Origin of the sequence: Dyella sp. (assembly GCF_035508675.1) — a bacterium.
Taxonomy (GTDB): Bacteria; Pseudomonadota; Gammaproteobacteria; order Xanthomonadales; family Rhodanobacteraceae; genus Dyella_B.
The window spans coordinates 1-57,671 of sequence record NZ_DATJMN010000148.1 but is presented as its reverse complement, the minus strand read 5'-3'; the positions used below and the strand labels follow the sequence as shown (position 1 = coordinate 57,671).

41 protein-coding genes (1 of these 41 running past the window's edge) are annotated in these 57,671 nt (G+C 63.6%); 19 read left to right on the top strand and 22 right to left on the bottom strand.

Annotated elements, in window-relative coordinates:
- The 4 genes from VMA74_RS08405 to VMA74_RS08390 all read left to right on the top strand — a co-directional run.
- Positions 1-335, top strand: the 3' end of a protein-coding gene (locus tag VMA74_RS08405) for a cyclase family protein (RefSeq protein WP_325366186.1). The gene continues 499 nt to the left of window position 1, outside the view; only the last 335 of its 834 coding nucleotides appear in the window; the start codon falls outside the window, past its left edge; the stop codon is at positions 333-335.
- Positions 336-442: 107 nt separating this feature from the next.
- On the top strand, positions 443-1,489 hold the full coding sequence (locus VMA74_RS08400; protein WP_325366185.1) for a sulfotransferase: 1,047 nt from the start codon (positions 443-445) through the stop codon (positions 1,487-1,489).
- A 257-nt stretch (positions 1,490-1,746) separates the two neighbouring features.
- Positions 1,747-3,462, top strand: a complete 1,716-nt coding sequence (locus VMA74_RS08395) for a S53 family peptidase (protein WP_325366184.1) — start codon at positions 1,747-1,749, stop codon at positions 3,460-3,462.
- Between the two features lie 124 nt (positions 3,463-3,586).
- Positions 3,587-6,358, top strand: coding sequence for a TIM-barrel domain-containing protein (locus VMA74_RS08390; protein ID WP_325366183.1), 2,772 nt, complete (start codon positions 3,587-3,589; stop codon positions 6,356-6,358).
- 121 nt (positions 6,359-6,479) lie between these two features.
- Here the strand turns inward: VMA74_RS08390 and VMA74_RS08385 are convergent, their stop codons facing one another.
- From VMA74_RS08385 to VMA74_RS08355, 7 genes are all read right to left on the bottom strand, one after another.
- Entirely contained in the window at positions 6,480-7,718 is a 1,239-nt protein-coding gene (locus VMA74_RS08385) for an MFS transporter (RefSeq protein WP_325366182.1), read from the bottom strand.
- A gap of 2 nt (positions 7,719-7,720) precedes the next feature.
- Positions 7,721-8,038: a hypothetical protein gene (locus VMA74_RS08380; RefSeq protein ID WP_325366181.1), complete on the bottom strand. Its 318-nt coding sequence runs from the start codon at positions 8,036-8,038 to the stop codon at positions 7,721-7,723.
- 70 nt (positions 8,039-8,108) lie between these two features.
- A complete protein-coding gene (locus VMA74_RS08375; protein WP_325366180.1) occupies positions 8,109-8,549 on the bottom strand; it encodes a MarR family winged helix-turn-helix transcriptional regulator in 441 nt (146 codons plus the stop codon).
- 171 nt (positions 8,550-8,720) lie between these two features.
- Positions 8,721-10,559, bottom strand: coding sequence for an aspartyl protease family protein (locus VMA74_RS08370; RefSeq protein ID WP_325366179.1), 1,839 nt, complete (start codon positions 10,557-10,559; stop codon positions 8,721-8,723).
- Between the two features lie 187 nt (positions 10,560-10,746).
- A complete protein-coding gene (locus tag VMA74_RS08365) occupies positions 10,747-11,433 on the bottom strand; it encodes an AraC family transcriptional regulator (RefSeq protein ID WP_325366178.1) in 687 nt (228 codons plus the stop codon).
- Positions 11,434-11,568: 135 nt separating this feature from the next.
- Entirely contained in the window at positions 11,569-12,876 is a 1,308-nt protein-coding gene (locus VMA74_RS08360) for a diguanylate cyclase (RefSeq protein WP_325366177.1), read from the bottom strand.
- Positions 12,877-13,207: 331 nt separating this feature from the next.
- On the bottom strand, positions 13,208-13,873 hold the full coding sequence (locus VMA74_RS08355; protein WP_325366176.1) for a response regulator transcription factor: 666 nt from the start codon (positions 13,871-13,873) through the stop codon (positions 13,208-13,210).
- A gap of 163 nt (positions 13,874-14,036) precedes the next feature.
- Between VMA74_RS08355 and VMA74_RS08350 the strand changes: the two genes are divergently transcribed.
- The 4 genes from VMA74_RS08350 to VMA74_RS08335 all read left to right on the top strand — a co-directional run bounded on the left by VMA74_RS08350 (position 14,037) and on the right by VMA74_RS08335 (position 20,487).
- Entirely contained in the window at positions 14,037-16,550 is a 2,514-nt protein-coding gene (locus tag VMA74_RS08350) for an ATP-binding protein (protein ID WP_325366175.1), read from the top strand.
- Positions 16,551-16,831: 281 nt separating this feature from the next.
- Positions 16,832-18,415 (top strand): FecR family protein, encoded by a 1,584-nt coding sequence (locus VMA74_RS08345; RefSeq protein ID WP_325366174.1) that lies wholly within the window; start codon positions 16,832-16,834, stop codon positions 18,413-18,415.
- A gap of 154 nt (positions 18,416-18,569) precedes the next feature.
- Positions 18,570-19,718, top strand: a complete 1,149-nt coding sequence (locus VMA74_RS08340) for a CHASE2 domain-containing protein (protein WP_325366173.1) — start codon at positions 18,570-18,572, stop codon at positions 19,716-19,718.
- Between the two features lie 136 nt (positions 19,719-19,854).
- A complete protein-coding gene (locus tag VMA74_RS08335; protein WP_325366172.1) occupies positions 19,855-20,487 on the top strand; it encodes a DUF4142 domain-containing protein in 633 nt (210 codons plus the stop codon).
- Positions 20,488-20,548: 61 nt separating this feature from the next.
- On the opposite strand, the gene VMA74_RS08330 is transcribed toward VMA74_RS08335, so the two are convergent.
- Genes VMA74_RS08330 through VMA74_RS08320 form a run of 3 tightly spaced genes read right to left on the bottom strand, consistent with a single transcriptional unit; the run spans position 20,549 to position 23,493 of the window.
- Entirely contained in the window at positions 20,549-21,979 is a 1,431-nt protein-coding gene (locus tag VMA74_RS08330) for a HAMP domain-containing sensor histidine kinase (protein ID WP_325366171.1), read from the bottom strand.
- Positions 21,979-22,665, bottom strand: coding sequence for a response regulator transcription factor (locus tag VMA74_RS08325; protein WP_325366170.1), 687 nt, complete (start codon positions 22,663-22,665; stop codon positions 21,979-21,981). The genes VMA74_RS08330 and VMA74_RS08325 overlap by 1 nt, the downstream gene beginning before the upstream one ends.
- Before the next feature lie 9 nt (positions 22,666-22,674).
- Positions 22,675-23,493: a MipA/OmpV family protein gene (locus tag VMA74_RS08320; protein ID WP_325366169.1), complete on the bottom strand. Its 819-nt coding sequence runs from the start codon at positions 23,491-23,493 to the stop codon at positions 22,675-22,677.
- A gap of 439 nt (positions 23,494-23,932) precedes the next feature.
- On the opposite strand from VMA74_RS08320, the gene VMA74_RS08315 reads away from it, so the two are divergent.
- Positions 23,933-26,290 carry an isoamylase gene (locus tag VMA74_RS08315; protein WP_325366168.1) on the top strand — a complete coding sequence of 786 codons (2,358 nt, stop codon included), beginning with the start codon at positions 23,933-23,935 and terminating at the stop codon, positions 26,288-26,290.
- Between the two features lie 86 nt (positions 26,291-26,376).
- On the opposite strand, the gene VMA74_RS08310 is transcribed toward VMA74_RS08315, so the two are convergent.
- Both VMA74_RS08310 and VMA74_RS08305 read right to left on the bottom strand, forming a co-directional pair.
- A complete protein-coding gene (locus VMA74_RS08310; protein WP_325366167.1) occupies positions 26,377-26,991 on the bottom strand; it encodes an OmpH family outer membrane protein in 615 nt (204 codons plus the stop codon).
- Positions 26,992-27,234: 243 nt separating this feature from the next.
- Positions 27,235-27,438 carry a hypothetical protein gene (locus tag VMA74_RS08305; RefSeq protein ID WP_325366166.1) on the bottom strand — a complete coding sequence of 68 codons (204 nt, stop codon included), beginning with the start codon at positions 27,436-27,438 and terminating at the stop codon, positions 27,235-27,237.
- A gap of 215 nt (positions 27,439-27,653) precedes the next feature.
- Between VMA74_RS08305 and VMA74_RS08300 the strand changes: the two genes are divergently transcribed.
- Positions 27,654-28,232, top strand: coding sequence for an RNA polymerase sigma factor (locus tag VMA74_RS08300; RefSeq protein ID WP_325366165.1), 579 nt, complete (start codon positions 27,654-27,656; stop codon positions 28,230-28,232).
- The gene (locus VMA74_RS08295) at positions 28,232-29,239 is read left to right on the top strand and encodes a FecR family protein (RefSeq protein WP_325366164.1); all 1,008 of its coding nucleotides are present in this window, start codon (positions 28,232-28,234) and stop codon (positions 29,237-29,239) included. The genes VMA74_RS08300 and VMA74_RS08295 overlap by 1 nt, the downstream gene beginning before the upstream one ends.
- 14 nt (positions 29,240-29,253) lie before the next feature.
- On the opposite strand, the gene VMA74_RS08290 is transcribed toward VMA74_RS08295, so the two are convergent.
- Complete coding sequence (locus tag VMA74_RS08290; RefSeq protein WP_325366188.1) at positions 29,254-30,681, bottom strand: acyltransferase; 1,428 nt, start codon at positions 30,679-30,681, stop codon at positions 29,254-29,256.
- Between the two features lie 248 nt (positions 30,682-30,929).
- On the opposite strand from VMA74_RS08290, the gene VMA74_RS08285 reads away from it, so the two are divergent.
- From VMA74_RS08285 to VMA74_RS08275, 3 genes are all read left to right on the top strand, one after another.
- Positions 30,930-33,407 (top strand): protease pro-enzyme activation domain-containing protein, encoded by a 2,478-nt coding sequence (locus tag VMA74_RS08285; protein WP_325366163.1) that lies wholly within the window; start codon positions 30,930-30,932, stop codon positions 33,405-33,407.
- Positions 33,408-33,660: 253 nt separating this feature from the next.
- Entirely contained in the window at positions 33,661-36,759 is a 3,099-nt protein-coding gene (locus VMA74_RS08280) for a TonB-dependent receptor (protein WP_325366162.1), read from the top strand.
- 311 nt (positions 36,760-37,070) lie between these two features.
- Positions 37,071-37,841 (top strand): polysaccharide deacetylase family protein, encoded by a 771-nt coding sequence (locus tag VMA74_RS08275; RefSeq protein ID WP_325366161.1) that lies wholly within the window; start codon positions 37,071-37,073, stop codon positions 37,839-37,841.
- 29 nt (positions 37,842-37,870) lie between these two features.
- On the opposite strand, the gene VMA74_RS08270 is transcribed toward VMA74_RS08275, so the two are convergent.
- The 4 genes from VMA74_RS08270 to VMA74_RS08255 form a co-directional block, all read right to left on the bottom strand.
- Positions 37,871-38,053, bottom strand: coding sequence for a hypothetical protein (locus tag VMA74_RS08270; protein ID WP_325366160.1), 183 nt, complete (start codon positions 38,051-38,053; stop codon positions 37,871-37,873).
- Between the two features lie 147 nt (positions 38,054-38,200).
- The gene (locus VMA74_RS08265) at positions 38,201-39,628 is read right to left on the bottom strand and encodes an efflux transporter outer membrane subunit (protein WP_325366159.1); all 1,428 of its coding nucleotides are present in this window, start codon (positions 39,626-39,628) and stop codon (positions 38,201-38,203) included.
- A complete protein-coding gene (locus VMA74_RS08260) occupies positions 39,615-40,826 on the bottom strand; it encodes an efflux RND transporter periplasmic adaptor subunit (protein WP_325366158.1) in 1,212 nt (403 codons plus the stop codon). Before VMA74_RS08260 ends, VMA74_RS08265 begins: the two co-directional genes overlap by 14 nt.
- Positions 40,816-44,013: an efflux RND transporter permease subunit gene (locus tag VMA74_RS08255; protein ID WP_325366157.1), complete on the bottom strand. Its 3,198-nt coding sequence runs from the start codon at positions 44,011-44,013 to the stop codon at positions 40,816-40,818. The genes VMA74_RS08260 and VMA74_RS08255 overlap by 11 nt, the downstream gene beginning before the upstream one ends.
- Before the next feature lie 209 nt (positions 44,014-44,222).
- Between VMA74_RS08255 and VMA74_RS08250 the strand changes: the two genes are divergently transcribed.
- Both VMA74_RS08250 and VMA74_RS08245 read left to right on the top strand, forming a co-directional pair.
- Entirely contained in the window at positions 44,223-45,140 is a 918-nt protein-coding gene (locus tag VMA74_RS08250) for a LysR substrate-binding domain-containing protein (protein ID WP_325366156.1), read from the top strand.
- A gap of 293 nt (positions 45,141-45,433) precedes the next feature.
- Complete coding sequence (locus VMA74_RS08245; RefSeq protein WP_325366155.1) at positions 45,434-45,955, top strand: acyloxyacyl hydrolase; 522 nt, start codon at positions 45,434-45,436, stop codon at positions 45,953-45,955.
- A gap of 163 nt (positions 45,956-46,118) precedes the next feature.
- Here the strand turns inward: VMA74_RS08245 and VMA74_RS08240 are convergent, their stop codons facing one another.
- The 5 genes from VMA74_RS08240 to VMA74_RS08220 form a co-directional block, all read right to left on the bottom strand.
- The gene (locus tag VMA74_RS08240; protein ID WP_325366154.1) at positions 46,119-47,639 is read right to left on the bottom strand and encodes a DHA2 family efflux MFS transporter permease subunit; all 1,521 of its coding nucleotides are present in this window, start codon (positions 47,637-47,639) and stop codon (positions 46,119-46,121) included.
- 142 nt (positions 47,640-47,781) lie between these two features.
- Positions 47,782-49,011: an efflux RND transporter periplasmic adaptor subunit gene (locus tag VMA74_RS08235; protein ID WP_325366153.1), complete on the bottom strand. Its 1,230-nt coding sequence runs from the start codon at positions 49,009-49,011 to the stop codon at positions 47,782-47,784.
- A 23-nt stretch (positions 49,012-49,034) separates the two neighbouring features.
- A complete protein-coding gene (locus VMA74_RS08230; protein ID WP_325366152.1) occupies positions 49,035-50,474 on the bottom strand; it encodes an efflux transporter outer membrane subunit in 1,440 nt (479 codons plus the stop codon).
- Positions 50,475-50,627: 153 nt separating this feature from the next.
- On the bottom strand, positions 50,628-51,092 hold the full coding sequence (locus VMA74_RS08225; protein WP_325366151.1) for a MarR family transcriptional regulator: 465 nt from the start codon (positions 51,090-51,092) through the stop codon (positions 50,628-50,630).
- Positions 51,093-51,178: 86 nt separating this feature from the next.
- The gene (locus tag VMA74_RS08220; RefSeq protein ID WP_325366150.1) at positions 51,179-51,430 is read right to left on the bottom strand and encodes a hypothetical protein; all 252 of its coding nucleotides are present in this window, start codon (positions 51,428-51,430) and stop codon (positions 51,179-51,181) included.
- A gap of 255 nt (positions 51,431-51,685) precedes the next feature.
- Between VMA74_RS08220 and VMA74_RS08215 the strand changes: the two genes are divergently transcribed.
- From VMA74_RS08215 to VMA74_RS08205, 3 genes are all read left to right on the top strand, one after another.
- Positions 51,686-52,498 carry a helix-turn-helix transcriptional regulator gene (locus VMA74_RS08215; protein WP_325366149.1) on the top strand — a complete coding sequence of 271 codons (813 nt, stop codon included), beginning with the start codon at positions 51,686-51,688 and terminating at the stop codon, positions 52,496-52,498.
- 119 nt (positions 52,499-52,617) lie between these two features.
- Positions 52,618-57,201 (top strand): DEAD/DEAH box helicase, encoded by a 4,584-nt coding sequence (locus VMA74_RS08210; RefSeq protein WP_325366148.1) that lies wholly within the window; start codon positions 52,618-52,620, stop codon positions 57,199-57,201.
- 34 nt (positions 57,202-57,235) lie between these two features.
- Positions 57,236-57,619, top strand: coding sequence for a VOC family protein (locus VMA74_RS08205; RefSeq protein WP_325366147.1), 384 nt, complete (start codon positions 57,236-57,238; stop codon positions 57,617-57,619).
- The last annotated feature ends 52 nt before the right edge of the window (positions 57,620-57,671 follow it).

Sequence of the window (57,671 nt, the reverse complement as noted above, 5' to 3'; positions counted from 1 at the left end):
CCGACATGTCCAAGGATTGGGATAGCAATCCTGCGCGCTTCAAGCGTTCGCCCTTCCCGGCCTGGTCGCTGGCGGCGGTGAAATTTTTGATCGAGCAACGCGGCGTGGTGGCGATCGGTCATGAGTCGCTCGATACCGACACCACGCCCGGCATGGATTCGGAAACCTGGTTGCTACGGCACGGCCATTACCAGATTGAAGCGATGGCCCATCTCGACCAGGTGCCCGCGACGGGTGCGGTACTTATCGCAATGTGGCCCAAGGTAAAAGACGGCGATGGCTTTCCTGCCCGCGTGATGGCCGTGATGCCGGCGGCGATTGCACAAGCGCATTGAAACCATGCAAGCAGGCCGGGAGGCAAGCCTGCCTGCGACCGGCGGCCGGCCCACCGCCATGTTCGGCTACGCTGCGCCCATCCAAACCTACGGATAGCCACCACGCCATGGCAACGTCGCCGCAAACGCCTCTGTTCATCGTCAGCACAGGACGCTCCGGCTCGACGATGCTGTCTGATCTGCTTTCGCTGCACCCAGACGTTCTGAGTCTCTCCGAGTTGTTCAACGCGCTGCATCCGCTTGGCTTCCAGAAAGATCCCGTTGACGGTCCTGCGTTCTGGTCCGTGTTGAGCCAGCCGCGTCCCCGTCATACGGCGTGGCTGCGCCTGCTGGAGCGCGGCCTGGTGATCGACGAGTTTCGCTATCCCGTCGCCGCCGCGCTGCGTTTTCGTGACACAGGCATACCACCGCTGTTGGCCATGACGCTGCCGACACTCACCCAAGATCCTGACGCTTTGCATGAAGCCTTGGGCGTATTCGTGCAATCCTTGCCGGAAGATCGCGTTCATCAGCAGTACTTGCGGGTTTTCCAGTGGCTGTGCACACGCCTTGGCCGTCGAATCTGGTGCGAGCGCTCCGGCGCTTCGCTTGGCCTGGTCCAACCGTTGTCGCACTTCTTTGCTGGTGCGAAGTTCATCCACGTTTTTCGGGACGGTCGCGAGTTTGCCGTGTCGGCACACCGTTTCCCGCTGATGCGGATGGGCATGATCAGCGCTATGTTCAAGCGCAGGTTCGGTTCGGCTCCCTATCTCACCCCTACGTACGAGGCGCCCGAAGACCTGCCGCCGACATGGCGCGGGCTTGTCCCCGAGAGCTTCGACATCGACGTATTTCAAAACTTTGCGCTGCCGCTTGAACCCATTGGTACGGCCTGGTCCGAGATGATCGCCGTCGGCCTGGGCATGCTGGAAAAACTGCCCGCCGGAAAGGTCCTGCACGTACGCTACGAATCGATCCTTGATGCGCCGCACGCCCAACTGCAGCGCATTGTCCGGTTCATGGACCCAGGCTTGGATGATCCGCAATGGCTTGCCCAAGCGGCGGCCCGGGTGCGCAAGAATCCACCGAACTGGGTGAACTTGCCCATCGATGAGCGCAGGCGTCTTGAATCAGCCTGCGCGCCCGGCATGGCACTGCTTCGCGGCCTTCCGTGAACCATCGGCTGCCGCCACATATTGTGCATGCCGCACGCTCTGTGATCTGCGGCACAAATCCACGTCAGACCGCTGCCTCCTACGTATAGAAGTGTAAAGAGGCCGCATCGTTCACCTGAAAACGACAAATACCGCCCTAACCTCCGCCGGCCATTCGGCACCCCTGGGGAGGGGAGTACAGGGAACCGTACGTCTTCTAGCATTCCTCGATTCTTTCTTTCGCTGTCACTGACTACTTAACTTTGAGGAGTAGATTCATGACCAGACAAGATTCGATTGGAACACGCAGAACCAAAGGACTTTTTTCTGCACGCAAGACCTGCGCACTGGCGCTGGCCATTGCCATGGCATTCGGTGCGAGTGCGGCGGCGAATGCCGGCCAGGTGTACACGCATCACGTGCGCGATGTCGTAAGCAGCAATACGGCGCAGCTGGTGGGCAGTCTTCCCGCCAGCAAGCTCATGAGCCTGGATGTGGTGCTGCCGGTACGTGATCAGGCAGGCCTGGATAACTTCCTGGCGCAAGTTTCCAATCCGATGAGCCTGAACTATCACAACTACCTGACGCCGACGGAATTCACCGCGCGCTTCGGCCCGACGCAAAACGACTACGACACCGTCGTGCAATACCTCAAGCAGCATGGACTGGTGGTAGCGGGTGGCAGCCGCGATCGCATGGACATCCAGGTGATCGGCCCGGTGTCGGCGGTCGAATCGGCCTTCAACGTGAAGATGCGCACGTATCGGCATCCCACCGAGAACCGCATTTTCTACAGCCCGGATCGCGAGCCGACCACGTCGCTGGCGATCCCGCTGTGGCACGTTTCGGGCCTGGACAATTACTCGCTGCCGCATCCGCTGTTCGTCAAGAAGAGTGACTATGCAGCTGCCCATGGCATCAGCCCGGACGCGGTCGTGAGCCATGCCACCACCGGTTCCGGCCCCAGTGCTTCGTTCCTGGGCAGCGATATGCGCGCAGCCTACTATCACGGCGGCACGCTGACGGGTACCGGGGAGAGCGTCGGCCTGTGGGAGTTCTACGGCATCAACACGTCTGATGTCGCGTTGTACTACTCGACGGCAAAGCAGACCAATCCCAACAACCTGCGCGTACTCTCCACCGACGGCAGCTCGACCGGATGCAGCGGCAGCTGCTCGGACATCGAGCAGACGCTGGACGTGACGCAAGCGCAAGGCATGGCGCCGGGCCTGAGCAATGTACTGATGTACGTCGGTTCCACCGATACGGCCATCATCAGCGCCATGACCGTGACCACGGACGGCTATGCGCCACCTGCCACGATCGGTTGCTCATGGGGCTGGACGCCGGCCGATCCGTCCACGCTCAATCCCTATTGGGAGAAGATGGCCGCGCAGGGACAGAGCTTCTTTGCCGCATCCGGCGACAGCTCGACCTGGTCGTCGCGCAATGAAGCATGGCCGGCCGATGCGGCGTATGTGATCGGCGTCGGTGGCACCGACCTGACCACTAGCGGCGCAGCGGGTCCATGGGCAACCGAGACGGCGTGGGTGGATAGCGGAGGCGGCATTTCGCCCGACAAGATCGCCATCCCTTCGTGGCAGACGCCCGCGATCAATTCCAGCAACAAGGGCTCCACCAAGTACCGCAACGGGCCCGACGTTTCGGCCAACGCCAACTTCACCTTCATGGCGTGCGGCAACGGCAGCTGCACGTATAACGAGTACGGCGGCACCAGCTTTGCAGCGCCAATGTGGGCAGGCTTCGTTGCCCTGGTCGACCAGTCGTTGGCCAGCCACAGCGCATCGAACCTGGGCTTCTTCCTACCCACCATCTACAGCAACAACATCAACAGCAGCAGCATCTACGCGGCGACGTTCCATGACATCACCAGTGGCAAGTCCGGCAGCTATTCGGCTGTGAAGGGCTATGACCTGGTGACGGGTTGGGGCAGTCCGGTCGGCTCGGGCTTCATGTCGCAATACGGTCAATAAGCAGCTCGTAGGCAAGCAACGGAACGGAGGTCATGCGTGGCCTCCGTTCTTTTTATCGCGCAGCAGGCTCCAAGCTCCACCACAAGGCGAGTATAAATGCGAGGTCTTCCCCCAGAGACCCCGCATGAACGTGTTCCGCCGCATGCTCTTCATCGCGTTGGCCGGCTTGGTATCGGCCCCGCTCATTTCTCATGCACGGACGCCGGACACCACCACGATCGTGGCTGGCAACGCGCGTTTCGAGTTTCTCACGCCTTCGCTGGTGCGCATGGAATATGCGGCTGACGGCCATTTTGTGGATGTGCCGACCGCGGTAGTGCAAAGGCGCGATTGGCCGGCGGTGAACGTCCAATCTTCCAAGGAGAACGGCTGGCTGGTGGTGCGCACCAGCAGCATGAGCTTGCGCTATCGGATGGATGGCGGCGCTTTCACCGCAGATGACTTGCAGGTGACCTGGGCCAATCCCAAGGGCGCACCGCATACCTGGCATCCCGGCCAGGTGGACACGCAGAACCTCGGCGGCCTCACCTACTCGCTCGATCACGTCAGTGGCAGCAACCTGACCAAGGACGACACCCAAAGTCCGGTCAACGACATCATTCCTGGCATCGACATTCCGTTGCAACCGGCCAAGCCGGGCTTGCTCAGCCGCAGCGGCTACGCCTTCATCGACGACAGCCAGACGCCGCTGTGGGACGAAAAAACGGCGTGGATCACGCCGCGCCCCACGCCTTACGGGCAGGACTGGTATCTGTTCACGTACAACCAGGACTACCAGCACGTGTTGCAGGCCTATGCCCAGCTTTGCGGCGGTATTCCGATGATTCCTCGTTACGTGCTGGGCAACTGGGTCACCAATTTCAACTTCGAGTATTTCCCGGATACGGCCGATGCGCACACGCCGGAGTTCGAGCGGTACAACCAGCAGTATCTGGAAGAGGAACTGTCGCGCCTGCGCGAGAACCACATCCCGTTCGACACGCTGGTACTGGACTTTGCCTGGCACAACTATGGCTGGCAGGGCGGCTATGACTGGAGCCCGCTGATCTCGCAGCCCACGCAGTTCCTGCAATGGCTGCACGATCGCGGCATCAAGCTCAGCCTCAACGATCATCCCGGTTACGCAGGCACCAAGGAAAACATTCTTTCCTATCGCGACAGCCACACCCCCGAGGTACTGAAGGATTTGCACCGGCCGCTGCCGCCGAAGCCCTCGTTCGACCTGGATGTTTCGCACGGCTGGACCTTCGCACCGGATCCGCACGACCAAGGCTTGAACCAGCATTGGTTTGCCGCCGACTACAACGACCACGCGTGGAAGCCGATCCGCACCGATCAAGCGTGGAACAGGCAAGGCTATCCGGATGACCAGGGCATCGGCTGGTATCGCACATCGGTGTCGTTACCGGCCAGGCTGCCGGATGCCTTGTACTTGTATCTGGGCGAAGTGGGGCAGACATATCGCCTCTTCGTCAACGGCAAGGAGGTGGATCACAGCCATGTGCAGTGGCCGCGGCGTCTTACGTATGCGGACATCAGGCCGTACGTCCACCCTGGTCGGCCCAATGCGATCGCCTTGCGCGTGGTGGCCGGTGAACAGGGCGGCGGCATCTTTCGCGGGCCGGTTGCGATTCGGGACGTCACGCCACCGCCACGTATCGCTTTCGATCTTTCCAACCAGCGGCAGGCGGACGTGTTCATGCGCGACCTGCATGGGCCGCTGATGCAGGCGGGCGTAAGTTCGTGGTGGGTGGATGGCGGCGGCGGCGCCACCGATATGCCAGGGCTCAACCCGCAGTTGTGGACCAACAAGGTGTTCTACGACTTTGCGCAACAATTCACCGGCCAGCGCGCGTTTATGCTTGGCCGTTACGGTGATTGGGGCAGCGAGCGTTATCCCGGCTTCTTTACCGGCGATACGTATTCGGAGTGGCCGGTGCTGGCCTATGAAGTGGCCTTTACCGCACGCGGCGGCAACGTGCTGGTGCCGTACATCAGCCACGACATCGGCGGCTTCCATGGCGCGAAGATCGATTTCGACCTTTATGCGCGCTGGATCGAGTTCGGCGCATTCAGCCCGATCCTGCGCATGCACAGCGCGCACGCCAACCCGCACGAAGGCAACGTGCGCATGCCGTGGGTCTATGGCGACAAGGGCATTGCGCTGATGCGCAAATTCTTCACCCTGCGCACCCAGCTGATTCCCTACATCTACACGTACACCTGGCAGGCGCATACATTGTCGCTGCCCCTGCTGCGTCCCTTGTACCTGCAATACCCACAGCTGGACGAAGCCTATCGGCACTCCAAGGAATATTTCTTCGGCGACGAAATGCTGGTGGCGCCGGTGCTCGATGCCAGCGGCAATCGCACGGTCTACCTGCCGCCCGGCGAATGGATCGATTTCTTCAGCGGCAAACATTACGACGGCGGCAAATCGTTTACCGCGCACTACGATGTCGACCAGATACCAGTGTTCGTACGTGACGGCTCGATCGTTCCCGAACAGGAGCCCAGTGATTATTCGGATGCCAAGGCGCTGGATACGCTGATCGTCAACGTATACGGCTCAGGCGGAGGACGTTTCGACCTGTACGAGGATGATGGCGTGTCGCTCGACTATGCGAAAGGCCGTTATGCCGTCACGCCGATGCGCTATGACAGCAAATCGGATGGATCGCATGAACTGACCGTGGCACCGGCAAAAGGGACGTACAACGGCCAGCCAGCGGAGCGCGCGTATGAAGTGCGGATTCATGCGATCGGCAAGCCGCAATCGGTGCGCGTGGATGGCAAGGCGACGACGGCGTGGCGTTGGGATGACAAGGATGCGATGGCCATTGTTACGGTACCGCGGGAGACTATTCGTGAAGCGGTGAGCGTCACTTGGCGGTAGGTATCGTGGGGTTGGGGCAAATCATTCTGAGCAGCATCGACGTGCCCTTAAGTTCAATGGCACTAACTAAGAACCTTGGTGTGTACCGTGATCTGCCCCCTCGAACAGAAGAGGAAACAGATCACCGCATGCTTACGCGCAACCGCCCCGCATCGATTCGCACGCGCAAGGCATGATGTTTCACCAGATAACGCGTTCCCACCAACGCCGCCGCCAAACCTGCCGCCGCGCCTACGCCCAGCGACCAGCGCGGCCCGAACGTATCCGCCACCCAGCCGACGATCGGCGCACCCAGCGGCGTACCTCCTAACGCAATCGCGAGCAGGATCGCCACCACGCGGCCGCGCATGGCCGGTTCGGTGGCCAACTGCACCAGGCTGTTGGTGGAGGTGGTGAAGGTTTGGGCGGCGACGCCGATCGCCACCAACATCACGGCGAACAGCCAATCGTTGGGCGATAGCGCCGCCAGCAACAGCCCGGTGCCGAACAGTGCTGCCGCCGCGATCAGCAGCGGCACGCTCGGTCTTGCCCGCCGCGCCGCCAGCAGCGCACCTATCACGGTGCCGACCGCCATGCTGGAGGTGAGCAGGCCATAACGGCTGGCGCCAGCATGGAACACCTTCACCGACATGGTGGAAATGAAGATCGGAAAATTAAGCCCGAAGGTGCCGAACAAAAACAGCATCAACAGCACCGCGCGCAGGTCCGGCCGATGCCATACGTAGCGAAAGCCGCCGGTAAGACTGCCGCGCGTGCGCTGCGCCCAATCCTTCACGTGCAATGCCTCGCGCCGCAGCAGGCTCAACGAGCACAGCACGGCCACAAAAGATGCCGCGTTCAGCACGAATACCCAGCCGGTGCCCACCGCGGCAATCAACAGACCAGCCACGGCTGGCCCGATCATGCGCCCGGCATTGAACGAGGTGGAATTGAGCGCCACGGCGTTGGCAAGATCGTCCTCGGTCACCAGCTCCGAGATGAAGGTCTGCCGCGCCGGCGCATCGAAGGCCGTGACGCAGCCCAGCGCCAGTGCGAAGGCGTATACCTGCCACAGCTTGACCACGCCAGTCACCGTGAGCAGACCCAGTCCCAGCGCCAACAAACCCATCAGGCCCTGCGTCGCAAACAGCAGCTTGCGGCGGTTGAGGTGGTCGGCGGCATAACCGGTCAGCGGCAAAAACAGGATTTGCGGGCCGAACTGCAGCGCCATCACCACGCCGACCGCCGAGGCGGCGTGGTGCGTGAGTTGCGTCAGCACCAGCCAGTCCTGGCCGATGCGCTGCATCCACGTGCCCACGTTGGATACCAGCGCGCCGGCCGACCACACGCGGTAGTTATAGCCGCGCAGGGAGCGGAACATGCTCACACGTTGCCACCGTTGAAGCGCCCGAAAAGACGGGCATTCAGCAACGTCAGCATGAGTGCACCCAAACCGGCCACGCTGATGTCCGGCGCATGCCGTAGCTCGAAGTCGCCAACCTGGCAGATCAGCAGGTAGCCGATCACTGCATTGAAGAAGCCCCACAGCACGTTGACGGTGGCCGATGAAAGCCCCTGCCCCGGCGGCTTGGCGAAGGGACTTTGGAAAGCCCGGCCCATGCCGCCGCTGACGATATGCGGCACGGCGTTGAGCAGGAACGCGCCACCGAAGAAGTAAGCCACATGGTGAAGCCATTGCATGACGGGTGCTCCGTGACGTGGGACAACCAACGCACGCGCCAGCATGCCGCCGGCGTGCACGGAAAAATCATCAAGGCTCGACCAGCCGCTGCAGCAACTCGACCGCTGCGGCGAGCCTTTTCTGTTCGGCCGGCGAAAGCCGTATCTGGATGGTGTGGAACAACCAGTCTTCCCGCGCCGCGCGGCTGGCCTTGATCCAGGCGCGCGCTTTCGGCGTCAGCGAAAGAATGGTGCGGCGGCCATCGGTGGGATGCGGTGCCCCCTTTAGCAAGCCGGCCGTTTCCAGCGACGCCACGGTGGCGCCCATGGATTGCTGGCGCACGCCTTCGAGTTCAGCCAGCTCGGTGACGGTTTTGGAGCCTTCGCGCTCCAGGTGACCCAGCACTGCCACTTGCGACCCGCTGAGCCCGCGCGAACCGGTTTCCTCCCGCAAGCGGCGCTTCAGCTTGCCCAGCACCACGCGCAGCGCGGCGGCGGTGGCCATGACGGTATCGGAGGCGGATGGTGGCATGGCGCGCAGTCTAGATAATAGGAAGGTAAACTGCAAAGGTTATCTTCCTATTTTCCCCGGCCGCGAGACGCTGCCCTTAGGCAGCAACGAAATACCAGCCTCGATCCGCACCATGGCGGTACGGGGCTTGCATTGCAGCCTACGGCGACGCCAATCCAGCTGGCGCGGCGATCAGATCAGGTCGCGCAAGATCAGCTTCACCGTCTTGGCAACGCCTGCGCGACGGATGGCCAAGGTCACCGTGGTGCCGGGCGGATCATTGCGCAAGCGCTCGCGCAGCTCGTACAGCCGCAACGACTGCACCGGCGTGTTATCTACGGCGGTGATGACATCGCCCACGTGCAGTCCCGCGAGATCTGCCGGCGTGCCTTTGCTGATATCGACGATCTGGAATCCCTGGGCGGACTGGTTGATCCACATGCCGGAGCGGTCGAAGGTGTCCAGATCGGCAACCTTGCCTTCGATCGGCTTCAAATAGATCAGCTGATGCGCATAGTCGAGCGTTACCACGAAGCGCTTCAGCAGCCCGCCGCCTACGTTGTTCGGGAACGCATCCACGCCACCGGCGCCGCCTTTGTCGATGCTGAATTCCGTCAAGGGTGAGGCGATTTTTACGCCATCCAGCACCAGTTCCTTGCCGTGGAAAACATAACCATGCGAAGGGCCGCCGACACCCCAGCCGGTCAGTGCCTCGATGCCGTGTGGTTCGCGTTCGCGCAAATGGTTTTGCGTGGCGAACGGTCGCGTCAGCGATAGTGTGTCGCGCGCGCCGGTATCGATGCCGAATCGCCCCGCTATGCCGTCGTAGGAGCCCAGCACTTCGGGGAATTGGCCAAAGAAGCGAAAGTGTACCGGCGTGCCGGCATCTTTCGGATCGAAGTAGCGCTTGTCGATAAAGGTAAGCAGATGTTTGCCGTAGTCGATGCGCGTGACGAAGCGGGCGAAGAACTCGTAGCCGATCATGCCTTGTTCGTCGACGCCTTCGGAGGCGGTGGAGAACTGTAATACGGTAACCGGTTGCCGGCTGAGCGTGGCAGCACCGACGCGTATCGTCTCCACTCGGGCCAGTCCGCTTTGCGCCGTTTTGTCGCCGTCGCCGGTGGCGGTCTGGCTGCCTACTGCCTTGATGCCCAGCAACTTGGCGGTAGCCGGCGTAAGAATGTCGTGGCCGCCGGTATCGAAGATGAAGTTCAGCGGCTTGCTGCCGTTGATCGACACCGGCGCGTAGATGTGGTTGTTGATCAGCTGGAACGGCACCGTGGTTTCGTGCGCGCCGCCAGCCAATGAATAGTCGTGCAGTTCGACCTTCGGCTTGGCATAGGCGGCCGCATCGCGGGGCGGCAGGAAGCGGGCCGAGCGCAACGTGTAACGCTGTTGATTGGCAGCGCCGCTGCCATCGTCCACCACCCATTGGTGCGCAAGCTGTACACCATCGACGGCCGCATAGTCCTGGTAGTCGGTGGTCACCGTCAGCGTGACTTGTTGCTCCACCGTGCGCGCGAGCAGATGCGTGCGTGCGTCGAACCAGGCTTCGAACGGTTTGCCGCCAGGCGGTGTCACGGTGAGCACTTCGTAATCGCGCTGGCCGACATGTCTGGCTTGTGGCGCCGAGATGCGCGCGCCACCGCGGTCGGCGCGCCACCACAGGTTTCGATCACGGTATGACTCGTTGACGGCCAATTGCCGGGTATCGCCGCCGCCTTGCCAAGCGACCGTGCCGGATGGTTCGCGCACCCAGGCCTGTTTGCCGTCATGGCCGTTGGCGCCACTGACGGGGCCGGTCTGGTAGCTATCGACGAAAGCGCCGCTGCGCAGATCCTGCAGCGACGAGGCGCTGCCGGTGAGACCTTGTCCAACGTATGCGTAGTCGCTTTGCAGTGTGGCCTTGTTGTTCCAGGCGTCGCCACCGCTGGCCAAGCGGTTGGCAGCAAGGACGTCTGCGGCGGAATCGGTGGCGTGAAGAGGGGCGAACGCAGCCACAACGGCAAGAGCGATAGCGAGACGGCGCATGCAGACTCCATAAGCAGGACGTGAAGCGGATCGGCGCGATGCGCTTTCCGGCAGGAGTCAGCTTAGGGCGTGTCCTCTGCGCTGTCTTGAATCCAGTTGATGCAGGTTGCGTAGGTTGGTCGCGGGCCCAACCCCAACGGCGTGATGTGGATGGCAATGTTGGGGTTCGCTTGCGCTCACCGCCAACCTACGACACGCGCAAGGTGCGCGGCATGTGTCCGGTCAGTGCTTTCACGGCGCGGCTCATATGTGCCTGGTCCGCATAACCGAGCGTTGCCGCAATATCCGCCAGTGGCTGCCGCGATTCGCGTATGCGTGTGAATGCCGCGCGGGCGCGTACCGCGGCACGGAACGCCTTGGGTGAGCTGCCATAGGCCAACTGGAAGCCGCGGCTCACCGTTTCCGGGCGCAGCCCATGCACATCCGCCCAATGCTGCAGTGAAAGTCCCGGATCGTTGCGCAAGTCTTCCGCGAGCAGGTCGGGCCAATCCAGGTGCCGCTGTTCGCAGGCCTGCATGTCGCCGGCCAGGGCAAACCAGGCATCGCGCGGCGAGTGTCGCGCCATGCGAACCAATGCGTCGGGGTCGGTGACGCGGCCAAACAGCGGTACCGCGAAGTCGGAGGCAATCGGCAAGATCAGCACCTGCGCCCCGCGGCTGCAGAAGCAATCCAGATGCGATTCGTAGGCATGATGCACCAGCACGTCGCCCGGACCGACCGTGCGCCGCCCTTCGTCGCCCGCCTCCAGATAACCGCCTTCCAGTACGACGGTGGCAAATGCGCTGTCATGGCAATGCCGCGCCAACCGCTGGTTGGCGCCGTGCTGCTGGCGGCCGAGCGGGGCTTGGGCAAAGGTGTTGCAGCAGGCAAGCATGGGCGAAGGGTTTCCGTACCGGCGAAGCAGGGCCGGATCGGATCAGCCTAGCCTGGATGCCGTCGCCGATCCTGTGCAGCTCGTCATTCCCCCATCAGCTCGCAGGGATGAAACCAATGCGTGGCACCAAGCGAATCAGGGCATCCCTAGCTCGGCGGTCGACATGCCGTACACGGTATTGCGGCCGGAGAGCTTGGCGGTATACAGCGCGCGATCAGCCGCCTGCAGCAAGCTGTCGCTGATTTCTTCCACGCCATGGCCATGGCCATGCGGCACGTGCTCCAGGTTGGCCGCGCCGATACTCAGGGTGAGCTTGCCGTAACGGCTTTGCGCGTGCGGCATGTCCAGCGCGCCGATTGCATGCAGGATCGTACCGGCCACTTTCAACGCGCCGATCGCGTCGGTGCCGGGCAGAACCGCAATGAATTCCTCGCCGCCGTAGCGGCCCACCACGTCGCCATAGCGATGCAATGCCTTGCGCAATTCCGCCGCAACGATGCGCAGGCAATCGTCACCGCGCAGATGGCCGTAGTGATCGTTGTACTTCTTGAAGTAATCCACGTCGATCATCAGCACCGACAACGGATGCTCGCTGCGCATGGCGCGCCGTACTTCGTCGGCCAGCACCTCGTCGACGCGGCGGCGATTGGGCAGGCCGGTGAGGTGGTCGTTGTTGGCGTAGTACTCGAGCTGGCGGTTGATGTCGGCCAGCTTCTGCTCGGCCAGCTTGCGGTCGGTGATGTCGGTGAGCGCGGCGGTGATGCCGATCACCTGGCCCATCAGGTTGCGCACGGGATTGGCCAGCACCTGGTAGTGCTTGCCGTGGTGCTCGATTTCTTGCGCCGGCACATCCTGGCCGGCCTCCAGCAACTTGAGGCTGCGGCGTATCTGCTGGCCGGCGCCGGGCAGCAGTTCGGCCACTTTGCGCCCGACCAGCGTATCGGCCGGCACGCCATGGATCGCGGCATAGGCGGCGTTGGCGGCCAGGTAGCGGCCGTCGCGGCCGATCAGGCACAGTGCGCTGGGCGCGGTGTCGTAGATGGCCATCATGCGGTACACGTTTTCGGCGTGCGTAAGATCCATCACGCCATGCGCGATGCCGCGATAACCTGAGAAATCGCCGTGTTCGTCCTTGAGCGCCAGCGCATCGGATTCGAGCGCCACGGTGCTGCCGTCCGCATGCAGGTGGCGGCTGATGGCGCAGGAGAAGGCCTTGGGGCGGGAGGCGAAAAAGCGCCGCACGCGAATCGCCTCGGTCGGCGCCATGAAGGCGTTCACCGGCGCGCCGAGCACGTCCTGCCGTTCGCGGCCGAGCAGTTCGAGCAAACCCTCGGCCACTTTGGTGACGCGGTGGCTTTCGTCGATCTCCCACTGCCACTGCGGGTGCGAGTGGATCACTGCGTGCAGCCGGTCGAGCGCTGCCCCTTGCATATCCTTGAACATGGCCGATACCTCACGCCGTTCCTGTGGAACAGGAAATCCCGGCAGGCAGTACTCACAGGGGGTAATGCATGCCTGCCGCCGGCGTTAACTCGCCGACACACACCCATCCATGAACGTGCGGGAAATCTTGAACGCCATCTCGATGGCGTTGCTTTACAGGCGGAAAGGATGCTCGGCGGGGGTGGGGTGGCTGTATCGGACGATTCCTAAAATGCTGCCGTCGGCATGGCATGGCCTGGATGCCGAGGTTTCATCCGGCTCTATGCGCTTTCGGGATGCTTCCCCTCCCCTGCGAAGTAGGGGAGGGAGCAGTTCCTGCGTGGATCAGGCGCTAAAGCAAGCCATACGTGCGCGCGTATTCGAACAACTGCGTATTGCTGGTGATGCCCAGCTTGCGCATGGCGTCATTCTTCTGCTGGCTGACCGTCTTCACGCTGCGGTGCAATTGCTCGGCGATCTGCGTGACCGACAAGCCTTGGGCATAGAGCCGCACCACTTCGGCTTCGCGCTGGGACAGCACGGCCGGGTCGGCAGCGTGCTCGGAGCGTTCCGCGGGCGACCAGTCGAGCACGTGCTCGCGCATGGACTCGCATATGTAAGTGCGCCCATTCATCACGGCGCCGATCGCCAATTGCAGCTCTTTCATCATCGCGACCTTGGCCACCAGCCCGTTCACCTCGGCCGCGAGCATGCCGCGCGTAAGGGCGGCATTGTGGACCATGGTCAACACGATGATCGGCAGCCTGGGATGCTCGCGGCGCAGGCGCTTGAGCAAGGGCAGGCCGTCGCCGGAGCCTTCCTCGTAGGGCATCGAGAAATCGGTGATCAGCAGGTCGCAGGGTTCGCTCGCCAGCAAGGCCAGCAGCTCGCGGCCATTGCTCGCCTCACCGACCACTCGCATGCCGCTGCGCTCATTCAGCAGCGCGCGGATGCCAAGCGTCACGACGGGGTGATCGTCGGCAACGACGATCCGGGTTATCTCACCATTCGGGGGCATAGCCAGGGATGCTCTGATTCCCACATCGACGGCATGTCCAGCCGCCATAAGTAGGATTCTACCGAAGAATGCGCAATCCCTTCCCCATCCGACATGGCATGATGCGCCAAGCCGCTATCCGGACCGGCTATCCCAGGGACCCGATCTTTCTCAGCACGCCGCCGTGACCCTAGCCCTATTCCTCAGCGACGCGGCCACCGGCTGGTTCGATACCGGCCCGATTGGCATGGCGGTGGTGGTGCTCGCCGCCCTGCTCAGCCTGACCGCCCTGCTCGCGCTGGCGGTGTTGCGCATGCTGTTTCTGCAACGGGAAAAACTGGCCGAAGCGGAGCGCACGCTCAAACAACAGGCCGCGATGGTCGACGAGTACCGCCTGATCGAACAGCGCGCACGCGCCACCGAACAAAGCCTGCGCGACATCACCCAGCGCATCCCGGTGGTGGTGTTCGCCGTACGCCGCGGCGACGATCACCGGCAGCGACTGGCCTTTATCGCCGGCAACCTGCGCGCGCTGTTCGGGCTGGAACAAGCCGATCTGCTGGAACAGGACGACATCCTGCGCGACTGGCCGTTCCACGACAGCATCCACCCGGAAGATGCACCAGCAATGCGCCGCCTGCTGCAGCGCGCGACGCGCCATCGCGGCACCGTCACCCTGGATTTCCGAGCCTACGGCGCGGAAGGCTTGCGCTGGATTCATCTAGTGATGGGCACGCGCCAGCTGTCCGATCACCCGTTGGAATGGATCGGCTACTTCATCGACACCACCAGCATCAACGCGCACAACCAGACCTTGCTGGCCGCGCGCGACGCCGCCGAGCGCGCGTCCAAGGCCAAGGCCGACTTCCTCGCCACCATGAGCCACGAGATCCGCACGCCGATGAACGGCGTGATCGGCATGCTCGAACTGCTCGGCCGCACGCCCTTGAATGACGAACAGCACGAACTGGTGCATGCCGTGGAAGATTCCGCCGGCGTGCTGCTGCAGGTGCTCAACGACGTGCTGGATTTCTCGAAGCTGGAAGCCGGCAACGTGCGCCTGGACGATGCGCCGTTCGACCTGCGCACGCTGATCGACAACGTGGCCGGCATGATGACCGGCGCCGCGCATAAAAAAGGCCTGGCCATCGAGGTCGGCACGGATGCCTCGCTGGCCGGCAAACTGCTGGGCGACAGCGTGCGCATCCGGCAAGTGCTGATGAACCTGCTGAACAACGCAGTGAAGTTCACCGAGCGCGGCAGCGTCGCCGTGGGCCTGCGCGTGGTGGGCGACGATGGCCACGCGCAGCGCGTGCGCATCAGCGTCAGCGATACCGGCATCGGCATCGCCGCGGACAAGCAGGCCAACCTGTTCACGCCGTTCTCGCAGGCCGAATCATGGACCACGCGCCGTTACGGCGGCACCGGGCTGGGCCTGGCGATCTGCCGGCACCTGCTGCAGCTGATGGGCGGCAGCATCGAACTCAGCAGCCGGCTGGGCGAAGGCACCAAGGTGACGCTGGAGCTGCGCCTGCCGGTGGCACAGCGCGAGGTGGAGCGCCCGGCCGAACTGGCGGGCCGGCATGCGATCGTGCGGCTCGCCTCGGCCGACACCGCCAATGCGCTCGCCGCCCATCTCACCGCGCTCGGCCTGACGGTGGAGCAGATACCGCCAACGCAACCGATGCGCCGCGGGGCCGCGGCCAACCTGCTCTTTATCGACCACTACGACCAGCAAAGCGCCGCGCTGATCGCCGCACAAGCGATCCTGGTCGACGCCCATGCGAACGGCACCAGCGGTCCACGCGACGAACGCCTATGGCTCAACGCCAATCCGCTGAAATGGCAGTCGGTGGCGCGCGTTTGCATGCAGACGTTGAAGCCGCCGTCTTCGCGCGAGATGGCAGGGCCCGTAACGCCGGTGGTGGATGCGCCACCGGCGGCCGGCCGCATTCTGGTGGCGGAAGACCACCCGATCAGCCAGTCGCTGATCCGCCGCCAGCTTGGCCTGCTGGGTTGGCATTGCGACGTGGTGGGCGACGGCCACGCCGCGCTGGATGCCTTGCGCCGGCACGACTACGCCATGCTGCTCACCGACTGCCAGATGCCGCTGATGAACGGCTACGAGCTGGCCATGGCGTGGCGCCAGCACGAAGCATCCGGCCAACGCGCCCGCCTGCCGGTGATCGCCATGACCGCCAACGCGCTCGACGGCGAAATCGAGCGCTGCCGCGAAGCAGGCATGGATGATTACCTGAGCAAGCCCGTGCAATTGCGCCCGCTGGAAGAAAAACTGCGCAGGTGGGCGCCGCGCGCCGCGGCGGTGACGCCAGCCACGGAGGGCGCGTCGTTCGACGACGTCTTCAACGAACCGGGCATGGAAGACCTGCGCGCGGAAATGCTGCAGGCGATGCTGCGCACCAGCGGCCCGGATCTCGCCAAACTGGAACAGGCCATCGCCACCGGCGACAGCGCGCAGGCGCAACGCAGCCTGCATCGGATGCTGGGAGCGCTGCAGCTTTTTACGAATGGGCCGGTGATTGCGCAAGGACGCGCGCTGATGGCGTCGCTCGACGGCGATGTATCCGGCCAGGCGTTGCAGCAATTGCCGAGTTATCTCGAAAGCTTGCGAGTGGCCCTATCAGGACTGGCGGCAAACACCCATGCCGCCGATGACCTCGCCCTTCCGCGGTCTTGAACAAAGCACGTTGGTGGTGAGCGCAAGCGGTGCAAGTAATCGCAAGTATCGTTCCTACACGCAGCAGCGTGCCTCGAAGAACTGGCACCCCGCCCCCACATCCCTCACAATTCCCCCACCATTCGGCGCTACGGCAAGCTTAGGACCAAGCTTGCACGCGGTTGTCGGCCCATGACGAACAGGGGGCGTCTTGATGGTTCTCAGGGGGAACGATGCATCCTTCCCGTAACAACTGGTTGGCGCGGTTAGCCGCGCTGCTTTTGCTTGTCTCGATCACACCCATGCTTTGCGCTGCCGACTGGACCTATCGGGTCCGGCCGCAGGACAACATCTGGGATCTTGCCAGCCGTTATCTCAAACCCGACGTGCGCTGGCAGACCTTGCAGGCCTACAACAAGGTGGCCGATCCGTATCACTTGCCGCCGGGCATGACGCTGCGCGTGCCGATCGCCTGGCTGCGCGTGCAGCCAGCGGATGCAACGGTGGTGGCGGTGATGGGCAGTGCGCACGTGCAACGGCCCGGCGAGGCGCAGCCGGAGAACGTGGCGCCGGGCATGACGCTCGGCTACGGCACGCACTTGAGCACCGATGCCAACGCCAGCCTTACCCTGCAGTTTGCCGACGGCTCGCGCGTACTGATGGAAGAAAACAGCGCACTGGACCTGGATCAGATGAGCGCTTACGGCCGCACCGGCATGGTCGATACGCGCCTGCGCCTGCAGCACGGCCGCGTCACCAACGCGGTGACACCGATGACCGGCGTGGGCGCGCATTTCAGCGTGGAAACGCCGGGAACGATTTCCAGCGTACGCGGCACGCATTTCCGCGTGACGGCCGACCAAGGCCAATCGCGTACCGAAGTGCTGACCGGCCGCGTGGATGTGGGTGGCGATCATGCGCACGTGCTGGTGCCGAAGGAACACGGCGTGGCCGTGAGCGATGGCGCCAAGCCTACGCAGGCACAACCGCTGCTGCCGGCGCCGGCGCTGCAGTGCCCCGCGCAGGCCATCCGCAAACTGCCGTTCGCGCTGGCCTGGACACCGCTCGCTGGCGCCGCTCGCTATCGCGTGCAACTGGCGGCGAACGACAAGTTCGAGGCGTTGCTGCTCGATCACGTCACCCGCTCCGCCCAGCTCAGCCTGCCCGACGTGCCGGACGGCGATTACGCCGTGCGCGTGCGCGGCATCGAGGCGCAACAACTGGAAGGCGAAGACGCGGTGTGCACGTTGCACCTCAACGCCCATCCGCAGCCGCCGCTGGTGATCGATCCACTACCCGGCAGCAAGGTGCGCGACACCCGCCCACGCTTCCACTGGTCGGAAAGCCTGGAAGCCGCGTCGTACATATGGCAGCTCGCCAACGATGCGTCCTTCGCGCAACCGCTGGCCAGCGAAACGCAGCTCACCGGCGACAACGTCCGCGCCCCCAACGCATTGCCGTATGGACGCTATTACTGGCGCATCGCCACCCGCGACAAACACGGCAAGACCGGCCCCTTCACCGACGCCATGCCGTTCGACCTGGTGCCGCAGCCGCCGGCGCCGGAAGTGGGCAAGCCCACCTCATCGAAGAACGCCGTGAGCCTCGGCTGGCCAGCCGGCACGCCGGGACAGCGTTATCACATCCAGCTCGACCGCCATCCCGACTTTGCCCATCCGCAGATCGACCAGACAGTCGATCAGCCTGTGCTGCAGGCCAAGAAGCCCGGTTCGGGCACGTGGTACGTGCGCGTGCAGACGATCGATACTGACGGTTATGCCGGGCCATGGGGCGCGGTGCAGAAGATTCGGCTGGGCGGTTGCCTGGCGTGCCGGATTGGTGCGATTGCCGTCGGTGGCGGGGTGGTGTTGTGGTTGTTGCTGTAGGAGCACTCAAGCGCGAAGCAGGCATCTATGTCATCGCGATAAACGGTTCCCTCCCCCACTGACGCAGGGGAGGGAGTCCGATCACCGCGGACGTCACGCTTGTCAGCTTGACACTCTAGAAATCTGTCTAAAGGCATATCTCCGAAGCACGTGAATGCCCGCATCTAACAACACCACCGCCTTCAGCTGGCTCGTCCGCGGCATGCTCTGGATGGCCGGCGCCGGCCTGCTCATGCTGCTGATCATCAGCGGCGTCACCGTGCCGCTGGACAACGCGCTTTACGATCTCAACGCACGTTACTGGCGCTACACGCCGGACGACCACGTCGTGATCGTGGCGATCGATCCCAAGAGCCTGGATGAAATCGGCCGCTTCCCCTGGCCACGCTCCGTGTATGCGCCACTGATCGATCGCCTCACCGCCGACGGCGTGCGCGGCATCGGCATGGACGTCACCATGTCCACGCCATCCAACGATCCGAGCAACGACGAACAGGTTGCCGCCGCCATTCGCCGCAGCGGCAAGGTGGTGCTGCCGGTGTTCGCCGAAGCCGTCTCGCTGGGGGGCCAGCTGCAGGAAGCGTTGCCGGTCAGCAACATCGCGCAGAGCGTGGCCGCGCTGGGCCATGTGGATGCCGCCAAAGACAATGACGAACGGGTGCGCGGCGCGTACCTGAAAGCCGGACTGGGCAGCCCTTACTGGCCTTCGCTAGCGTTGGCGCTGCTGCAGGTGAGCCACGCCGCGCCCCGCGGCGACCTGCCCGGCCTGCACGATCCCATGCGCAACGACAGTTCGCCTTATGTATGGATGCGCGACGACTACGTGCTGCTGCGTTACGCCGGGCCCCGCGGCACCTTCGGGTACTGGTCGTACGTCGACGTGCTCGACAATCGCGTGCCGGCGAACCTGCTCAAGGATCGCTGGGTGCTGATCGGCGCCACCGCCGAAGGCCTGGGCGACTTTCTGCAAACCCCCGACTCGACCATGCCGGGCGTGGAATACCAGGCAAACGTGTTGGAATCGCTGGAGCGCGGCATGCTGGTCACGCCGCTCGATTTTCTGCGCCAGTTCGCCTTGGCCGCCGCCCTGCTGACGGTTCCTTTGCTGCTCTACGGATTGCCGGGCATCGGGCGGAACTGGCCGCTGCTGCTGATCAGCATGACGCTGGTGCTGGCGGCAAGCATCATCCTGCTGCGCGGGTACTACCTGTGGTGGCCGCCAGTGAGCTGCCTGCTGGTGATCGCGGTGGCGTTCATCGCCTGGCAGTTGTTAATGCGTCATCGCCGTGCGGTACACGCGTAAAGCAACTTGCTGAAGAAAACCGCGCTCGTTAGTGCGATCACCGATTCGTCTGACAAATTCTAAACACCTTTTGAACTAACCGAAGTCCACATTAGGAACCGTAAGGGGCACAGCTCGACCATAAAGGCGATACGTCATGCGCGTTGCAGGTTTCTCCCGGTTCGTTCCCGTTTCCTTCGTGCTGCTATGCCTGACACTGGGAGCGGGACTCGCGCAGGCCGCCGATACCACCCAGCCGTTGACTGCCGACGAGCAGGCCTTTCTCAACCGCGCCGTGAACGAGAACGCTACCCAGATCGCCATGGCGAAAATGGCGCTGGCCAAATCCGCCAACCCGCGCGTGATCGAACTGGCCAACACCATCATTCAGGAACGCACCTCGCTGGATGCACGCATGGCGCAACTGCTGCCGGGCGCCGATGCCAAGCCAGCGGCCGGCGACAACCCGGCCATCGACCGCATGCAGGCGCTCGACGGCGATGCGTTCGACAAGACCTTCGCCAGTTCGGTCGTGCGCAGCCATTGCCGCGCCATCTCCGCCTACGAGGCGATGAAAGTCACCTCCACCAATCCCGCACTGAAAGATTTTGCGCACGACGCCATCCCAGCGTTGCGCGGGAACCTGACGGTCGCAATGGCCGTACTGCGTTCCTCCGGCTCCGGTTGGGCTCCGCATCATCAGCACGCAGTGGCGGTCGCCGATACGCACGGCGGCTCGAAAGCACCGCTGTTCTGGGAGCCGATTTCCCTGGTGGCGGCGCCATGGTAAGCCACCGCTGATTAGCCTGACATTGAAACCGCCGCATGGAAACATCGCGGCGGTTTTGTCTTCATGCCTTGGAAAACCGGATGGTGAAGAGCGTCCCGGGCGTGGTGCGTTCCGCCACCAACTGCCATCCGTGCGCCAGCACGATCTCCTTGCAGATGGCCAGGCCCAGCCCGCAGCCTTCGGCCCTGTTGTCCGGCGCGCGCCAGAACCGGCTGAAGATGAAAGGCAGATGCGCTTCATCGATCCCAGGGCCTTCGTCGCGCACCGAGATCGAGGATGCGTCGGCCATGATCGCCACGGTGGAACCACGCGGCGCAAACGCCAGCGCATTCTCGAGCAGGTTCTTCAGCAGGATGAACAAGCCGCCTTCGTCCGCCCGGATCTGCTTGCCGGGGGCGCGCAGGCTGGTTTCTATCGTCACGCGTCGCGCCGCGGCACTGCGTGCCAGGTGAGTGGCGACGTCGCGCACTACATGCTCCAGATCGATCTGCGAAAACTCGTAGCTTTGCAGCACGCTCACTTCCATCAGATGCAGCAGCTGGCGCACCTGCCGCGACATCCTGTCGACGTCGTGCAGGATCTGATGGGTGGCCGGCGACGCCGGCTGCAGTTCGACCTCGCCGCGGATCAGGGTCAACGGTGTCTGCAATTCATGCGCAGCGGCGGCAAGAAAGGTCTGCTGCGCAAGATAACCCTCTTCCAACCGGGCCAATGCATCGTTGAACGAGGCAACCAGCGGTCGCATCTCGCTGGGGATGCTTTGCAATGACAGCCGCGTCGTCAGGTTTTGCGGCGTGATGCCGGCCGCCGCCTGCGAGACTGCGCGGATCGGTTTCACCAACCGCCGCAGCGTCACCAGCATGGTGGCGCCGAAGACCAGCGCGGCAACCAGGAAACTGATCCCGACGGCTTTCGGCATCGTCCCGCGCTTGATCCGGATCAGCGCCGTGTCAAACGCCTCACTGGTGACTACCTGAAGGAAATAAGGCTTGCGAGCGCCGGGAATCGGCACGGTTTCCACATAAAAGATCCGGCCGCCGCTTTCGAACCGGCAGCGCGGCGTGTTCATCCAGTCGCCCTCATGCGGCACGGAAACGATCATCGGCATCGACGACAGCAGGGCGTTACCGAATTCGTCGTCGACCTGGTACCCCGTATCCTGCGCAAACGCCGAGCGAAACTTTTGGATGTCCGGCGTTATCGTCAGCGACATGGGACGTCCCTGGACGTCGAATTGCACGGACTTGGCCAGACGGTGTGCTACGCCTTCGATGTCCTCGCTCGCAAACACCTCGGCGGGATAATGCGCGAAAACATAGCCGATGCCCGTCAGCACGACGGCGAGACTCAGCGCCAGGGCCAGCAGGCACGTCGCCAGCAACCGCGAGGAAAGGCTATCGAACAAAGCGCGGCGGACTGGCGCCGCCGTTTCGTTCGCGTAGGCTTGTTGCGCATCGGGCGGCATCGTCATGGCGTTGGCGGTTTGGTTCATCAGGATTCCACCGATGTCTTCTGCAGTTGATAACCGATGCCGCGCACATTCACGATCCTGATGCCGGCGTCGATGGCGAACAGTTTCTTGCGCAAGCGATGCAATGCGACGTCGAGTGCGTTGGGCGTGACCTCGTCATGCAGCCCCCAGGCGGCGTGCTCCAGCTGCGCGTGCCGCACGACTTTTCCGCCCGCCGATACCATGCGCAGCATGATCTGCAGCTCCGAGGGCGACAGCGATACCCATTCGCCCTTGCACTGCATGTGGGCGCGTTCCGGATCGACCGACAGCCCGGAAAAATCCGGCGTAAGTGTCGCCATCGCGGAAGGACGCCGCATCAGGGATCGGACCCGCGCCACCAGCTCCTCCATGGAAAAGGGTTTGGTCAAATAGTCGTCGGCCCCACTTTCGAGCCCTTCAACGCGATCGTGGATAGCGTCCCTGGCGGTGAGCATCAGGCACGGCATGGTTGAGCCGCTGGCGCGCAGCCGGCGCAATAATTTGATGCCATCGCCGTCCGGCAAACCGCGATCCAGCAACAGCAGCGCAAATTCGTATCGCTCCAGCGCAAACAGCGCGGCCGCGGCAGCGGGGAAGATGTCTGTCTCGATGCCGCTACGCGAAAGCGCCGCCTTGATCATGCCGGCAAGGCGTTCATGGTCTTCCACTAGCGCTACGCGGTGCATGCCATCACGTCACTTGAATCGGTAAACATAGCCAAGCATGACACTGGGTGCCGTTTTCTTGCCAACCAGCGGACTATCGGTAATGCCCGAGCCGAATTTCGTGATGCCTACATCGCCGCGAATGGACTGGCGCGCATCCAGGCGCCATGTCGCGCTGACGCCGGCGGTCGCGTTGACCGTTGACTTGCCATCGTAGACCGGGCGCGTGAGCGTGGCTTCGCTTGGCCGCACGCCGTAATAGTAATCGACGTATTTGCGATTCATATACTGAAAACCGACATGCGGTACGACGCGCCAGCGCCCAACATTGAAACCACGCTCGAACGATAGCTCACCCTTCTGTCCGCGGCTGCTGAACAGATACTCGCTCGAAACGCTGAATGGCCCATAGTGCCAACCCACGTGCGGTCCATACCATAGCGCACCGTTGCGGTCGGCCATGCCATGAAAGATGGCGGCATCGGAATGGCTATAGCCATCGAACAACGAGAACTTGCTGCGCAAGGAAAACGTAAAGCCGTCGCCTTGCCATGCCTTGAAGTCGAACGTGGTGCCGACAAAGCTGATCCAGCGACTGTCGTAGAACGCGTACGGCGCCGGCGAAACGCGGGTGCCGAAACCTTTGTATGGCAAACCCCGCGCGCCGATGCCTGCGCCCAGTCCCCAGTGGGAACCGCCGTCCTGTCCATCAAAACCCGTGGCGCCGGGGAGGATCTGCTCGTTATCGGGCGACGTCCCTTCCGCCGTGCTTTGTGCGTGCACGATCGACAGCCAGGGCAGAGCGCCGAGCAAGACGAGGTACTGCGTGCGGTTGCGCGGGAATCGCATGGGATGAGGATCCGGATCGAGGGCGGCAGGCTGCACTCTCGGGTCGCGTGACTTACCGGATACTTACCGCTGTGCGTCGAAGCAGCCTGCGCAGGTTGGCGATCAGCGCATGCGAACCCCAACGTCACCCTGCAGACCGCGATGCTGGGGTTCGGCGTTGCCTCACCGCCAACCTACGAGCGCCCCGCTTACGTATGCAACGCGTGAAAGCTTCACAACTATTCTCAATGAATACGTATGCATCCCCTGGTTGTTGCACCGCGATGCTTCCTACCATCCAGCGCACCAGCTTTCCATATAGCCACGCAACGCGTCAGCCATCTACGCAATCGATGGGGAGATCGATTCGGCGTACGGCAAGCTGCGGCCACGCAGGTCGATACCTGTGTGCACTTCAGGGAATACGCAAGAAAACCTGTTCAACCAGGAGGCACCCCGTATGAAGTGTCCGAAGATGCTTGCCGTGTTGCTGGCCTGCGCCAGCCTCGCGGCGATTCCCGCCATGCCTGTGCATGCGTCGATCAACAGCATGAGCCTTGGCGCAAGTTACAACACGCAGCAAACGCAGATCACCTTCCGCGTCTATTCCTCGCAAGCCACGCGCATCGTGCTGTACTTGTACAGCGCCGGCTATGGCGTGCAGGAATCGGCGACGTATGCCCTGACCAACGAAGGCGGCGGCGTGTGGCAAGTGGTGGTGCCGGTATCGTCGATCCAGAACGCCGGCATTACCGGCGCCGTGTACTACGGCTACCGCGCGTGGGGCCCCAACTGGCCCTACAACGCCAGCTGGACCAAGGGCTCTTCCGCCGGTTTCATCTCGGACGTCGACAGCAGCGGCAATCGCTTCAATCCCAACAAGCTGCTGCTCGATCCGTACGCGAGGGAAATCAGCCAGGATCCGCTCAACCCCAGCAACCAGAACCCCGATATCTTCGCCACCGGCGGCACCGTCGACTCCGCCTTCGGCGAGGCGTATCGCCTGATCGATAGCGGCCCATATGCACCCAAGGGCATCGTGCTCGCAGCCAGCACGCAGAGCACCGGCACCAAGCCGACACGCGCGCAGAAAGACGACGTGATCTATGAAGTGAACGTGCGCGGCTTCACCAAGCAGGATTCCAGCATTCCTTCGCAATACCAGGGCACCTATTACGGCGCAGGATTGAAGGCCAGCTACCTCGCCAGCCTGGGTGTTACCGCAGTGGAATTCCTGCCGCTGCAGGAAACGCAGAACGACGCCAACGACGTGGTGCCCAATTCGGATGCCAACCAGAACTATTGGGGCTACATGACCGAAGACTTCTTCGCGCCCGATCGCCGTTACGCATACAACAAATCGGCCGGCGGCCCCACCGCGGAATTCCAGCAGATGGTGCAGGCATTCCACAACGCCGGCATCAAGGTGTACATGGACGTGGTCTACAACCACACCGCCGAAGGCGGCAGCTGGAGCAGCACCGATCCCACCACGGCAACCGAATATTCCTGGCGCGGCCTCGACAACACCACGTATTACGAACTCACCGCAGGCAACCAGTACTTCTACGACAACACCGGCATCGGCGCCAACTACAACACCTATAACACCGTCGCGCAGAACCTGATCGTCGACTCGCTCGCCTATTGGAGCAATACGATGGGCGTCGATGGCTTCCGCTTCGACGAAGGCCCGATCCTGGGCAATGCCTGCCTCAACGGCGCGGCAGAATCCGGCGCGCCGAACTGTCCCAACGGTGGATTCTATTTCGATGCCTCCGATCCGAATGTCGCCATCAACCGCATCCTGAAGGAATTCACCGTGCGCCCTGCAACCGGCGGCAGCGGACTGGACCTGTATGCCGAGCCGTGGGCGGCCAGCGGCAGCAACGAATACCAGCTCGGCGGCTTCCCGAAAGGCTGGTCGGAGTGGAACGGCCTGTTCCGCGACAGCGTGCGCCAGGCGCAGAACGAGCTCGGCAACATGACGATCTACATCACGCAGGATGCGAACGACTTCTCCGGCTCGTCCAACCTGTTCCAGGCCAGTGGCCGCGCGCCATGGAACTCCACCAACTTCATCGACATCCATGACGGGATGACGCTGAAGGACGTGTATTCCTGCAACGGCGCCAACAACAACCAGGCCTGGCCCTACGGCCCGTCCGATGGCGGCATCGCCAACAACTACAGCTGGGACCAGGGCATGTCTGCCGGCACCGGCACCGCGGTCGACCAGCGCCGCGCCGCCCGCACCGGCCTCGCCTTCGTGATGCTGTCAGCCGGCACGCCGATGATGCAGGGCGGCGACGAATACCTGCGCAGCCTGCAATGCAACAACAACGCCTACAACCTCGACTCCACCGCCAACTGGCTCAACTACAGCTGGAGCACCGATCAATCCAACTTCTACAACTTCGCGCAACGCCTCATCGCCTTCCGCAAAGCCCACCCGGCCTTGCGTCCGGTCACCTGGTACACCTCCAGCCAGGTGGTGTGGTACGAGCCCAACGGCGCGGTGGCCGATAGCAGCTACTGGAACAACACCAGCAACTACGCGATTGCGTACACGGTGAACGGATCATCGTTCGGCGACAGCAACTCCATGTACATCGCCTACAACGGCTGGTCCGGCAGCGTCACCTTCACCCTTCCGCCGCCGCCTACCGGCACCAACTGGTATCGCGTAACGGATACCTGTGATTGGAACGATGGCCCCAATACCTTCGTGACCCCAGGCAATGAAACATTGATCGGCGGTGGCGGCACCACCTATGGCCAGTGCGGGCAATCGCTGCTGTTGCTGATTGCCAAATAGCCGTCCAGCAATAAAAAAAGGGAGGAGCTGCATCTCCTCCCTTTCTTCTTTCTGCAGAAACATGCATGCGCGTGGCCCGTCACCGGCTACTTTTGAGCCCCATCACTGCTGGCAGGAAGCTGCTCCAGGTTGAAGGAAATGGTGGTGATCTTGGCGTCAAGCCCTTGTACGACGAGTGGCGTCAGGTCGTTGGCCATGTTACCGCCGAGCACCGCATTGCGATCCAGCAGCAGGCCGCAGTTCTTGCTGCGATATGCGTCGGCAATCACCGGTTGCGCATACTGCGCGATCTGGCCCAGCGCCTTGACGCGCGTGGCTTCCAGTTCACGGCTGCGCTGATTCTGGTCTTCCTGCACTTTCTGCATGCGTTGCCCCAGTACCTGTTCGCGCGACTGGCGCTGATCGGCGGACAGCGAGGCGGCCTGCGAGCGATAGGTCTGCACATCGGCATCGATCGGCTTGCGCTCCGCCTCGATCGCGCTCTGCGCCTGCTCGGCCAGTTGTCTCAAGCGCTCGGAAGCGGCCTTGCCGACCTTGGCGTTGGCGAAAATCGCCTCGCGCGAGAGATAGCAGACACCGGATATCGCCGGGCCGCCGAGTGGCGGGCTGCTTTGGCCGCTGGATTGGGCTTGTACGGCGGCCGCCGGCACGGCGGCGAGCAGAATGGCGGCAAGGGCTGGAAGCGCTCGAACAATGTGCATGATTGGTCCTTCAGTTGAGAACAGGCGGTTGAAAAGACGTCAACGTACGCCAAATGCGCTTCGATTGCAGCTGCACCGTTGCCTCGAAGACCCAGATAAGGAGCCATATAAATGCGAGGCCGAGGAGCAGGCGCCCCTTCCCCCACGGTCGCAGGGGGCGCAACCCGTAAGCTGTGCGTAATGGCCCGGCGGGACGTATCGGGAACGATATCGGGCGTGCAATTACCCCCTGGTCGAACTGTCTTACTGATCGCTGGAGCGAATAAAGGACAAGCCCTTGGGCGTGAGTTGCAGCGTCATGCCGCGCCCTGCTTCGCTCAATGGCTGCACCAGGCCCATGGCGAGCAGCCGCGAGGCGATCGGTTCGGGGACGGCCGAGGCGCGCCCTTCGGCCACCTTTTCCAGGCCGGATACTTCATGTTTTTCAAGCTGGATCGCCACGTTCACAGGTGCTTCGTCTCGCAGGCTGGGGATGGCTCAAGCTTGCATCGGCCTGTGTGACAAAATCCTGCCCGATGCGTGAAGCCAGGGTGGTACATGCACGCATGCCGTGACGAAAACCAAACGTTTGAAGCGACACGCGCACCCATCCAGGGATTTGCATGCCACCCCGTTTTGCGCCACATTCCTGTCATGCTGGGCGGGTAGGTGCGAAAGCGGGGATGAAGAACAAGCAGGAAGGTGCGCCGCTGGGGGGGCCGGGCATTCCGGCCATCGGGGCACATGACAATGCGCATGGTTTCGAGACGTTCCTGCGTGGCCAGTTCCGTGGCCTGCTGCAGTTTCTGCGTGCACGCACCGCCAGCGAACAGGATGCCGAAGATGCGGCGCAGGAGAGCATGGCCAAGCTGATGCGGTATCGGGAATCGGAGCCGCCGTCAGCCTGGAAACAGCTTCTGTACCGCATTGCAGTGAACGTGGCGCACGACCAGTACCGGGTCGCGCTGAGCCACCACAACAAGGACCATGTCGCCCTGGATGGCCTGGACATCGCCACCGGCGAGCACACGCCGGAACAGCGGGCGCTGTACGACCAGCAGGTGGCGCGGCTGTCCAAGGCGATCCTGGAGCTGCCGCCCAAATGCCAGCGCGTGTACCTGCTCAAGCGCGTACACGACCTGAGCCATGCAGAGATCGCCAGCCGGTGCGCTATCTCGGTGAAGATGGTCGAGAAACACCTCGCCACCGCGCTTGCCCAATTGCGGCGCAAGGTAGGTGATTCGTCGGCGGAAACGTTGTGATGAGCATGGACAGGGAAAACATCCACGATCGGATGCAAGCCGGCTCGCCGAGCGAGGCCGAATACTGGTTTGCGCGCCTGCTCGACCGGCACTGCCCGGCCGAGGAGCGCGCGGCGTTCGAGCGCTGGCGCAGTGCCGATCCGGCGCATGCGTCGGCGTACCGCGAACTGGAACTGCTGTGGAAGCGCAGTGAGGAAGCGACCAAGGATCCGGCCGTGATGGCGGCGGCGTGGCGCGCCCTGCGCCGCGAGCCGGAACCGCGCGCACCGCGGCGCTGGCTGCTCCCCGCCATGGCCGCCGGCCTGGCGGTGCTGGTGGCAGTGATCGCCTTGCCACGCTGGCTTGCGCCGCCGGCCGACGTGGCCACCACGCACTACACCACGGCCGCGGGCCAGCAGCGCACGGTGCAACTGGCAGACGGCTCGATGATTCTGCTCGACACCGACAGCGAAGTGGCGGTGCGTTATAGCCCGCGCACGCGGCGCGTGGACCTGTTGCACGGGCAGGCGCAATTCAGCGTGCAAGGCAATCATGCGTGGCCGTTCGTGGTGCATGCCGGCAGCGGCACCGTGACTGCCGTAGGCACTCAGTTCCAGGTGCGCCTCGACGACGGCGCCACCGACGTAGCGCTGCTGAAAGGCAAGCTGGCGATTGCCACCCAGACGCCGGATGGCACGATGCAAAGCGCTTCGCTGATCGGCGGACAAGGCCTGGCATTCGACGCAAGCGGCCACATCACGCCGGTGCATCCGCTCGATCTGCAGCAGGCGCAAGGCTGGACGCAGGGCAAGCTGTTCGTGCACGACTGGCGGCTACCGCAACTGTTGCTGGAGATGAACCGCTACAGCAACACCAAGCTTTCGATCGGCGACCCGTCGTTGCAGAACATCCACATCAGCGGCGTGTTTCGTACCAACGACCAGCAGACGTTCTTGCAACTGCTGCAGCAGGGTTGGGCGATTCGCGCAAAGCGTGTAAGCGATACGCGGATTGTGTTGTTGCGTTGAGGCAAAAAAGTTGTTCAGGACGTCGGCATGCTTGCATATTGACGTCCCCGCTGTGCCCACATCCGGCGAGCCGGCTCACGCAGCCGCAAGCATGGACGTTCCACCAGATAATGAAGCGCTGCGCCAACAGCGAGCACCGCTGCCACATAGATCAGCGCCGTCCAGATACCGTGCCCATCCACCCATGCGGCGAAACGTCCGTGGAGTTGTCCGTAAACCATCTTGTGACTCAGATAGAGACTGTACGACGTGGCTGCAAACCATCCTGAACCAGGGATTCGAATGCCGGCCATCATGCCACGCCCACTCGCTGCCCCCGCCACCAGTGCCGTCATCGCCAGGGCGAGCACCGGGTAGCCGAACACATTGGCAGCCAGGCCAAAACGCTGCTGTCCATTGAAACCCCACATGCACAAACCGGTGAGCAGTGCGCCGATTAGCGCTGCCGCATTGGCATTGCATTCGATCCACGCCCACCCTCGCGTGCGATAGCAACGTGCGGCAGCTAGCGCAACGCCGCCGAGCAGATCGTCCAGGCGCGCATACGATGGGTAATACAGGAACCGCAGGTAAGCATCGCCAGCGTCACCGCCACTGGCGCGGACGGGTTGAACCACGTGTATCCAGAGCCAAGCGCGCAGCAATATTCCGCCTATAACGAATGCCGCAATGACGGTTGCTCCACACCACCGTCGACGTGTGCGTACCAGCAGGAGTGCTAGCAGCGGGAACACCAGATAGAACTGCTCTTCCACGCACAGTGACCATGCGTGCGAAAGAGCACCACGACTTGGATCAATGAACAGATTGAGCGAGTAGGTGAGAAACTGCCACAACGGCATCATGCCGGGTTCTTCGCGCATCGAAGGCCACGCGACATAGATACCCAGAACCACGAAGTAGGCGGGCAAGGTTCGAAAGCCCCGCCGAAGATAGAAATCGACAAAATCCATGCCGCCGCGGGAAACGAGGGCGTTGAAGACCTGTGATCCGATCAGGAAGCCCGACAGCGCAAAGAACAAGTCCACGCCCATCCAGCCACTCCAGCGCAGGACACCGCCCCCCATGTATCCCGCTATATAGCTGTGAAATGGCATCACCCACAGTATGGCGATCGCTCGTAGCAGATCCAGCTCAGGCTTTCGTTCCATGATTTCCCCGTTGACCGATCTGACGGCCGGTGGTGTCCGTGCAATGCGGCGCTCGTTACGCGGCAGCGCCCACGCACTCCGCGGTCGCCATAGCGTGTTCGGTATTTGTGGCATTGCTCTGGCGCAGAGGCGGCCGATAGATGGAGAGTCTTGTCCAATGGGTTCGCAGGCTGGGATGGAATCCCAGTATTTACTTGCACGGCGATGCTGGGATTTCATTCCACTACCGGCATGGCGACAAATCATTTTCGTGATGTGGTCTTGCGCTTCATGCTCATCCATCCACGACATATGACGCAAGCTTCGCGCCAGCTTGCATCTGTCGGGTAGGGTTGTCTTCTCCGCCCCCGTCTTAACCATCGGCGACGCTGCAATACGGCTTGCGTGGAGGGATCGAGGGGACGCAGCCGTTGGGAACATCATCCAGCGCGCCGGGCATTGCTGTGAATCAACCTGCCGCACGTGCGGCGCACTATCGCATGGGGCCTGCGAGCCGCATCGGGTTCGTTTGTCCTTAAAAAATTCGAGGGAGTTCATACATGTCGAACCGTTCCGGGCTTTTGGGGATACGTCCATTGCTGTTGCCGGCGGCCTTGTCGCTGGCTTTGCTGTCCAGCGCACATGCTGCCGACGCGCGCGTGGGCACGCGCACGCATGCCGGCATACAAAACACCGGCAGCCAATTTTCCACGCTGGTGATGACCGGGCATCCTTCCATCGACAGCACGCAGGTCGCGCCGCTGGAAGCGAGCAAGCCGCTGCATGTGGAAGTCAGCCTCAATCTGCGCAACGTCGATCAACTGCAGGGTTTTCTTGCCTCGGTGAACCAGCCGGGCAGCGCCAATTACCACCACTTCCTGACGCCCGCACAGTTCACGGCGCAGTACGCGCCGACCGATGCACAGGTACAGGCGGTGGTGACGCATCTGCAGGCGTTCGGCTTTCACGACATCAAGGTGGCGCCGAACCATCTGCTGATTTCGGCGGACGGCACCGCGGCCAACGCGAACGCGGCCTTCAACGCCAACATGAAGACCTTCCGCTTCAAGGGCGAAGCGCACTACGCCAATGCTGCGGACGTGACCGTGCCGCAATCGCTCGGCGGCATCGTCGACGGTGTGCTGGGCTTGCAGGATTACGCCAGGCCACATGTGATGTCGCACCGGATCAGCCGCGACGCGGTCACAACGCAGGCGTCTGCAGGCGTGACCGGCCACAACCCCACCGACTTTCCGCAGATCTACGATGTCGGCAACACCCCCACGGCGTCCAACACCGTGGTCGGCATCATCACCTGGGGCGACATGACCCAGACGGTCAGCGATCTCAACCGCTTCACCAGCAGCGCCGGCCTGGCCACGGTGAACACCAAGACGGTCGCCGCAGGCAGTGGCACGCTGGCCAACGACGGCGATCCGTCGGAATGGGATCTGGACAGCCAGGACATCGTGGCAATGTCCGGCGGCGTGAAGCAGCTGATCTTCTACGCCGCGATCAACGGCGATGCGCAGGACAGCCAGTTGACCGATGCAGCCATCACCGCGGCCTACAACAAGGCCGTGACGGATGACGTGGCCAAGGTGATCAACGTGTCGCTGGGCGAAGACGAAACGGCAGCGAACAATTCCGGCACGCAAGCAGCGGACGACAAAGTGTTCGCGCAAGCGGTTGCGCAGGGCCAGACGTTCTCCGTCTCCTCGGGCGATGCCGGCGTGTACCAGTGGTCCAGCGACCCTACGGAGGGCGCGCCGGGCTACGTCGCCAATGCCAGCGGCACGGTGCAGATCGATCTGAGCCATTACGGCGTGAGCGAACCGGCCTCGTCACCCAACGTGGTCGCGGTGGGTGGCACCACGCTGAGCACCAACGGCAACACCACGTGGGCAGGCGAGACGGTCTGGAACGAAGGACTGGCCTCGGTGGATCCCAGCAATGGAGACAACAACCAGCGCCTTTGGGCGACCGGTGGTGGCGCCAGCCTGTTCGAGGGCGCGCCGGCATGGCAAACCTCCGCGCTGGGCTCGTCGGTGACCAAGCGCCAGGTGCCGGACGTGGCCTTCGATGCGGCCTCGAGTTCCGGCGCGCTGATCGTGATCAACGGCCAGGCCAACCAGCAGGTGGGCGGCACCAGCCTTGCCTCGCCGCTGTTCGTGGGCTTGTGGGCGCGGGTCGAATCGGCCAACAACAACAGCCTGGGCTTGCCGACGCAAAACATGTACACCTACTTCCCCAAGGACGCCACGCCGCTGCATGACGTCACGTCGGGCAACAACGGTTACAACGGCTATGGCTACAAGGCCGCCGCCGGCTTCGATAACACCACCGGCTGGGGCAGCCTCGACGTCGCCAAGTTCAATGCGTATGTCACCAAGTATTGGGGCGGCTCCAGCAGTGGCGGCGGCAGCAGCGGCACTCCGGTGGCCAACTTCACCGACACGGTGAACGGCTTGGCGGTGAGCTTCACCAACAGCTCCACCGATACCGGCGCCACGATCAGTTCGTATGCCTGGAATTTCGGCGACAACAGCACGTCCACCTCGGCCAGCCCCAGCCACACCTACGCGGCAGCCGGCACCTACACCGTCACGCTCACCGTCACGGACAGCACCGGCGCGACCAATACCAAATCGGCGTCGGTCACGGTCAGCAGCAGCGGCGGTGGTACGAGCGGCGTGTTCAGCAACACCAAGCACGTGGTAATCAACGACAACACCACCATCACCAGCAGCATTGGGGTGAGCGGCCTGTCCGGCAATGCACCCGCCACGCTGCAGGTCCACGCCAGCATCACGCACAACTGGTCGGGCGACCTGACCATTGAACTGGTCGCACCGAACGGCGCTTATGCCGTGCTGCAAAACCCCGACTACGGTGATGACGGCAACATCAACACCACCTGGACGGTGAATGCCTCGTCGGTGCCGGCCAATGGCACGTGGAAGCTGAAGGTGATCGACAACGATCCGCAGTATTACGGCGACTACGGCACGCTCAACAGCTGGAGCCTTACGTTCTGAAGCTGAGTTTTGGCGCGCAGGGACGCGTGCCACGGTTGATGCTTCGAAGAGAAGCGGATTGTTTGCCGCGGCATGACTCCCTCCCCTGCTGTCGCAGGGGAGGGAGCGCATCCCGGCGAGCGCCAGATGCACGCTTTAAGTCCCACCTTGCCCTATTATCGAATCGCCCGAACATGGGGGCGGGGATAGGTCCCTTTGCGGGGATGGGACGGGGAGGCTGAAGAGCGGAATGCGCGGGCGTGGTGGGGGATGGATGCTGCGGCTTCGCTTGCCGCGCATCGTGGGTGACATTGGCGCGCCTGCCTCGCTGCTTCGCTACGTCTTGGCCTGCATGCGTCCGCTGTTGCTCGGTGGCATGGCCGTGACGGGCGCACCGGCGTTGGCCGGGCCGTCCGCAGCCAAGGCGCATACCTATGCCGTGGCCGCCGGTCCGCTGCGCAATGCCCTGGATGCACTCGCCGCACAAGGCGATATCCAGCTCGTCTACGATCCGGCCCTGGTGGAGGGCAAGCGCACACGCGGCGTATCCGGGCGCCTGCTGCCGGCCGATGCGTTGAGGCAGTTGCTGGCCGGCAGCGGCCTGGGCTGGAAGGCCATCAACGCCGCCACCTTCGTGCTGCAACCCGCTACCCGCTTGCAGCTGCTGCCGCCCGATACGGCCACCGCGCTGACGACCGTCGACAAGCCCAGGATGCTCAACACGATCACCGTCAGCGGCTCGTTGATCAGCAATGCCGACATCCAGACGGCGACACCCACCTTCACCATCGGCGCCGACGAGATTCGTGCGCGCGGCTTCAACAATCTGCCGGACGTACTGCAGAACTCGGTGCTGGCGACCGGTTCGATCCAGGGACCGCAAGCCGCAAGATCGTTTACGCAGGGTGCGCAGCCGGTCAGCCTGTTCGGGCTGGGGCCGCAGTTCATGCTGATCCTGCTGGACGGCAAGCCGGTAGCGAACTTCGGGCAGCTCTACAACGGCAGCATCAACTTCACCAGCGTGGCGAATTTTCCGGTCGCGCTGATCGATCACATCGACGTGATGCCGGGCGGCGCTTCGTCGATCTACGGTTCGCAAGCGATCGGCGGCGTGATCAACATCGTCACCAAGTCGCGCCTGCAGGGCGGCGAGGTGTCGGTGCGCATCGGCGGCTATCCGCAGGGCGGCGGCGCCAATCAGCGCATCAGCGGCGCGTATGGCCATGACGCCGGCAAATGGCATGTGCTTGGCGCCTTCGAATTCGACAATGCCTCGCCGATCTGGGGTTATCAGCGTGCCTTGACGGCCGAGGACAGCGTGCCCGGCCTGCAGGCTGCCGTGCTCGACTACGGTACGGCGCACACGTATACGGGAAATGCGTTGGGCAATCTGACGCCGCCCAATGGTTGCGCCAGCCAACTTTTCGGCGGCAGCACGATGCCGGTCGCCGCGCAACCACCCAGCCCACCAGGCATCTATTGCGGTTCGCGCAAGGCGGATGGCTACACGACCTACAGCAATCAGCTGCGCAATATGGATGGCATGCTGAAGCTCGCGTACCAGCTCTCCGACCATGTCAGGCTGTACGGCGATGCGATGGTGAACTGGCAGCAGCAGCGCTGGTTCCCTGGCGTTGGCGATTGGTTTTCCGACGATTTTCCGCACCAACTGATCGGCGACGCGACCACCGGCCACTATCTGTACATCGAGCGGGCCTTCGCACCGGAGGAAATGCCCGGCGGCGTGGCGGGACAAATGGTGCGCCAGAATGACCTGCTCTATCAGGCCGACATCGGCGCCAACGGAAGCTGGGGCGACTCGGGCTGGAACTGGGATATCTATTACTTGCGCACCGGCGATCGCACCGATGTGGTCGAGCCCTTGTGGATCAAGCCGAAGATCGATGCGTTCTTCGGCGGCATGCTCGGGCCGCTGATCGGTGTCGAGCCGCAGACCGGCGTGAACCTCTACCACCCCGATTATCCGGCCCTCTTCCGCGCGATCACGCCGGCGCAATATGCGAGCTTCACGCAAGGCGTCAACGAATTCAGCAATACCTGGATCAACGACACGCGCGCCACGCTCAGCAATGCATCGCTGTTTGCCTTGCCCGGCGGCGATGCGGGATTCGCGGTGCTGGCCGAAGGCGGCAGCGAAGCGTGGTACCAGCCGATCAATCCGTTGTTTATCCAGGATGAGATTTTCGAACATGCGGCCAGCGGCGGCGGCGGACAGCGCTTGCACGCTGCCACCGCGTTCGAGTTGAACCTGCCGCTGCTGAAGGCGCTCACGCTCGACCTGTCCGGCCGCTATGACTACTACGCGAACGGCCAGGGCAACAACAACCGCAAGTTCACCTACAAGGCAGGCGTGGAGTATCGGCCGGTGGACAGCCTGCTGCTGCGAGGCAACTACACCACTTCGTTCAAGGCGCCGGATCTTGCCTCCATCTACCTGGGGCCGACGGATTTCTACGCACTCGCCACCGACTACTACCTATGTGCGCAGGCGCACAGCGCCACGTGCGGCGCGGCGTATCAGTACAACATCCAAGGCACCACGCTGGCCAATGCCAGGCTGCAGCCGACTTCCGCACAGAGCTGGACGACCGGGGTGGTGTGGTCGCCGCTGGATGGCTTCGATCTCAGCCTGGATTACCTGCACATCGCTATCCAGAACGAAGTCGTGCAACAGGATCTCGACTTGCTGCTGCGCACCGATGCGCAATGCCTGCTCGGCCAGCTCGATGCCGATTCGCCCGCATGCCGCGCGGCGCTCGGCCAGGTGCAGCGCCAAGAGGGGCAGGGGCCGATCAGCAGCGTCACTACCTATTACGCAAATCTCGCCAACGAGGCGACCCGATCGATCATGGGCAGCGCACGCTATCGCTTCGCTCTCTTCCACTTAGGCACGCTCGCGCTGCAACTCGACTACAACGACATGCTGCATCACAGCTACCAGATCGAGCCTGGCCAGGCGCCGATCAACGAGCTTGCCAATGCGCAATACAGCACGGAGTTCAAGAGCATCGCCAATGGCAGCCTCACCTGGACCAGTCCCGGCGGCCACTGGAGCGGCACGCTGTATGGACATCGCTACGGGCCATCGCCCAACTATGCCGCCACCCTGGTCGGCATCGGCGCCCCCGGCGCAGCACGCCTGTCGCCGTGGATCACCTTCAATGCCAGCGCCACCTATCGCCCAACCCGTACGCTGGCGCTGTCGCTCCTGATCAACAACATCGCCAACAAGATGCCACCCAGCGACACGGGCAATGTGTTGTACCCATACTTCAATAACGACAACTACAACATCTACGGACGTGAAATCATGCTGCAAGCCGATTGGCGATTGGGTAGCGCTGGGCGATAACGGACACGGCGCGTCACCTTTTGCATGTCATCACGGCAAGTCTGAATGGGCCTTGCCGTCAGCGGCGTGAAAGTTGTTATGGAAATCCTGCGTTTCCAGAGGGCTGGCCCTCTCCCACCGTCTCGCCAAGGCCTGTTTTAACAAGCAGTTGGCATCCTTAGGACTGCATCGGCAGCCTGGCATGGCGCATGCATCAGCTTCGGCGCCAACGGCGTATGGCGATGAATCAGGGGCATCGCCCTGCGCCCGTTGGCAGTCTCTGGCGTCGATCTCAAGACGCCAGGATCGACCGCCGCCCCGGATGAGCTGCCATGCTGCTGATATACACCTGCTACCGACGTTACTTTTTTCTTGCCGGCGCCCTGCTGACGCTTTTCCTGTATGCGATGTTGCTGACCGCGCACGGCATGGCGGCTCCGCGCTTCGTGCTCGACCCGGAGATGGGCGGCATCAAGCATGCGGAAGGCTTCAGTTTGCGCAAGGTCAGCGACGTATTGGCGGGCCGCAAGTATGCGGTGCTGACCTTCGATGATGGCCCCTACGGCCAGGGCGTGGACGAGCAGATTCTAGCAACGCTGCAAAAGCACCATGCGCATGCGGTGTTTTTTTTGGTGTGCAGCCACATCAACGACGCCACGCGCGGCGAGTTGGCCAAGTTCGAGAGCGCGGGCGATGTGATCGGCAACCACACCTATGATCATCCGGACCTTGCGAAACTTTCGCAGCCACAAATCAGGGACCAGATCGAACGTTGCAATCAACGCATCGCCGACGTGACCGGCAAGCGCCCCGGCTATTTCCGGCCGCCGTTCGGTTCGACGACACCGGCGGTGGCCGAGGTGGCGAAATCGCTCGGCATGCAGCAGGTGCTATGGAATGCCAACAGCGAGGACAGCTGGATCAAGCAGCCGCAACAGATCGAGAACTTCAGTCTGGCGCAGACGGAAGACCAGTCCATTCTGCTGATGCATGAAAAGCCGACAACCGCTGCCGTGCTTGATGACTTGCTCACGCAGCTGGAACAGCGCGGCTTTCAGTTCGTACTGCCGGATCAGCTGGCGGATAACACCGCGATCAACTGATCGCGTAGCGCGTTACGGCCAGGGCATCCCTACCGCGGCACGCGCAGCGACGAGTGGCGCAGCGCATCGTCATGCTGCACTTCGTCGTGAGCGGCGATTTCGGCCATGTCCAATGCGCTGTGATGAGGACCATGCATGCCGCCCGGCGGGTTGGCGGTGTCCGTACTGCCTTCCTTGTTGATGTGGGTGTCGGCATTGGGCGTGGTGGTCATGCGGGGCTCCTGCGAAGGTCCGCCTATTGTTGCATGGGCCCGGCGGCTTGCCGCTGTGCCTGCCAGTTGCCAATCGGCCGAGCTGTCATGCACGTCGTCGATTAAGTCCCGGGCTCACCGCCAAGCTACGCGACGCGCTCCATGCGCTTACTTTTGCGCCAACTGCTCGGCCGACCAGCCACCGCCCAGCACACGGATCAGCTGCACGCTGGCGCGCAGGCGTTGCGTGTCCAGATCGAGCAGGCCGCGCTTTTCCTGCAAGGCCACGGTTTGCGCCTGCACCACGTCCAGATAGCTGACCGCGCCGTGCTTGTACTGGCTCATCGACAAATCCAGCGCGTGCTGCGCGGCGTCGGCGGCATCCTTTTGATTGGCGCTGGCGGTGCCGAGGTGGTCGAGCAGGGCGAGGTTGTCCTGCACTTGCTGGAAGGCGCTCAGCACGACGCCGCGATAGCTGGCGCCGGCTTCGTCGGTCTTGGCCTTGGCCGCCTGGATGGTGGCCTTGCGGTAGCCGCCGTCGAACAGGTCCAGCGCCAGCGTCGGCCCCAGCGCCCAGATGCGATTGCCTGTGGTGAGCAGGTTGGCCCAGCCGGTGCTTTGGTAGCCGGCTTGCGCATTGAGCGTGAGCGAGGGGAACCATGCTGCACGCGCGACGCCGATATCGGCATTGGCGGCGGCGACCCGGCGTTCTGCTGCGGCCACATCGGGACGGCGCTGCAGCAGCGTGGATGGCACATCGAGCGGCACCACCGGCACCGGGATGGATTCGGTCCGTGCTGGCAGGCTGAAGCTGGCGGCGTTCTCGCCGACCAGTACCGCGATGGTGTCCTGCATCAGGGCGCGCTGGCCGAGCGTCTGCGACCACTGCGAGCGCGCATCGGACAACTGTGTCTGCGCACGCGATACGTCGAGGCCGGACACGATGCCGCCGCCGTGCAAGGTCTGCGTGAGTTTCAGCGCTTTCTCGTAGGCCTGGATGGTCTGCTGCAACAGCGCGATCTGCTGATCCAGGCCGCGCAGCTGCATGTAGCTGTCGGACAGCGCGGCTTGCAGGCTCAGTTGTGCGGAGGCGAGATCGGCTTGCGCGGCCAGTGCGTTGTCGCGCCCCGCCTCGACGCTGTTGCGCACGCGGCCCCACAGGTCGACTTCATAGCTGGCCTGCGCGCCCACGGTGTAGGCGTTGTAGTCGGCCGGCGCGGAAGGATTGCGCGCGGGCGGCGCGTGATCGGACTGGCGTTGACGTGCGCCATCGCCAAACGCACCGACCTGCGGGAACAGCCCGGCGCGCGCCTGCGCCGCAAACGCCTGCGCTTGCTGGTAGTGGGCAAGCGCAGCAGCCAGGTCGGCATTGTTGGCGAGCAGCCTGGTTTGCAGTGCATCCAGCTGGGGATCGCCGTACAGCCGCCACCAGCTTTCGCGCGGCAGCTGATCGGACGGCTGCGCCGCCACCCACGGGCCGACGTTGCGATACGCCTGTGCCGGCGGCGTGGGCGGCGCTTGATAGGCCGGCGCCAGCGAACAGCCGCCCAGCGCGGCAGCCATCAGCATGGCAAGGAGGGGCTCAGGCTTTTTCATGCGGCTTGGCTGCTGCGTCGGCGGTGGCAAGCTTCACGTCATCGTTGGCGAGCTTTACGACGTCGCCGTCCTTGATGCCGTCCGGCGGGCTGTCGATCACACGGTCATTGGCGCTGAGGCCGCTGCCGATCGCCACGGTTTTGCCGTAGTCGAACAGGATGCTCACGGTCTTGAAGGCCACTTTGTCGCCCGCGCCGACGGTCGCCACGCGCAAGCCCGCCTTGTCGAAGATCAGCGCACTGGCCGGCACGCGCAACGCGCTGCCGTCTACCGGCAGATGGAAACGCACGTGCGCGAAGCCGCCCGGCATCAGCTGGTTGTCGGCGTTGTCCACCTGCAACTGCACCAGGGTGGTGCCGGAAGTGGTGTTGACCGCATTGGAGGTGGCCATCACCTGTGCATGGAATTCGCGACCCGCATATTCGGGCACGCTGAGCACCGCCTGGCTGCCGGGACGGATCGACGGCCCGTAGCGCTGCGGCACCTGCACGTAGACGCGCAACTTGTGGATGTCCGACACCACGAACAGTTCCGGGCCCGTACCGCTGCCTGCATTGATCAGCGCGCCGACGTCGGTATCGCGCGCGGTGACCACGCCGTCGAACGGCGCGACGATGCGCGCAAACGCCTTGGCCGCCACCAGGCGATCCACGTTCGCCTGCGCGGATTTCATCTGCGCCAGCTTGGCGGCGTAGTCGGCGGTGCGCTGGTCGACGTCCTGTTGCGCCACCGAATCGCTGCCCAGCATCGCCTGCCAGCGTTTCGCCGTGACCGAGGCCAGGTCGGCGTTGGCCTTGGCGCTGGCGAGATCCGCACGCGCCTGCTGCAGTTGCTGGTCGAGTTCGGGCGTGGAGATTTCGCCGAGCAGTTCGCCGGCTTTCACCGGCGTGCCGATATCGGTCTTCCAGCTTTTCAGGTAGCCGCTCACCTGCGCGTAGATCGGTGCGCGTACATACGCCTGCAGTTGGCCGGGCAGGTCCAGCACCGGACCGGAATTGCTCGGTGCCGGCGCCACCACGCTGACGGTGGGCACGGCTTGTTCTTGCGTCCAGGTCTTCAAGCTGTTCGCTTGCGTTGCGCGCGTAACCAGGCCGATCACCACGATGGCTACCAGGATGCCGGCGATCACGATGCCGCTGAGGCGCAAGCCGCGCCTGGACAGTTGTTGCGACGGACGGATGCTTGCTTCAGACGACATAGCCAGGTTCTCCGGAAGCGCGAATGGCTTTGGACGCATGGCGTCCATGGATGATGCTGAACACCACCGGCACGAACAGCAGCGTTGCGCAGGTGGCGAAAATGAGGCCGCCGATCACCGCGCGGCCGAGCGGTGCGTTCTGTTCGCCGCCCTCGCCCAGCCCCAGCGCCATCGGCGCCATACCGATGATCATCGCCAGCGCGGTCATGCAGACGGGACGGAAGCGGGTGAAGCCGGCTTCGAGCGCGGCCAGCGTGGCGTCGCCTTGCTCGGCCAGGCGTTCGCGGCAGAAACTCACCACCAGGATCGAGTTGGCGGTCGCCACGCCCATGCACATGATCGCGCCGGTGAGCGCCGGCACCGACAGCGGCGTGTGTGTGGCGAACAGCATCCACACGATGCCGGCCAAGGCCGCCGGCAGCGCAGTGATGATCACGAACGGATCGCTCCACGACTGGAAATTCACCACGATCAGGAGATAGATCAGCACCACCGCGCCGAGCAAGCCGAACAACAAGCCCGAGAACGCGCTGTTCATCGTTTGCACCTGGCCGAGCAGCACCACGTGCGAGCCCTTCGGTTGCTGGTTCGCGGTGTCATCGATCACCTTCTGCACATCGGCTGCCACGGCGCCAAGGTCGCGATCCTGCGTGGCGGCATAGATCTGCACCACCGACTGGATGTCGTACTGATCGATCACGGCATTGGTGTCGGCGCGCTTGAGCGTCACCAGGCCACCCAGTACCTGCGCCTGCCCGTTGCTGCCATTGACCGGCAGGTTGCGCAGCTGCGCCAGGCTGTCGAGCGCGTACTGCGGCGTCTGCATCACGATCGGATACGACACGCCGTTGGCCGGGTTGAGCCAGAACGTCGGCGCCACCTGGCTGGAACCGGCCAGGTTCACCACCAGGCTGTTGGTGACGTCGCGTTCGGTGATGCCCAGCAGCTGCGCCTGCGTGCGATCGACGTTGACGTCAAAGCCCGGATTGGCCTGCGACTCCTGGATACGCGCATCCACCACGCCCGGGATGCGCTTGATCTGGCCGAGCAGCTTGTTCGCGTACACGAAATTGGCGGACAGGTTCGGGCCGCGGATCTGCAGATCGATCGGCGCCGGGGCGCCGAAGTTCAGGATCTGGCTGACGATGTCCGCCGGCGGGAACGAGAACGTCGCGCTGGGGTATTCGCGCGGCAGCCGTTCGCGCAATTGGCGCACGTATTCGGCGGTGGGGCGATGGCCTTCGTTGAGCGCGATCTGGATGTCGCCATCCTGCTCGCCGATCAGGCCGGTGTTGTTGTAGGTGGTGTTGATGCCGCTGTTGGACAGGCCCATGTTGTCCACCACCGTGCCCAGGTCCTTGGGCGGAATCACCGTACGCACGGTCTGCTCGATCTTATTGAACAGGTTGGCGGTTTCTTCCACGCGCGTGCCGACTTGCGCGCGCACGTGCATCAGGATCTGGCCGCCATCCACGTCGGGGAAGAAGTTGCGGCCCAGGAAGGGCACCAGCAAGAAGGACACCAGCACGAAGGCAAGAAAGCCGAGCACGAAGGGACGGCGATGCGCCAAGGCCAAGTCCAGCATGCCGTGATAGGTGGCGCGGATGCGCTCGAAGCGCGCCTCGAACGCGCGCTGGAAACGCACCAGCGGATGGCGCGACGGCGGCGCATGCACACCCTGCTCGCCCTCGCCGACGTGCGGTGCGTGCGGCTTCAGCAGAAAGTTCGCCATCGTCGGCACCAGGGTGCGCGAGAGGATGAACGAACACACCATGGCGAACATCACCGCTTCGGCCATCGGCACGAACAGGAAGCGCGCCACGCCTTCCAGGAAGAACATCGGCACGAACACGATGCAGATGCACAACAGCGACACGAAGGCCGGTGTCACGATCTGCTTGGCGCCGTCGATGATCGACGTTTCCACGTCCTTGCCGTGTTCGAGGTGCCAGTTGATGTTCTCGATGGTGACGGTGGCGTCATCCACCAGGATGCCGACTGCCAAGGCCAGGCCGCCGAGCGTCATGATGTTGAGCGTTTCGCCGAACGCGGACAGCAGCGCGATCGCGCCGAGAATCGCCAGCGGAATCGACACGGCGATGATCACTGTGGAGCGCCAGCTGCCCAGGAACAGCAGGATCATCAGGCTGGTAAGCGCCGCCGCGATCACGCCTTCGCGCGCCACGCCGCTGATCGCCGCGCGCACGAACAGGGATTGATCGCCGATCGGCGTCACTTGGAGGTTGTCCGGCAGAATGCCCTTGCTGTCGGCAAGGCGCTGCTTGATGCCGGCCACGATCGCCAGCGTGGAGGCCGAGCCGTTCTTCAATACCGACAGCAGCACGGAACGGTTGCCGTCCACGTGCACGATGTTGGTCTGCGGCGGCGAGCCGTCGCGTACGTGGGCCACGTCGCGAATATAGATGGTGGTGCCGTTCACCTGCTTGATCGGCAGGTTGCCCAGCTCGTTGATGTCGGACGGCGAGTTGTTGAGGTTGAGCGTGTACTCGAAGCTGCCGATTTTCTGCGTGCCGACCGGGATGATCAGGTTCTGCGCGGCCAATGCGTTGGCGACATCCTGGGCAGAAAGGCCGCGCGCCTGCAGCGCAGCCGAATCCACGTCGATCTGCACCTGGCGCGTCTTGCCGCCGTAGGGATAGGGAATGGCCGCGCCGGCCACCGACACCAGTTGCGGGCGCAGGATGTTCAAGCCCAGGTCGCCGAGGTTTTGCTCGCTCAGGCCCTTGCCCGACAGCGCCAGCTGCAGGATCGGCACGGTGGAGGCGTTGTAGTTGAGGATCAGCGGCGGCGTCGTGCCCGGCGGCAACTGCTTGAGCATGGTCTGCGATACCGCCGCCACTTGCGCATTGGCGGTGGCGATGTTCACGCCGGGCTGGAAGAAGATCTTGATGATGCCGAAGCCGGCGATCGACTTGGCCTCGATGTGTTCCACGTCGTTCACCGTGGTGGTGAGCACGCGCTCGAACGGCGAGGCGATGCGGCCGGCCATTTGTTCCGGCGGCAGGCCGGTGTACTGCCACACCACTGCGATCACCGGAATCTTGATATCCGGAAAAATATCGGTCGGCGTGCGCAAGGCAGCCAAGGGGCCGACAATCAGGATCAGCAGCGCGAGAACGACGAAGGTATAAGGCCGCTCCAGCGCAAGCCGTACGATCCTCAACATGGGGATGGCTCCAGGGTTGTGCGTCAGGGCGACGTGAGGAGCTACGTTTCCTGCCGATGCTTGTCTTTCGCGGGGATGGCGGCCAGCAAGTTCAAGGCATGGCGAGGACGTGTAGCTGCCTATGGCTAGGGGGAAGGCCGCCACTGCATGCGCAGGTTAGTGGTAGAGCTTGCTAAGATCGATACAGCAAAGCGAATGGCTTGATACGCATGACGAATGATTACCTCGAGCTGCGGCATCTGAAGTACTTCGTCACCGTGGCCGACGAATTGCATTTCGGTCGTGCGGCCGAACGATTAGGCATTTCGCAGCCGCCGCTCAGCCAGCAGATTCATGCGCTGGAAACGCGGCTCGGCGCGAAATTGTTCGAGCGCAAAGGCCGTGGCATCGCATTGAGCGCGGCCGGCAGCGCCCTGCTCCCGCGCGCACGCACCATTCTTACGCAGGCCGAACGCGCGGCCGAATCGGTAGCCCGTTCGCAGCGCGGAGAATTAGGCGAATTGCATCTTGGGCTGGTGTCTTCCGGCCCGTTCACCATCGTCGTACCGCGCGTACTGGCCCGCTTCCGCGAACGCCTGCCCGACGTGCGCCTGCTGATCCATGAAATGGCCACCTCGCAACAGATCGATGCGCTGGAACAGGGCTTGATCGACGTCGGCGTGATTCGTCCCGATGCGTTGCCCGATCGCATCAAGGCCATCGAGCTGTTCAAGGATTCGCTCACCGTGGTGATGCACGCCAGCAACCCACTGGCGGCCGGCGATGGGCCTGTCGATATCCACGAACTGGCCGGCGAAGATTTCATCTTCTACCAGCGCCACCTGGGCATGCGTTTGTACGATGAAGTGGTGGCGCTCTGCGCACGCGCGGGTTTCAGCCCGCGCATCCTGTACGAAGTGCGTGAACTGCCCACCATCATCGGCCTGATTTCCGGCGGCTTCGGCGTCGCCGTGCTGCCCGGTTCGATCCAGCGCATGCGGGTGGAGAACGTGGTGTATCGCCCCCTGGCGAATACGGAAGCGGCCACCGCGGTCTGGGCGATTTACCGCGACGACGCCAACGACCCGATGGTGCATGCGTTCCTGGACATCGCGCAGTGCCTGGCGTCCAAGAGCTTGAAGGATTGAACGCAGTGATGGCGTAACCCAGATTTGCGTCTAATGTTCCCCGGGAACCGTCGCCTCGGCGAAGGCCCGGGCGACGAATCAACTAGATGCATGGGGCCTTCTTCAGTTAGCTGGGATCATCCAGGCGGCCTGGACCGGTATTTGCTTACGCGTCGCTGACGTTTTCGCGTACCTGCCTTGCCGGTCAACACTGTGTTGCCAAAAATGACACAAACATGGCTGGCAACCGCACTTAATCATTTGTAAACTTTAGAGTACACAAACGCACTTCCTATTCCCACGTAGGTCAACTCATGCGCATGCATCCTTTTACCCGCGGCGCCGCTGCCGTACTGCTATTCGCGTTGCCGGCACTTCCTGCCATGGCGGCCCGCTTCGAGCTGCAAGGTGGCGTCAGCTACATGGACAGCTACAGCACACCCGCCGCGTTCGGCGAAGTGATCTTCGACGAGCACTCGTTCGGCAGCAGCAACTTCACCTGGGCACCCGACATCACCGCCGGCTGGATCAGCGGTCGCGATCTCCGCCGCTACGACAACAGCCGCTACACCACCCGCGACGATATCGGGCTGGTCGCTGCCGGCGTGCGCATCCATTACGGCCCCGCCGATGCGTGGTACCGGCGACTCTTCATCAGCGAACAGCCGACCGTGCATACCGGCCGCACCGAGGCGCTGAGCAGCGCATTTGAATTCACCACCACCGTGGGTTACCAGGCGAATCATTGGAGCGTGGGCATTCGCCATATCTCCAACGCCGGCATCCATGAACCGAACCGCGGCGAGACGATGGCGGTAGTGGGCATTGCGTTCTGAGTCGGGCATTCGTGCATTGCAAAACGGCCCCGAATGGGGCCGTTTTCTTGTGTGCATGGTGTAGATCGACGATGAGAAGGCAATCCACCATCCTTGCAATGGCGGAGGTGAATTCCACAACTGCAAGGATAAACGCCATCGCCGACCCGACACGGCACGCAACTCAATGCCCGCCACCCCCTGCCCCGGCCTTCGCCCCGAACGGCGGCTTGGCCATCCAGATCACCACGATCAGCGACAGGAAGATCCAGCCCAGCACGTGGAAGATTTCATTGAAGGAAATCTGCAAGCCTTGCGCGCTGATGGTTTCGTTCAACATCGCCAACGTCGTCTGCGTATCGCCGCCCCGGTTGAGGGCCTGCTGCGCGATCGGGTTGTAGGGCGTGATCTGTTCGGCCAGTTGCGAGTGATGCAGCACCGCGCGACGTTCCCACATGAAACTGGTGAGCGAGGCAGCGAAGCTGGCGCCCACGGTGCGCAGGAAGGTGGCCACGCCGCCGCCGGAAGCGAGCTCATGCGGCTGCAGATCCGACAGCAGGATGGTGGTGACCGGCATGAAGAACAGCGCCACACCCAGACCTTGCAGTAATTGCACCGATGCGATGTGGTAGAAATCCACGCCGATGTAGAAATGCGCGCGGATAAGACAGGTGCTGCCCATCACCACGAATGAGGCCGCGGTGAGCATGCGCAGATCGAAGCGCGCGGCGTAGCGGCCGACGAAGGGCGTCAGGATCACCGGCAATATTCCCAACGGCGCGGCGGCGAAGCCGGCCCAGGTGGCGGTATAGCCCAGGTTGATCTGCAGCCACTGCGGCACCAGCAGGTTGATGGCGAAGAACGCGGCATACGCCAGCACCAGCGAGATGGTGCCCATGCGGAAATTGCGATGGCGGAACAGCTTGAGATCGACGATGGGCTCCTTGTCGGTCAGTTCCCAGATCAGGAACACCGCAATAGCGACCGCCGAGATCAGCGCGGTAATGATGATGAAGTTGGAGTTGAACCAGTCTTCGTCGTTGCCCTTGTCCAGCACCACCTGCAGCGCGCCGACGCCGATCACCAGGGTAATCAGGCCCACGTAGTCGATCTTCGGACGCGACGTGACCACTTCGCGCAGGCGCATCTGGTTGGCCACCACGAAGCTGGCGAAGATGCCGATCGGCACGTTGATGAAGAAGATCCACGGCCAGGAGTAGTTGTCAGTGATCCAGCCGCCGAGGATCGGGCCGGCGATCGGCGCCACCACCGTCACCATCGCCAGCAGCGCCAGCGCCATTGGCCGCTTGTTGGGTGGATAGATGCCGATCAGCAAGGCCTGCGTCACCGGATACATCGGGCCGGCCACGGCGCCTTGCAGGGTGCGGAACACGATCAGCATGCCCATGCTTTGCGCGATGCCGCACAGGAGCGAGGCGATCGAGAACGCGAGTGTGGCCCATACGAACAGCTTCACCTCGCCGAAACGGCGCGTGAGAAAGCCGGTGAGCGGCAGCGCGATGGCGTTGCTCACCGCGAATGAGGTGATCACCCAGGTGCTCTCATCCGAACTCACGCCGAGATTGCCGGCAATGGTCGGCAGCGACACATTGGCGATGGTGGTGTCCAGCACCTGCATGAACGTGGCCAGCGACAAACCGATCGTCGCCAGGGCCAGGTTGGGTGGACGGAAATGGGTGCTCATGGATATCTGCTCATGATGCGGGGAACGGGGGACAAGGAGCGATGAACAGGTGGCCGCGCGACGGACCCGGCTGCGCATGTATCCCGGGAGCGGAATGGAACGGGCGACGCAGTGCTACACGTTTCCCGTTCCTTGCCGCTTGTCAGCGCGCCTTCGCCATCGGGTCTTCACCCTTGGCATTCACTGCCTGCCCCATGTTTTCGTGAATGATCCGCTCGATCTGCGCATTCGCATCGGCGAGCTGATCCTTGTACACGTCCGTGCTGAAGCGCGGTTCGATACGCGGCGATTGCGCCAGCGTGGGACCGTTCTGGTCGTGCAGGTTCACGTCGGTGGTCATCGACATGCCGATGCGCAGCGGACTCTTGTCGAGCTGCGAGGGATCGGTGAACACCACGCGCACTGGAATGCGCTGCACGATCTTGATCCAGTTGCCGGTGGCGTTCTGCGCCGGCAGCAGCGAGAACGCACTGCCCGTGCCGACGCCGAGGCTTTCCACCTTGCCGCTGTACTTCACTGAACTGCCGTAGACGTCGGAGGTGAGTTCCACCGGTTGACCGATGCGCATGTGGGTGAGCTGGGTTTCCTTGAAGTTGGCATCCACCCACACCTGGTGCAGCGGCACCACCGCCATCAGTGCGGCGCCCGGTTGCACGCGCTGGCCCACTTGCACGGTGCGCTTGGCCACGTAGCCGGTCACCGGTGCGACCATCACGGTGCGCAGGTCATCCAGGTAGGCAGCACGATACTGTGCGGCAGCCGCTTTCACATCGGGGTGCGACGCGACGACGGTGTCGTCCACCAGCACCTTGTTGGTCTGCAACTGCTGTTGCGACGTCGCCAAGGCGCTTTGCGCGGCGGTGAGCGCGTCGCGTGCATGAGCCAGTTCCTCCGCGGAAATCGCGCCGGTCTTGGCCAGATTGCGGCGGCGGTTGTAGTCGGCCTGCGCTTTCTCCAGCGCGACCTTCTCCACGGCCACCTGCGCCTGCGCGCCGGTCACGGTGCTGTACAAGCCACGCACGCGGCGTACGGTGTTGGCGAGGTTCGCCGCGGCGCGTTGCAGACCAACGTCGGCGTCAGAGCGGTCCAGCTTCACCAGCACTTCGCCCTGCTGCACCATGTCGCCGTCATCGGCGGTGATGCTGATGACGGTGCCGGCGATGCGCGGCGTGATCTGCACGATGTTGCCATTGATATAGGCATCGTCGGTGCTTTCGTACCAACGCCCTACGATGAAATACCACGCCGTCCAGGCGATGGCGGCAAGCACGATCACCCCCAACAACAGCCGCAGCAGGAAGCTGCGCCGCTTGTTGGTCGGCGGTGCCTGCACGGCGGACGTGTCGGCGGTATTGGGATTCGGACTGGACATGGGGGTGCCTCAGAAACGTTGGATTACTTGGAGGAAAGTTGGGTGTCGGCCTGCGGCCGGAAGCCGCCACCGAGCGCCTGGATCAGTTGTACGTTGAGATCGGATTGCTGGGCGTGCAGCGCCGCCATGCGCTGTTCGGCGGCAAGCAATTGCTGGCGTACGCTGAGCGCTTCCAGATAGTTGCCGATGCCGGCCTTGTAGCGCTGTTCGGCCAGCTTCCATGCATCGTTCGCCGCATCCAGCGCGCGCTGTTGCGCGGCGATCTGCGTCTGCATCGAGGCGACGGCGTCGTAGTCGTCGGCCACTTCGTTGACGGCGGACACCAGCGTCTTGTTGTACTGCGCCACGGCGAGGTCGTACTGCGCATCCTTGCTGTTCAAGTTGGCGCGGCGGCGGCCACCGTCGAAGAGCGGCAAGCTGATCGCCGGGGCGACTTCGTAGAAGCGATTCTTCAGCGTGAACAGGTTGGCGCCGCCGAAATTGATCAGGCCCACCATCGCGCCGATGTTGACGTTCGGCAGGAATTCGGTCTTGGCGGATTTGATGTCCTTGCTGGCGGCTTCGACGCGCCAGCGTGCTGCGACGAGGTCGGCGCGATGGCCGAGTAGATCCACCGACAGATTGCCGGGTACGGTCAATGCGGCCGGCGGCAGCAGTTGCGGACGGGCGATTTCAAGACCACGATCGGGGCCTTTGCCGAGCAGCACGGCCAGCGCCGTGCGCGCGGCATCGACCGCACGATCGGCCTGCGCCTTCTGCCCTTGCGCACTGGCAACTTCCGAATCGCTTTGCTTGAGCTGCATCTGGTTGTCGATGCCGGCGGCCACACGCTGGCGTGTGAGATCGCGCGCTTCGCTGGCGCGCTTCAATTCGGCTTCGGCGACGTCCTGTTGCGTGTAGGCATAGCCAAGTTGCACGTAAGCGCGTGCGACATTGGTGGACAACTCGACGCGCGCGGCTTGTGCATCGACTTCCGCCGCGCGCTGCTGGCCCAGCGCCGCTTCCCATGCGGCGCGCTGGCCGCCCCACAGGTCCAGGTCCCATTTGAAGCTGGCATCCGCGTATTTCAGCGCGCCGACGTGGCCGGTACCGAACACAGGCACGGAAGTGGGAATGAAAGCTTCGCCAACGCTGCCGCCAAGGTTGACGGTCGGCTTGCGCGCGGCATCGGTCGCCCCGGCGGCAGCCTGCGCCTGGCGTGCACGCGCATCGGCTTCGGCCAGGCCGGGATTGTCGCGCAGGGCTTCGACGATCAGCGCGCTGAGCTGGGGATCGCCCAGTCCGGTCCACCAATCCTCCTTCGGCCACGCCGCATCGGAGACCTCGACGTGCGCCAGACTGCGATCGGTCTTGAGCGACGAAGCATCGGTCAGCGTGCCGTTGGGGTGCAGGCCGCCGCTGGTCGCACAGCCGGCAAGGGCCAACGTAAGTACAACAGCCGCCGCAAGAGTTTGCAGACGCATGGCTTTGAATCTCGATGTTGAAGTGAATGGAGCTGTTTCACCGGGCCACCTTCCTGGGTGGGTCCGACTTGCAGCCGACGTGTCCCGGCAGTTGCCGATACAGCGGGCGCTTACGGGCGCCTGCTGCGTTGCAGGTCTTCCATGGCCTGCTCGTCAATTCCTGTTCTTGTCCCGCAGCGCGTGCAATACGCGGCCGAGGTAATCGTGCAGGCGCTCGCGCTCGACCTCGCTCAACGACTTTTGCGCCGCTTCCAGCACGCGGTCATTGCAACCGGTCAGCTGCTGCCACAGCGCATCGCCGGCCTCGGTCAGTTCGATGCGCAGCGCGCGCCGGTCCTGTTCGTGCGGGCGGCGGCGCAGATAGCCCTTGCCTTCGAGCTGGTCGAGCTGACGCGTCATGGCGCCGCCGTCCAGCTCGACCGACCGGGCCAGCTCGGTGGCCGTCATCGGGCCGAGCATGGACAGCCGCTTGAGCATGATGAATTGGATGTAACGAAGGTCCAGGCCCTTAGCCGCGATTTCCGCCTCGATGCTGCGTACCAGCTCGACGCGAACCAAGTTGATCAGTAGGCCCAGGCTTTCCTGACTAGTAGGGGTAATGAGCGGTCCGGGGTTCATGGACGCGTATTTTATTGCCCCTAAGATATTTGTCAAGGCAAATATGTAGTGCGCACCTTTTGTTGCGGCAAATTGACAGGAATGGATTACTGCGGGGCCACCAGTTCGGCCAGCTCGTCGTTCATCCAGGCCTTCAAGGCCGGGTTGCGCAACTCGAACAGCTCGAACACGCCCAGCGCGCGCAGCGCCGGCAATTGCGCCAGCAGGCGCGGTTCCATCGCCCGCCGGACCGCCTCGGGCGTGGCCGGGTCGAGCATCTGATGGGCGCAGGCAACAAAGGTCTCCAGGGGGGAACGGGACACTTCGGACTTCAGGGCAACCAGTTGAAGCAGGGACATGACCTTTCCTTTCGTTGAAGCGGATCGCTCATTAAGACGGACGAACGAGGCCTGTCGTGACCGACATGGGCGTGCCAGGCAAACGGCCTGCGCCTTGCGCAATCAGCGGCCCCCTGGGGTGTTCGTCGGAAAAAGCCGCGAGCGGCGGCAGCGGCGTGGCTGACTGGCCGGTCGACCTGTCAGTAAAAGGAAGCTTAGGCAAAATGGATGACAAGCTGATAACGTCATTTGGCCAAAAAATGTCGAGACTCGGCCATGCAGCGGACCAAGCAGGAGCTTTACCAACTTATCGAACGGCTGGACGGCCCTTCCCTCATCACCTATTGGGACGACGGCGAAACCTTCAGCGACCACAAGCCCGAGACCAAGCGCCACGACTGGCACACTCACGCCCGCGGACAGTTCTTTTGCGTGGAAAGCGGCCTGGTGCACATGCACACCGCACACGGCTCCTGGCTGCTGCCACCGCATCGCGCCGGCTGGATGCCGCCGGGCGAGCTGCACAAGGTCAGCATCAGCGGTGAAGTGACCGGATGGGGCGTGTTCCTGCATCCGGACATCGCCCATGGCCTGCCCGAACGGCCGGGCGTGATCGGCATCAACGCGCTGATGCGCGAGTTGGTTCACCGCGCCAGCGCGTGGACCTGGAACCGCGAGCTCAACGAACGGCAGGAACGCCTGATGACGGTGCTGCTGGACGAAATCCGCGAGGCACCGCTGGAACCCTTGCACCTGCCGATGCCGATCGATCGCCGCCTGCTGCGCATCGCCCACGCCGTGCTGGAACAACCCCACGACAACCGCAGCCTGGAAGAATGGGCCGCCTGGGCCGGGCTTTCCGCACGCACGCTCAGCCGCCTGTTCCGTGCGGAAACCGCCCTGAGTTTCGCGCAATGGCGCCAGCAGGCGCGGCTCACCAAGGGCCTGGAACAACTGGCCGACGGCCTGCCCGTCGCCACCGTGGCGGACGGTCTGGGCTATGCCAGCCCCAGTGCCTTCATCGCCATGTTCCGCCGCTGCTTCGGCCATCCACCGGCGCGCTATTTCGGGCAGCGCGTGGTGATGTAACGGACCGTCTCATCCGCTGAGACTGAGGGCAGGCAGGATGGCCCAGCTTTATACGCGGCGGAATCACCCCTATGTCATGATCCACGCGCTGTCACCCGTGCGATCACGGGTTACCTACGATGCCCTTGCAGAACTTCCATCCCGCGGTTGCCGCCTGGTTCGGCAACACGTTTCCGGCGCCGACCTCCGCGCAGGCCGCGGCGTGGCCGGCGATCAGGGCAGGGCAGCACACCCTGGTGGCCGCGCCGACCGGTTCGGGCAAGACGCTTACCGCCTTTCTCGCCGCCATCGACCAACTGGTGCAGGAGAGCGTGGCGCGCGGCGGCACGCTGCCGGACGAAACGCGCGTGGTGTACGTGTCGCCGTTGAAGGCGCTGTCCAACGACATCCACATCAACCTGGAAGCGCCGCTGGAAGGCATTGGCGCCGAGCTGGAAAAGCTCGGCCTGCCCGGCGCACCGATCCGCACCGCCGTGCGCACCGGCGACACGCCGCAGGCCGAACGCAGCCTGATGCGCAAGGCGCCGCCGCACATCCTGGTGACCACGCCGGAATCCTTGTACGTGCTGATGGGTTCGCTATCCGGGCGCGAGATGCTGAAAAGCGTGCGCAGCGTGATCGTGGACGAAATCCATGCGGTGGCGACCAGCAAGCGCGGCGCGCATCTGGCGTTGACGCTGGAGCGGCTGGAAGCGCTGTGCCAGCGGCCGTTGCAGCGGATTGGCTTGTCGGCGACGCAGAAGCCGATCGAGGATGTGGCGAAGTTTCTGGTGGGCGAGGGCACGGGTTTAGCTCCCTCTCCCCTGCGGGGAGAGGGCCGGGGTGGGGGGCGCATCTCGCCGGAAACGCAAACAGAGCAACAGCCTTTTATTACCGACCTCTTCGCCAGAACCTCCCCCCCTCTTCCTGAAGAGGAGGGGGCTAAAACGAGAGCGACAAACTGCAGCATCATCGACGTCGGCCACACCCGCGCCCGCGACCTCGCCATCGAAGTCCCGCCCGTGCCGCTGGAAGCGGTGATGTCCAACGACACCTGGGAGCTGGTCTACAACCAGCTTGCGCAACTGGTCGAGCAGCACCGCACCACGCTGGTATTCGTCAACACGCGGCGCATGGCCGAGCGCGGCGCGCGGCATCTTTCCGAACGGCTGGGCCATGAAGCCGTCGCCGCGCATCACGGCAGCCTTGCCAAGGAACAACGCCTGGAGGCCGAGCAGCGCCTGAAACGCGGCGAGCTGAAAGTATTGGTCGCCACCGCGTCGCTGGAACTGGGTATCGACATCGGCGACGTCGACCTGGTGTGCCAGCTGTCTTCGCCACGCTCCATCGCCGCCTTCCTGCAGCGCGCCGGCCGCTCGGGCCACGCCGTGAACGGCACGCCCAAAGCGCGCCTGTTTCCCACCAGCCGCGACGACCTGGTCGAATGCGCCGCCATGCTCGACTGCGTCCGCCGTGGCGAACTCGACACGCTGGTGCAGCCACCGCAACCGCTGGACGTGCTGGCGCAACAGATCGTGGCCGAAGTGGGCTGCGCCGAATGGGACGAAGACGCGCTGTTCGATCTGGTCCGCCGCGCCTATCCGTACCGCACGCTGCCGCGCGACACCTTCAATGCCGTGGTGCGCATGCTGGCCGAGGGTTTCAGCACGCGGCGCGGCGCGCGCGCGGCGTACATTCATCGCGACGCCGTGCATAAGGAGCTGCGTGCGCGACGTGGCGCGCGGCTTACCGCCGTCACCTCGGGCGGCACCATTCCCGATACCGCCGATTACCTGGTCGTGCTGGAGCCACAGGCCACCATCGTCGGCACGGTGAACGAGGATTTCGCCGTCGAAAGCCTGGCCGGCGACATCTTCCAGCTCGGCAACACCAGTTATCGCATCGTGCGCGTGGAACGCGACCGCCTGCGCGTGGAAGACGCGCAAGGCGCACCGCCCAGCATTCCGTTCTGGCTGGGCGAAGCGCCGGGGCGCAGCAACGAATTGTCGGTGGGCGTGTCGGGCCTGCGCGAAGAAATCGCCACGCGCATCGATGCCGGCGGCGTGCAGGCGGCGTTCGACTGGCTGCGCCAGGTGCTCGGCCTGAACGAATCGGCCGCGCAGCAGATCGTGGAATACCTTGCCAAGGCCAAGGCCGCATTGGGCGTGATGCCCACGCAGTCCACGCTGGTGTTCGAGCGTTTCTTCGACGAATCCGGCGGCACCCAGCTGGTCATTCACACTCCGTGGGGCAGCCGCATCAACAAGGCCTGGGGGCTGGCGCTGCGCAAGCGCTTCTGCCGCCAGTTCAATTTCGAGCTGCAGGCGGCGGCAACGGAAAACGCGATCGTGCTGTCGCTGTCCACCAGCCACAGTTTTCCGCTGATCGAAGTGGCGCGCTACCTGCACAGCAACACCGCCGAGCACGTGCTGGTGCAGGCGCTGCTGGATGCGCCGCTGTTTCCGGTGCGCTGGCGCTGGAACGCGGTAACCGCGCTGGCCTTGCCGCGCTACGCCGGCGGCAAGAAAGTACCCGCACCCTTGCAGCGCATGAAGAGCGAAGACCTGCTCGCCACCGTCTTCCCCGACCAGGTGGCCTGCCTGGAGAACATCGTCGGCGAACGGCAGATTCCCGACCACCCACTGGTGAACCAGACCTTGCACGACTGCCTGCGCGAAGCGATGGACGTCGACGGCTTGCTCGAGGTATTGCGCAAGATGGAAGCGGGCGCGATCACCGTGGTCGCGCGCGACCTCACCGCACCCAGCCCGCTTGCCAGCGAGGTGCTCAACGCAGCGCCCTACGCCTTCCTGGACGACGCGCCGCTGGAAGAACGCCGCACGCGCGCCGTGCAGACGCGCCATTGGAACGGCATCGAGGATACCGACGACCTGGCCAAGCTCGATCCGGAGGCGATCGCCGCCGTGCGCGCCGAAGCATGGCCGGAAGTGCGCAGTGCAGACGAGATGCATGAGGCGCTGAATGGGCTGGGTTTCGTCACGGGCGAAGAAGTGCAATCCAATGGATGGCTCGACTGGCTGCACAAGCTGGCGAACGTTCACCGCGCCACGCTGCTAGCTCCCTCCCCTATGTGCAGAGGAGGGCTGGGGTGGGGTGAAGTCCCCACGCTCACCGCAAGCCCCGGCAACCCCCTCCCAGCCTCCCCCTGCATACAGGGGGAGGAGCAGGTTTCAGGCGGCATCTGGATCTGTGCCGAAAAAATTCCCATGTGGCAGGCGGTGCACAGCCATGCATCCATAAACCCGCCCATCACCGTGCCCGCCGAATACGCCGCTCAGACCTGGATCCGCGAAGACGCTCTGCTCGAACTCGTGCGCGGCCGCCTGTCCGGCCTCGGTCCCAGCACCGTTGCAGCACTGGCTGCATCGATGCAGGTCGACGCCACCGACGTCGACCTCGCCCTGATCCGCCTGCAATCCGAAGGCTACGTGATGCAGGGCCATTTCACGCCGGAGGCCAGCGAAACCGAATGGTGCGAGCGCCATCTGCTGGCACGTATCCATCGCTACACCATCGGCCGCCTGCGTCGCGAGATCGAACCGGTCAGCCGCCGCGACCTGATGCGCTTCCTGCTCGAATGGCAGCACACCACAGCGGGAACCAGGCTCAGCGGCCCCGATGCACTCAGCGGCGTACTCCATCAGCTCGAAGGTTTCGAAGCGGCGGCCGGTGCGTGGGAAAACGAACTGCTCGCAGCGCGCATTGAGGATTACTCCAGCCGCTGGCTGGACGAACTCTGCCGCGCCGGCCGCATCGGCTGGAACCGCCTGCGCCGTGGCGGCGGCAGTGGCGGCCCGGTGCGCGCGACACCGATCGTGCTGCTGCCGCGGCGACAGTTGCCGATCTGGACCGCGCTGGCCGATGGCAAGCAGGAACAGGAGCTGCTGCTGTCTTCGCGGGCGCAAGCCGTCGCCGATACGCTGACTACCCACGGCGCCTTGTTCTTCGACGAACTGCTCGATGCCGCGCATCTGTTGCGCACCGAACTGGAAGATGCGCTTGGCGAACTCGTCTCCGCCGGCCGCGTCAGCTCGGACAGCTTCGCCGGCCTGCGTGCCTTGCTCATACCGGCCGCCAAGCGCGAGTCGCCGCGGCATCGCCGCACGCGTCGGCATGGCTTGAGCGAGATCGAGGATGCGGGCAGGTGGTCGCTGGTGCGCAAGCTTCCTACCCGTGCATCGCTTGGCAGCGAGGCGTCGCCTGCTCACGACGATCCGATCGAACACATCGCCCGCGTCCTGCTGCGCCGCTACGGCGTGATCTTCTGGAAGCTGCTCGAACGCGAAGCCCCTTGGCTGCCCTCGTGGCGCGAACTGCTGCGCGTCTACCACCGCCTGGAAGCGCGCGGCGAAATCCGCGGCGGCCGCTTTGTGGAAGGGCTGGTCGGCGAGCAATTCGCGCTCCCCGAAGCCATCGCCCACTTGCGCAGCATCCGCCTGCGCCCGCCCGAACAACAACTCGTCACCCTGAGCGGCAGCGACCCCCTCAACCTGGTCGGCACCGTCCTTGCCGGCGACCGCCTGCCTGCGCTGGCCGGCACGCGCGTGCTGTACGAAGACGGCATGCCCGTCGCCGCATGGGTCGCCGGCAAGCCCCAATGGTTGATCGAGGGCGACCTCGCTCAACAACGGCGCTGGTACAACGCCTTGCTGCGCCGACCCGAACCTGATGGCACCAGCGGCGTAACCTACGTGCATCGCTAGGGGCCTCACCCGCACAAATCCTGATGGGGGAACCATGCATCATTCCCGGCTTTGCGCACTGCTCATCGACTGCAACACCTCCGATATCGACAAGGCCGCTAGCTTCTGGGCCGAAGCATTGGGGCGCCCCGTCGACCCCGACCATCCGGGCACGCGCGGCAATTACCGCATGCTGGAAACACCGGAGGACGAACCCATCGTGCAAATCCAGCGCGTCGAGCATGAGAGCAGGGTGCATATCGATATCGAGACCGACGACATGCCTGCCGAAGTGGCGCGCCTGGAAAAATTAGGTGCTCACGTGGTCACGCGCCTTGAGCGCTGGGTCGTGATGCAAGCACCTACCGGTCAACGATTCTGCGTGGTCCGCATACAGCGCCCGGGATTCCCCAAGAACGCCAATCGCTGGGATGGATGAGTGCGTTCCCGCGTAGGTTGGGGTTCGCCCCGGACTTGATCCGGGGCGAACC

Bases quoted from the DNA above. Each gene is read 5' to 3' on its own strand.
- VMA74_RS08400 (WP_325366185.1), top strand. From the start codon at position 443: ATGGCAACGTCGCCGCAAACGCCTCTGTTCATCGTCAGCACAGGACGC.
- VMA74_RS08395 (WP_325366184.1), top strand. From the start codon at position 1,747: ATGACCAGACAAGATTCGATTGGAACACGCAGAACCAAAGGACTTTTT.
- VMA74_RS08390 (WP_325366183.1), top strand. From the start codon at position 3,587: ATGAACGTGTTCCGCCGCATGCTCTTCATCGCGTTGGCCGGCTTGGTA.
- VMA74_RS08385 (WP_325366182.1), bottom strand. From the start codon at position 7,718: ATGTTCCGCTCCCTGCGCGGCTATAACTACCGCGTGTGGTCGGCCGGC.
- VMA74_RS08380 (WP_325366181.1), bottom strand. From the start codon at position 8,038: ATGCAATGGCTTCACCATGTGGCTTACTTCTTCGGTGGCGCGTTCCTG.
- VMA74_RS08375 (WP_325366180.1), bottom strand. From the start codon at position 8,549: ATGCCACCATCCGCCTCCGATACCGTCATGGCCACCGCCGCCGCGCTG.
- VMA74_RS08370 (WP_325366179.1), bottom strand. From the start codon at position 10,559: ATGCGCCGTCTCGCTATCGCTCTTGCCGTTGTGGCTGCGTTCGCCCCT.
- VMA74_RS08365 (WP_325366178.1), bottom strand. From the start codon at position 11,433: ATGCTTGCCTGCTGCAACACCTTTGCCCAAGCCCCGCTCGGCCGCCAG.
- VMA74_RS08360 (WP_325366177.1), bottom strand. From the start codon at position 12,876: ATGTTCAAGGATATGCAAGGGGCAGCGCTCGACCGGCTGCACGCAGTG.
- VMA74_RS08355 (WP_325366176.1), bottom strand. From the start codon at position 13,873: ATGCCCCCGAATGGTGAGATAACCCGGATCGTCGTTGCCGACGATCAC.
- VMA74_RS08345 (WP_325366174.1), top strand. From the start codon at position 16,832: ATGCTTTGCGCTGCCGACTGGACCTATCGGGTCCGGCCGCAGGACAAC.
- VMA74_RS08340 (WP_325366173.1), top strand. From the start codon at position 18,570: ATGCCCGCATCTAACAACACCACCGCCTTCAGCTGGCTCGTCCGCGGC.
- VMA74_RS08335 (WP_325366172.1), top strand. From the start codon at position 19,855: ATGCGCGTTGCAGGTTTCTCCCGGTTCGTTCCCGTTTCCTTCGTGCTG.
- VMA74_RS08330 (WP_325366171.1), bottom strand. From the start codon at position 21,979: ATGAACCAAACCGCCAACGCCATGACGATGCCGCCCGATGCGCAACAA.
- VMA74_RS08325 (WP_325366170.1), bottom strand. From the start codon at position 22,665: ATGCACCGCGTAGCGCTAGTGGAAGACCATGAACGCCTTGCCGGCATG.
- VMA74_RS08320 (WP_325366169.1), bottom strand. From the start codon at position 23,493: ATGCGATTCCCGCGCAACCGCACGCAGTACCTCGTCTTGCTCGGCGCT.
- VMA74_RS08315 (WP_325366168.1), top strand. From the start codon at position 23,933: ATGAAGTGTCCGAAGATGCTTGCCGTGTTGCTGGCCTGCGCCAGCCTC.
- VMA74_RS08310 (WP_325366167.1), bottom strand. From the start codon at position 26,991: ATGCACATTGTTCGAGCGCTTCCAGCCCTTGCCGCCATTCTGCTCGCC.
- VMA74_RS08300 (WP_325366165.1), top strand. From the start codon at position 27,654: ATGAAGAACAAGCAGGAAGGTGCGCCGCTGGGGGGGCCGGGCATTCCG.
- VMA74_RS08295 (WP_325366164.1), top strand. From the start codon at position 28,232: ATGAGCATGGACAGGGAAAACATCCACGATCGGATGCAAGCCGGCTCG.
- VMA74_RS08290 (WP_325366188.1), bottom strand. From the start codon at position 30,681: ATGTCGTGGATGGATGAGCATGAAGCGCAAGACCACATCACGAAAATG.
- VMA74_RS08285 (WP_325366163.1), top strand. From the start codon at position 30,930: ATGTCGAACCGTTCCGGGCTTTTGGGGATACGTCCATTGCTGTTGCCG.
- VMA74_RS08280 (WP_325366162.1), top strand. From the start codon at position 33,661: ATGCTGCGGCTTCGCTTGCCGCGCATCGTGGGTGACATTGGCGCGCCT.
- VMA74_RS08275 (WP_325366161.1), top strand. From the start codon at position 37,071: ATGCTGCTGATATACACCTGCTACCGACGTTACTTTTTTCTTGCCGGC.
- VMA74_RS08270 (WP_325366160.1), bottom strand. From the start codon at position 38,053: ATGACCACCACGCCCAATGCCGACACCCACATCAACAAGGAAGGCAGT.
- VMA74_RS08265 (WP_325366159.1), bottom strand. From the start codon at position 39,628: ATGAAAAAGCCTGAGCCCCTCCTTGCCATGCTGATGGCTGCCGCGCTG.
- VMA74_RS08260 (WP_325366158.1), bottom strand. From the start codon at position 40,826: ATGTCGTCTGAAGCAAGCATCCGTCCGTCGCAACAACTGTCCAGGCGC.
- VMA74_RS08255 (WP_325366157.1), bottom strand. From the start codon at position 44,013: ATGTTGAGGATCGTACGGCTTGCGCTGGAGCGGCCTTATACCTTCGTC.
- VMA74_RS08250 (WP_325366156.1), top strand. From the start codon at position 44,223: ATGACGAATGATTACCTCGAGCTGCGGCATCTGAAGTACTTCGTCACC.
- VMA74_RS08245 (WP_325366155.1), top strand. From the start codon at position 45,434: ATGCGCATGCATCCTTTTACCCGCGGCGCCGCTGCCGTACTGCTATTC.
- VMA74_RS08240 (WP_325366154.1), bottom strand. From the start codon at position 47,639: ATGAGCACCCATTTCCGTCCACCCAACCTGGCCCTGGCGACGATCGGT.
- VMA74_RS08235 (WP_325366153.1), bottom strand. From the start codon at position 49,011: ATGTCCAGTCCGAATCCCAATACCGCCGACACGTCCGCCGTGCAGGCA.
- VMA74_RS08230 (WP_325366152.1), bottom strand. From the start codon at position 50,474: ATGCGTCTGCAAACTCTTGCGGCGGCTGTTGTACTTACGTTGGCCCTT.
- VMA74_RS08225 (WP_325366151.1), bottom strand. From the start codon at position 51,092: ATGAACCCCGGACCGCTCATTACCCCTACTAGTCAGGAAAGCCTGGGC.
- VMA74_RS08220 (WP_325366150.1), bottom strand. From the start codon at position 51,430: ATGTCCCTGCTTCAACTGGTTGCCCTGAAGTCCGAAGTGTCCCGTTCC.
- VMA74_RS08215 (WP_325366149.1), top strand. From the start codon at position 51,686: ATGCAGCGGACCAAGCAGGAGCTTTACCAACTTATCGAACGGCTGGAC.
- VMA74_RS08210 (WP_325366148.1), top strand. From the start codon at position 52,618: ATGCCCTTGCAGAACTTCCATCCCGCGGTTGCCGCCTGGTTCGGCAAC.
- VMA74_RS08205 (WP_325366147.1), top strand. From the start codon at position 57,236: ATGCATCATTCCCGGCTTTGCGCACTGCTCATCGACTGCAACACCTCC.